This is a genomic window from Pseudomonas sp. LBUM1641, from assembly GCF_059716235.1.
In genome coordinates, this window is sequence record NZ_CP166815.1 from 4280529 (window position 1) to 4337124 (window position 56596).

Sequence of the window (56596 nt, forward strand, 5' to 3'; positions counted from 1 at the left end):
GAACGGCAACCACTCTTTTGGCACCCCCATTTGGTTCCAGGCGACCTGGGCGATTTCGAACAAGTCGAGATGGCTCGTGCCCGGCAGGATCACGGCCGGCTCGAACGTCGCATTGGCCACATCGCTGCCGCCCTTGAGGAACTCGATGTAGGCCGCAGGGAACGGGAAGTTCAGGTTGCTCGCGGCCTTCTCGATTTCAGCATCGGTTGGAATACGGAACGGATCGGAGGTCATCGAAAAAGTCCCTGGCTCGTCGAATTGGAGAGCGCTTCTTCCGGCCTCATACCACGCTGGCCCGACGAAGGCTGCTGGTGTGCCCGACGCCAGCAGCATTCAGGCGGCTCACCAGATCTTCCCGTGCTTCGCGCCCACCGGTGCGCACGTATTCAAGCTCGGACGCGGTGATCAATACCACGGGAACCAGCCTGACCGGGGACAGCGGCATGTCGTCCAGGCGGGTCGGGAAGTCCGGATCAGGGCCGCCCAACAGCACGCCCGTGGCATCGTCCTCGGTGACAAACAGAGGCGGCAATTGATCGCTCATGTGGTGCGACTGGCTGAACCCGGGCAGCTCCAGGGACAACACACCGTGGCGGTCCAGTTGATGGGTAATACCGCCGGCGTTCGCCACGGTTTTTGCGACGTGCTCGATCAGCTCAAACGCCCAGCTCTGCTTTAAAGGATCAATCTCCCCTAACACACCCCGGGCATGTTCGGGGATATCGGACGTTTCCAGGAACAGCTCCATTTCGAAGCCATTGCCCAAACCCTCGGCGTCATCGAAAGGGTCTGACAGGCCGTCTGTGGCGAGCACGATGGCATGGTCCCGGCGAACCACCCGGTACGCCTGGCGGGTCGACGGCCAATCAGGCCCACCGCTGAAACTTGGGCTGATGATGTACGAGAGAACGTCCCGCTCGACGGTGCCTACCGATTGCCAATGGCGATCCAGGCATTGCGCACTGGCCATGCACGCAGCGTGGTTCGCCGCTTCTGCTTCGGTCAGGTCATCGTAATTGAGCTTTTGCGCGGCGGTTTCGGGCGATGCCACGGGCTCGGGCGCCTGGGGCTCAGGCGTGTTCCGTGCCCCGAAGAGCTTCTTGAAGAAATTCATCTGCGTTCCTTGCTGGACTGTAGGGTGCTGAATACCACAGTTTGCCCCGCCAACACGCCCTCAACCCAGCTGGAACCGCGCGGTGTTATCGCTCAATGCCCGACTGCCCTTGCTCAACACATCCGCGGCCTGATTCACCGCCCGCGCGCCATCGAGCAAGCGCCCTGCGGCCTGATCAACCTGCTGGATATTGCCACTCACCTCGTCCGCCGTCGCCGCCTGTTCCTCTACCGCCGTGGCGATCTGCGCCAGGGTGTCGGTGACGCTCTGTACCGCGCTGGCGATCTCGCCCAGGCGATGACCCAAGCCCGTGACGGACTCGGCGTCGGTCACCGCCTGCTCACACGCCGCGCCCATCAGCGTGACGGCCTGGCTCACCGTCGCACGCAAGCTGTCCACCGTGCCGGCGATCTGCGCCGTGGAAGCCTGGGTGCGTTGGGACAGGCTGCGCACCTCATCGGCCACCACCGCAAAACCCCGGCCCTGTTCGCCGGCCCGTGCGGCCTCGATGGCGGCGTTCAGCGCCAGCAGGTTGGTCTGCTCGGCGATGCCGCGAATGGTGTCGACCACCGACTGGATCTGCTGGCCCTGCTGGCTGACGCGCTCCAGTGCGTCGGAGGTATCGGTCAGGCGCTGATTGAGTTGCTGGATACTGGCAGTGGTGCGCTGGCTGTCGCGGCTGCTGTCTTCGGCAATCTGCCGGGTTTTCTGCGCGCTGCCGGAGGCCTGCTCGCAGCTTTTGGCGACGCCCATGGAGGTCGCGGCCAACTGCGTGGCGGCAGCGGCAATCTGGCTGATTTGCTGTTGCTGGTCTTCCACTTCGGTGAGCGTGCTGCCCGATTGCGAATTGAGTGTCAGCACCGCAGAGCCGAGCTGCTGCGTTTCGTGGTTCACCCCCAACAGGCTGGTGCGCAACTGCACCACGGCGACGTTGAGCGCGGCGCTGATGGCGGCCAGTTCGTCACGCCCTTCCACCGCCACCTCCACACACAGATTGCCGTCACGCAGGGATTCAGCAAGCGTAGTGATGCCGCTGGCGCTACGGCGGATCGAAGCCTGCAAGCACACGAACAAGTACAGGGCCGCCAACGCCAGCACGCTGAACGTCACCGCCACCGGGATGAATTGCTTGAGCGAGCTGTTTCGGTAGTAACCCAGGCGCGCGTCCAGCGAGGTCAGCGATTGGCTACGCAACGCGCCCAGGGTACCGAGCATGCCGTCGACACTGCGTTCAAAGCCGCTGGTATCGAGCTTGATGGTGCCGCCGAACACGCCCTCGTCCAGGGCTTTCAGCTCGCGGTCCAACAGTTGCACGCTGTCGTCGTATTGCGCAATCCAGGGTTGCAGCCCAGGGTATTGCTTGGCCTTGAGGGACGCGGCGGCCTTGACCAACTGGTCCCGGGCATCGCCGATACGCCCGCGCAAATCACGCATCTGCAAACGGCTTTGCAGGGTGAACTGGCCCGATGCGATAGACGACTGCCCGACGCTCGCCATGCGGCCGATACGTTCGATAAGGTCGGGGGTCTGCTGGGTGGAAATCTGCATCAGCAAATAGGTTTCAAGCCACGGGTCGAGAATCAAACCGGTGTCCATGGTGATCTGCTCGCGCAGGGTTTGCATCGCGCTCAATGCGGAAGTGAAGCGGTCGTAGCCGTCCGGCCACCACCCCACGGTGCGCAGGGCTTGGGAGTCCATGCCGGTGACCGAGGCCTTTAGTGCTTCGAAGCGAGCGAGGGTATCAGCGCTGGCATTCTGGGCTTTCAGGGCCTCGCCCAGGGCCTGCACGCTTTGCAGGATCAGCGGGAAATTGGTGTCGACCGCGGTCATTGCGGCTTTGGCGGCGGGCGTCTGGTCGTGGAGGATGTCGGCGGCTTTCCAGCGTGCGGCCAGGTTGCGCTGGGCGGTCAGTTGGGCGTCCAGGGCATCCAGGGCCAGCAGTTCGCGCACGCCGGATTGCTCATTGGAAATCACCGTCTGCTTGGTGCGGTACTCCTGCGCGATCATCCACAAGCTGCCCGCCAGGGGCAGCATGAACAGGAAAAACAGGATCTGGAACTTGCGCGCGAATCCAAAACGTCCGAGCAGGCGGATTCCTGGCGACAAAATACTTTGCATGTCCGACGACTCCTAGAACCACTCGCCTGTGCGGCGATCAAGCTTTGAAATGACTGACGGCAAAGTGCCATGTCATTGATTAAGCTGGCTCTAGCAAGAAACGGACCGCTGCGCAGAGGCCGCAGGATAGGCGGGGCGCTGCTCAGAAAACGGAGTGCCGTGCGCGAAAATGGGGCGAAAGCACTCAGCGCCGGTGGCAGAACGGTAACCGTCTGACCAATACCGCAAGCGTGAGGGCAGACGACAACCTGTGGCGAGGGAGCTTACTCCCGCTGGGCTGCGAAGCGGCCCCAAGAAAAAGCGGGAGCGCTGCGCACTCCAGCGGGAGCAAGCTCCCTCGCCACAGCAAGCTCCCTCGCCACAGGGTGAGTGCTTGCTGAATCAGGATTGCCGACTGGCAATCACCAACACCCTCTCCAGCATCCGGTCACAGGGCTCAGGCTGCGCAACGCTGATGAACTCGTCAGGCTTGTGCCCTTGGTCCGGCGCCAGGTTCCATTCGCAGCTGGTGGTGTCGAAGCTGACCCGTTGCGCCAGCAGGTCACGACTGCGGCTCATCGATCATCTCCCGGCACCGCGTAGCCCGGCGCGCTTTGCGGGTTAATGGCACGCTCGATGTAGTCCTGCATTTGCCCGCGATAGGCCTGCCAGAGTTGGTCGAGGGCGCCGATCGGGTCCGTGTCGGCCCAGTCCACCCGCAGGTTGACGATGGGCCACAGGTGATCACCGACCACCACCATTGCGGCTGAATGCACCGGCCCCGCTTCGCCGCCTCCGGCCACCCCTGCCTGCATGGCGGCGAGCAGTCGGTCGGCGAGGTGTCCGGGCGTGTCTTCGAAGGCGCGCACCATGGCTTCGATCACGCCGGTATTCGCCAGCATGTTGCCCGCTGCCACACATTGTTCACCGCTGATCGCGTGGTGGATGCCCAGGGTTTGCGTGCCACTGAAGTGCGCGGTTTTGCCGGTGTTATCAATCGCTGTCACCTGGCGATATTCGCTGTGGTTTTGCGGGGTGAGTACCGCGGCCAGCGCGTCACTTGGTGCCATGCCTTGGGCCAGCAGGTCCAGGGTCTGGGGGCCGAGTGCCGGCAAGGTGATGTTCTGCGACGCCACCGCACCCACACCCGGCCGCAGCCACGGGCAACGTGCGCCCACGGCAATGCTCGACGAACTGATAGCGATACCCAGCTGGCCGGTTTCGGCACAGCGGGCGACAACCGAAAAAGTCATGGGAAATCCTGCCTGTGAGGGATCAAATCAGTCGAGCAACGAAGGGTCGGCATCGATCATCAGTTGCTTCATTTCTTCAAAATGCCGTTGCGAGAAATCCGTGATGCCTTCCCAGCCCCGTGCGGTTTTCTCCGCCACTTCGTCAGACAGTACCCGCAGCGGTTGGCCGGTAGACCAAGCCGTCACCAGGATCTGGCAGGCGCGTTCCAGGGTCCAGATGTCGTCGAATGCCTCACCGATGGAAGCGGCCGTGACCATCACTCCATGATTGCCCATCAACAGGCGGCGTTTACCGTCCAGCAACCCGACCAGGCGCTCGCCTTCAGCCTCGGTGTCGGCCATGCCGCCGTACAGTTCGTCCACCGCCACACGATTGAAATAGCGCGCGGTGTTCTGGTCGATCGCCGGGATGTGCGGCTTGGCCAGGCAAGCGACGGCCGTGGTGTACACCGGATGCAGGTGCAGCACGGCGCGGGTTTGTGGCAGCAAGCGGTGAATCTGCCCGTGGATTGACCAGGCAGTGGCGTCCACGTCCGGATGGTCAGCGCCGGACGCATCGTCGGCATTCAGCAACAACAGGTCACTGGCGCGGATACGCGAGAAGTGCTTCCACTTCGGGTTGAGCAAAAACTGTTTGCCATCCGCCGACACCGCCGCGCTGAAATGGTTGGCCACCGCCTCATGCATGCCCAGGTGCGCAACGATGCGGAAGGTCGCCGCGAGGTCGATGCGCGTTTGCTCTTCATGTGATAAGGCCATGTAGCTTTCTCCGCAGGGCAAGTACCCCATAATCTGTGGCGAGCGAGCTTGCTCGCGCTGGGCTGCGAAGCGGCCCCAAAAGCAGGACTGCTGCGCAGTCCAACGCGAGCAAGCTCGCTCGCCACAGGTAGGGTGTGTTCCTTAAGTGAACGGTTTTCGGTCATGGCTTCGGCATCAACTCGGCGATGTCGGCATCGGTAGGCGCCTGGAAGTTGTATTTCTTGAGCAAGGCCGCGTATTCAGGGGTGGCGCTGAACTTCTTGAGGCCTTCGATCAAGGCGTTCTTGACCTCATCGTTGCCTTTCTTCACGCCGAAGCCGTTCAGCACCGGGTAGATCAAGGTGTCGGAAGAAATCACCACACGGCCGCCGAGTTTCTCGACCGCACCACGAGCGACCGCGGCGTCGGTGATTTGTGCTTCAACCGCATGGGCCAACAAAGCCTGGGTGGTTTGCGGATCGGTGCTGTATTCGCTGATCGCGATCGGCTTCAGGCCTTTCTTCACACAGTACTCATCCGACAGCTTGTGCATCTGCGCCAGCCAGGACGTGGCGCCCATGGAACCGATCTTGTGGCCGCAGAACTCTTCCGGGGTCTTGGGCTGGAAGTCGCTGCCCTTGAGGGTGAGGATCGATTCGCCGCTTTTGAGGTAGGGAATCATGTCGATGACTTTCACCCGTTCGGCGGTGATGTACATGGACGAGTTGGTCACGTCGAAACGCCCCGCCTGCAAGCCGGTGATCAGGTTGGGAAAGCGCGTGTCGAGGGTCTCGACAGTGCGGCCCATGGTCTTGGCCAGGCCGTCCATGAATTCAATATCAAAGCCGGCGGGCTTGTTGTTATCCATGTACTCATAGGGAAAGAAGGTCACGTCGGAACCGGCGACAATCTTCCCGTCTTTCTGGAAGGCCGAAGCCGCCAACGACGTCATTGCAACCGCAGCGCCCAGCAGGCACACGGCAATAGGGCGAGCAATCGAGTGAAACGCTGTCATGGTAGTACCCTGCAAGGTGAGAAGGAGGTTAGGCAGTGACGGAGTCCTGGCCAGCCTGTTGCACAAAGAAAGAGGCGCCACGGGGCTTCTGCGGCAAGCGCATGCGGTTTTCCGTGGAACGCACCAGGCCACTTTCTTCACCGGCTACCATCAAGCCGGCGTGTGCGCTGGGCAGCGGGTTTTCGCCGAATGGCAGCGCGTCTTCAGCGGCGTAGACGCTGATGAACAGGGTGCGCGGCAGTTCGGTCTCGTTAGGGCTTGAAGCATGCAAAAGACGGGTGTGCATGAAGCACACGGAACCGGCCGGGCCATAACAGGCCACCGGGTTCTGGCACAGGTCGTCGACTACCGTGTCGTCCACCGAGCCGGTGAAACGCTGGTCATGCCAGTGGGACCACAGCGGGCCCTTGTGGCTGCCGGGGATCACATTCAGCGGGCCGTTCTGCGGCGTGACTTCGCTGACCATCAGCAAGGCGGTGACGATGTCGTCGTTACTGTGGGGCGTGAACAGGAAGTCCTGGTGCCACTTCACTTGCGTCGCGGTGTGGGGCAATTTCGAGTTGATCTTGCTGTGATGAAAGCGTGCACCACCGCCTCCGATCAATTGCGCAGAGATCGTCGCCATCCGCGATTGCAACGCCACGCGCTGGTAGGCAGGCGAGATCTCGGTGGGCGAACTCACCCGGCGCAACGAGGGATGATCCGCACGGTGGTCGCCCTCCAGGTCGAAACGCGCACGGCCGTCCACCGTTTCACCCCAGCCCTGGTGGTGGCTGCGGCTGTCTACTACCCACTGGTCGAAGTCGTGCTGCAACGCGGCGACTTCTTCAGCCGACAGCACGTCTTGCACCACCAGAAAGCCGTCCCGGTGAAATTGTTCAATTTGCGCTTGCTCGATCATGTTGTGGCTCTCTTGTTGTTCGAACGTTGAGGGGTCACGCCAGCGAGACGTCCTTGAGGAACGCCTCCACGCGTGGGTTTTCGCCGCTGCGCAATGCGTGCGGTGTGTCATCGCACACCACCCGGCCCTTCTCCATGAACACGATGCGGTCGGAGACCTTGAATGCGAAATTCATCTCATGGGTGACGATCACCATGGTGATGCCCTCCTGGGCCAGGGCTTCGATGACTTGCAGTACTTCGTTGACTTTTTCCGGGTCGAGGGCCGAAGTGGGTTCGTCAAACAGCATGATTTGCGGGCGCATCATCAGGGCCCGGGCGATAGCGACACGCTGCTGTTGGCCACCGGAAAGCTGGTGCGGGTACTTCCAGGCGTGGTCGAGCATGCCGACCTTGTGCAGCAACGCGTAGGCCTGTTGCTTCAGCTCTTCGACGCGCCCGAGGCGGTGGTACTTCGGCGCCATCAGCAGGTTGTCGAGCACGCTCAGATGCGGGAACAGGTTGAAGCTCTGGAACACCATGCCGATGTTCAGGCGGTGCTCGGCGTGCTCCACGTACTGCGGCTTTTGCGCACCAACTTTGTTCAGGTGAATGAACGGCTGGCCGTTGATCTGGATCTCGCCGTTATCCAGTTGCTCAAGACCGTTGAGCAGGCGGATCAGCGTGGTTTTTCCGGAGCCGGAAGGCCCGATCACCGACACCACTTCACCGGGCTGGATCTGCAGGTTGACCGAGCCCAGCACCTCGACGTCGTTGTAGGCTTTATGCAGCCGCGAAGCCCGTAGCGCCGGGCCTTCGGTGCTGACCGGGCGCTGCAGGGCGACACGCTGTTGGGTCGCCAACGCCAGCACTTCGGCGTCAGGAACCCGGGAAACGTTGCGTTGGTTGACGTCGAGAAAACGCTCGAGGCGTTTGAGCAGGAAGTCGAACACCGTAACGATGAACACGTAGAAAAACGCCACCGCCGCCATCGTCTCGATCACCAGGAAGTTCTGCGAGTAAAGCCGCTGGCCGACCATCAGGATTTCGGTCAGCGAGATCACTGACACCAATGAAGTGAGCTTGACGATAGAGATGTATTCATTGGCCAGGGACGGCAGCGCCACCCGCAATGCCTGCGGGATCACTACCCGCCACTGGATCCCGAAAAACTTCAGCCCCAGTGCCCGGGCGGCCTCGCCCTGCCCTTTGGGAATCGACAACAGGCCGCCCCGGTGAATCTCGGCGACATAGGCGGTTTCGCAGATCACCAGGGCCAGCAGGCCGGCCCAGAATGGGTCCGCCAGCATCACTGAAGTGGCGGGAATCGCTTGCGGCAGGTTGTAGATGAAGATCAGCAGCACCAGCAACGGCAGGCTGCGGAACAACCAGATGTAGCCGCGCGCCGGCAGGCTGATCAGCGCATGTTTGGATTGCTTGGCCAGGGCCAGCAGGAAACCCAGCGCGATACTCAGGACCCAGGTCAACGAACTGAGCTGGATGACCGTCCATGTCGCCCGCCAGAACTCGGCATCGGCCAGCAAACCAAACATGTAATTCCAGTTGAAAGTCATCGTCACTGTGCTCGACAAAAAAATGAAAATGCCCACCGAATGCTCAACGTGAAGGTCGAACCCTGATCTGCACCGATGGACTGAGATTCGTGGGGAGAGGCCCTTGGGGTCAATTCGTAAAAGCCGGCCTATTGGGTAGGAAGAACCTACGCAGCGTCACCGTTCCCTGGGTGACGACTGGACAGTCAAAACAGCCTGTCTCGTAATGGTGCGATGCCGCGTCCGCACTGCAGCCAGCGCAACCTTTTGGTGCAATGCAAACACAGCTCCCACAGGAAAGCAGGAAAGCCGACGGCTCAGCCCACACCGTCAAGCGTGCGCACCGCATGGGCATCAAAAAAACTCGGGGCAGCCATGCCTGGGATGTACTGGTCTGAAACGAACATCCGGCAACGCTCGGCAAACGCCGACACCACGCGGGACAATTGGGTATTGCTCGCCGTGGCATAGCCCAGTTGCATCGGCCGGTGCGGGCCGGACAAGCGCAAGCGGATCAAACGCTTGCCGTCCTGGGAGAGATTGGCTTTGGGCCGGGCATTGGCGAAGGAATAGCCGATGCCATTGGCAACCATCGAGCGCACGGTTTCAAGGTTGCTGGAGCGCATGATGATGTTCGGCGTGGTACCCGCCTGCATAAAGAAGCTGAGGAAATACTCCCGGCTCCAGGGCGTGTCCAGCAGCACCACCGGGTAATCCTCAAGGTCGAGCATGCTCACCGCCGACAGACTCGCCAGCGGGTGGTACTCACCCACCATCACATACGGCGGCAATTGCGCCAGCGGCTGGAAGTCGATGTCGTCACTGGTCACCAGGTCGTAGGTCAGGGCGATATCGATCTCGGCGCTGCGCAGTTTTTCCAGCATTTCCTCGTGGTTGCCCTCCACTTGCGTGAGGCGTACACCCGGAAACGCGCGGCCAAATCCAAACACCAGCTCGGGGGTGATCATCGGCGCCAGCCACTCCAGGCAACCCACCCGCAGCGGACCACGCACAGTGTTCAACGACTCGGAAGCAATGGTGTAGAGGTTGCTCATCTGCTCCAGGATCAGCTTGGCCTCTTGCATCACCTGGCGCCCCACCGCCGTGAGGGAAATGCCCTGGGCGTGATGCCGCACAAACAGCTGGATGCCCAGCTCGGCCTCCATATGGGTGATCGCCGCCGAGATCGACGGCGACGACACATGAATGCGTTCAGACGCGGCACTGATGCTGCCTGCCTCACCGGAAGCCACGAAATATTCCAGTTGGCGCTGGGTAATACGACTGAGCATCACGCCTCCACATCATCAATACGCTGACGCCAAGCTGGCGTCGACTGCCTCAACCACACCGTTGCATGGTTCATGCCGGGTGCTGTTTCGACCTACCGCTCAGGCCTGGGTACAGCGCTTCGGTTTTGCCTAAGCACTACCTCGCGCAAATGCTGGTTTCGCGCGGGCGGGGCCAATGTGAAGCTGGATTTATTCCGCCCCCGTGAGTTACCAGCAATGCCCACCCATACCCGTATTCGCATGTTCAACACCAAGCAGACCTACCCAAACCAGGCGCTGGACAACGACCTGTGCCAGGCCGTGCGCGCTGGCAACACCATTTATGTACGCGGCCAGATCGGCACCGATTTCGAGGGCAACCTGATCGGCCTCGGCGACCCGCGCGCGCAGGCCGAGCAAGCGATGAAAAACGTCAAGCTGCTGCTTGAAGAAGCCGGTTCCGACCTGTCGCACATCGTGAAGACCACCACCTACCTGATCGACCCGCGCTACCGCGAGCCGGTGTACCAGGAGGTCGGCAAATGGCTCAAGGGCGTCTTCCCGATCTCCACCGGCCTGGTGATTTCAGGGCTGGGCCAGCCGGAGTGGTTGATGGAGATCGATGTGATCGCGGTGGTGCCGGATGACTGGAACCCAAGCCAGCAACCATGAGCCACCTGGAGTTGCCCATGCCCCGCACTGTGTATTTCCTCAACGGCCCCAACGCCAACCTGTACGGGCTGGACAAGAACGGCACCTACGGCAGCGAAAGCTTCGCCAGCATCGAAGCGCGCTGCCAACGTCACGCTACCGAGTTGGGCCTGAGCCTGGAATTTCGCACGAGCAACCACGAAGGTGTGCTGGTGGACTGGATTCAGGAAGCCCGGCTGAGTGCCGACGCGATCATCATCAACGCCGCCGGCCTGACCTACAGCTCGGTGCCGATCCTCGATGCACTGCTGGCGTTCGATGGCCCGATCATCGAAGCCCACATGAGCAACATCTGGAAGCGCGAGGCTTTCCGGCATCACTCCTATGTGTCCAGAGCCGCCACCGGTGTGATCGCAGGCCTCGGCGCGCTGGGTTACCGCCTGGCCCTGACGGCGGTGGCCGAGCTGCTTCAGGCCGATTGAAGGGCTTTGGTTTTGCCTAACCTCTACGTTCAAAAAGCATAATTTCCGGTTGGCTGGCGCTTGATCACACTGGCACCTGTCGATGGTCGCTTATCTTTAGGAAGCTCACATGTCAGTTGAAAAAATCAACACCCTGGTGGTGGGCGCAGGCCAGGCGGGGGTCGCCATGAGCGAGCATCTGTCACTCATGGGCGTGCCGCATATCGTGCTGGAGCGCAACCGCATCGCCGAGCGCTGGCGGTCGGAACGCTGGGATTCCCTGGTCGCCAACGGCCCGGCCTGGCACGACCGTTTTCCCGGCATGAAATTCGAGGGCATTTCCCCCGAGAGCTTCCCGCCGAAAGAACGCATGGCGGCGTACTTTGAAGAGTACGTGAACATGCTGAAAGCGCCGGTGCGCATCGGGGTTGAAGTCCTGCAAGTGGAACGTCACACCGGTCGGCCCGGGTTCAAGGTGACCACCTCGGCGGGTGTGATCGAGGCCGCCAACGTTGTTGCGGCGACAGGCCCGTTTCAACGTCCGTCCATTCCGAGTCTGGTGCCCGAACACGCCACGGTTCAACAGCTGCACTCCTCGGCCTACAAGAATCCCGGCCAGTTGGCAGAGGGGGCTGTGTTGGTAGTGGGCGCTGGGGCATCGGGTTCGCAAATTGCCGAGGAACTGCAAAAAGCCGGCAAGACCGTCTACCTCTCGGTGGGCGAACACTATCGCCCTCCTCGCTCGTATCGTGGCCGGGATTACTGCTGGTGGCTGGGCGCATTGGGTTTGTGGGACGAGGTCAAAATCCAGCCAAAGAAGAAGCATGTGGCGTTTGCCGTCAGTGGCTATGAAGGCGGCAAGACCGTCGACTTCCGCCGCCTGGCGCACATGGGCATTACGCTGGTGGGCGTTACCCGATCGTGGAATGAAGGCGTGATGGAGTTTGAGCCCGGCCTGGCAGCTAACGTGGCTGAAGGTGATCGCGCTTATTTTGATGTGCTGCGGGACGCCGATGCTTATATCGAGCAGAACGGGCTGCCGTTTGCGCCGGAACCTGAGGCGTGGCAATTGTTGGCTGATCCGGAGTGCCTGGTGAATCCGGTCCTGAGCCTGGATTTGGCTGAGGCCGGTGTGACCACAATTCTGTGGGCCACGGGTTTCAGCTTCGATTTCAGTTGGCTGAAGGTGAATGCGTTTGACGAGAAAGGCGAGCCATTCCATAAACGCGGGATTTCGGCGGAGAGCGGGATTTACTTCTTGGGTTTGCCGAACCTGGTGAACCGCGCGTCTTCGTTCATCTATGGGGTTTGGCACGATGCGAAGTACGTGGCGGATCATATCGTCTTGCAGAATGAGTACATGGCCTATAGCAAGCCGTGAGGCGCCTTGCTCCATCCGCCGGCTTGTACTTCCAGATATAGGTTTCCGAGTTTGCTCACAGGTGGAGGTCGATCTACCTCTGCCTTCAGGCGAAAGGCGAAGACTTTTATCTGAAGGTTGAACAAGGCAACGTCGGCAACGCGCTTCTCAAAGTGAGAAGCGAGGATAACCTGGCACCGGATCATGGCAGCACACGCAAAGCTTGTTTCCATCCAGATCCCGAAAATACGCCCCGTAATAGTCGGGGTGATAGTGAGGCCTTAATCCAGGCTCTCCCTCACACATCCCGCCGAGCGCCAACGCTGTCGCATGGCTTCTATCGACCGCCTCCCGACTGGGCGCAAGTAACGCCACCATCTGCCCATTCCCCGGTGCACTCGGGTTGCCATCAAACGGCGCGCCGATGACGAAGATTGGCCGAGGCGCAGTGTTGGAAACCCAGCCAGCCCACGGTTTGTCCGCATCACAGAATTTCAACGTGAGGCCCAATTCAGCCATCAGCTTCGAATAGAAAGCGAAGGCTCGATCAAAATCACCTGTACCTAAAAACACATGGGAAATCATGGTGGCTACCCTGGGGCGATGAATGCCCCTGAGTCTGGCGCGAAATGATTGCTGGCGAAAGCCTGATGACCTCGCCCAGCAGATGTAAGGCTCCTCTCCCCTCATCCGCCCTTAAAAACCGCAATTCCCAACAATCCGCAGGGTGCCGCCCGGCATTTTGCCAACCCATAATGGACTGACAACAATAAAGGGGCTCACCCCGGGGCGCTCAAGCCATGTACAAAGACCATATCGTCAAGACTCGCATGACGGACAGCGTCGTATTCATGGGCGCAGTCGCCGTGGTGATTTTCATCATCACGCTGGCGTGCGGCGTGGGTGAAGGCCGCCTTGCCCACTTGATGGGGCCCATCGTTCTCGACCTGTCGGCCCCGCTGGCGCGTGACATCGCGGTGGGCGGCACGTTTACCCTTACGGTGGTGCTGAACCTGTTCATCCTTGGCCGGTTTCCCTTGCGCGCACAGATCATTACGGTGTGGTGCGAGTTGCTGGTGCTGTTCCTGTTGTTCTTCGACACCTTCAACCTTTCCTACAGTTTCATCGCGACCAAAATCGGCTTCATGATTACCCAGGGGGTGTTCACCACCGTCTACGTGTCGGCGATTTCGATTGCGATTGCGTTTGTGCTGGCCTTGCTGGGCGCTACAGCGCGCTTGTCTTCCAACGGCTTCGCGATTGCGATTGCCAGCTTCTACACCTCGTTTTTTCGCGGTGTTCCGCTGCTGATCCAGATCTATCTGATTTACCTCGGCATCCCTCAACTCGGTTATGTCGTCGGGGCTGTTCCGGCGGGGATCCTGGCGCTTTCGCTGTGTTATGGCGCCTACATGACGGAGATCTTCCGCGCAGGGATCAGCAGCATCTCGCGGGGCCAGTGGGAAGCTTCGCGGGCGATTGGCCTGAATCCGTTCCAGACCATGACCCGGGTGATTCTGCCGCAGTCCATGCGCCTGATCATTCCGCCGACGGGCAATCAGTTCATCTCGATGCTCAAGGACAGTTCGCTGGTGTCGGTGATCGGGGTCTGGGAGCTGATGTTCCTGGCGCGAACCCAAGGACGCGCCGAGTTCCGTCACCTGGAAATGCTGATCACCGCCGCCGTGCTGTATTGGCTGCTGTCGATCGTGCTGGAAACCGTTCAGGCCCGCCTGGAAAAGCACTTCAATCGCGCCCATCGCTGAATCAGGAGCATGACGATGAATCAGCCCTCCGTAGTCCCTGCTCCATACCCTGCGATATCGATCCAGGACATGCACAAATGGTATGGCGATTTTTATGTGCTCAAGGGCATCGACCTGCACATTGCCAGCGGTGAAATCGTAGTGGTGTGCGGGCCGTCGGGGTCCGGCAAATCCACGTTGATTCGCTGCTTGAACCTGTTGGAGGACTTCCAGAAAGGCCACGTGTTCATCGAAGGGACCGAGTTGACCCGTGATGCCGCCTGCGTGGCCGGCATACGCCGCCAGGTCGGCATGGTGTTTCAACAGTTCAATCTGTTCCCGCACATGACGGTGCTGGAAAACCTCATGGTGGGGCCGCGCCTGGTAAGCAAGCTCAGCGAACCCCAGGCGCGCGAACTGGCCCATGAATACCTGGACCGGGTGCGCATCGGGGACCAGGCCGACAAATACCCCAGCCAGCTTTCGGGCGGCCAGCAGCAGCGCGTCGCCATCGCCCGCGCCTTGTGCATGCGCCCGCGCATCATGCTGTTCGACGAGCCCACTTCCGCCCTTGACCCCGAGATGGTCAAGGAGGTGCTGGACGTGATGGGCGAACTGGCCCAGGACGGCATCACCATGGTCTGCGTCACCCACGAGATGGGGTTCGCCCGGCGGGTGGCCGACCGGATCATCTTCATGGACCAGGGTTGCATCATCGAGCAAGCCAAACCCACCGAGTTTTTTGACAACCCGCAGCACGAGCGTGCCCGGGAGTTTCTGTCGCAGATTCTCAGCCACTGAGAAGCATCGTCGGACATCGACCAAAACAACAAAAATCCGCATTCACGATATCTGGAGGCTTACCCATGATCTCGCTCACTCGCTTCGTCACAGCAGCCGCTGTCGCCACCGCCCTCGCCAGCGTCACAGGCGTTGCCTGGGCGGGCGCAACCCTCGACCGCATCCAAGAAACCAAGGTGCTCAAAGTAGCCACTTCGGCCAACTGGCCACCGCAATCGTTCCTGGGGCCGGACAATAAGCTGCAAGGCTTTGATATCGATGTCGCCAGCGAAATCGGCAAGCGCCTGGGCAGCAAAGTCGACTTCGTGACGCCCGAGTACGGGATCATCACCGCCGGGCGCTGGTCGAGTCGTTGGGACTTGTCGGTGGGCTCCATGACGCCGACCACCGAGCGCACCCGAGTGCTCGACTTTCCCGCGATCTACTACTACACGCCGTATGTATTCGCCGTGCACAAGGACGCCGCGGGGACGAAGTTGGCGGACCTGAACGGCAAGATTATCGGTGTCGAAGCCGGTACGACGTCGGAGGACTATATCAATCGTCGCCTCAAGATCGACGCCGCCGATGTACCGCCGTTTACCTATGAAGTCACACCCGGCGAGGTTCGCACATACGGCGACAGCATGGGCCCGCTGGATGATCTGCGCATGGGTAACGGGGTTCGCCTGGACGCTACCTTGTCCGCGCTTCCAACCATTGTGGCGGCCATCAAGAACGGCTATCCCGTCGTCAAAGTGGAAGGCAAGCCGGCCTACTACGAACCCCTGGCCATCGCCGTGGACAAGGGTGATGAGGCGTTCAACAGCGCGCTGACCAAGATCGTCACCGACATGAAAGCCGACGGCACGCTGAAGCAGCTGTCTGAAAAGTGGTACGGCGCCGACCTCACCCAAGTGCAATAAAACAAGCATTGGCCTACCAGGCGCCCGTCCTCGACGTGGCGCGCGGTACGCCTGCGCCGCGAAAAAAGGACGACGGACTTCATGTACACCTACAACAACAATTACTACACCGCCACGATGTGCGACACCACTGAACGCGAGGCGCTGTGTGGCAATGCCCAGGCCGATGTCTGCATCATCGGCGCTGGGCTGGCAGGGCTGAGTACGGCGTGGGAGCTGGTCTCTCGCGGGCAGTCCGTGGTGCTGCTGGACGCGGGACGTGTTGCCTGGGGCGCGTCGGGGCGTAACGGAGGCTTTGTGCTTCAGGGCTGGTCGGAAGGGTTGTCCTCCATCGAGCGGCGCTGCGGTAAACCGACCGCCGCCGCGCTGTTCAAACTGTCCCTTGAAGGCGTCGATATTGTTCGAGACATGATCGCCGGACATCAATTGCCAGGCTGCACGCCAACCCCCGGAAAACTCAGCGTGGTTCGCTACGACGATGGCGATAACCTGCAGCGCATGCGCGACAAAATGGCGGCGGATTTCGACTTTCACCTCGAGTACCTGGATCGCCAAGCGGTGCGCGAAAAGCTCAAGACCGAGCGTTATTTCCAGGCCCTGCGCGACAGCTATGGCTTTCACTTCCACCCGTTGAACTATTGCCTCGGCCTGGCCCGGCTGATCGAGGGCAGCGGCGGGAAAATCCATGAACGGTCGCCCATGATCAGCATCGAGAGTCGCAACGGGCGACACCGGGTCGCAACCGATCAAGGCACTGTGGATTGCGCCCACGTGGTGTACTGCTGCGGCGGCTATGGCGGGCCGGAGTTCGGCAAGTTACGCCGCGCCTTCCTGCCGATCGCGACCTATGCGGTGCTGACCGAGCATCTGGGTGATCGGCTGGCGGAGGCTGTGCGTACCACCGATGCCGTGGGCGATAACCGCCGGGCCTCGGATTACTACCGCGTCGTCGAGGGCGACCGCCTGCTCTGGGGCGGGCGTATCACCACCCGGAACCTGCAGGATGAAAAACGCCTGGGGCAGTTGCTGACCCAAGACATCCTCGACGTTTATCCGCAGCTGCGCGGCATCAGGATCGACAAAGCCTGGTCCGGGCTGATGGGCTATGCGCGGCACAAAATGCCGCACATTGGCCCGCTCGGGCAGGGATTGTGGACATGTACATCATTTGGTGGCCATGGTATGAACACCGCGCCGATCGGTGGACGCGTCATCGCCGAAGCGATCTGCGGCGAAACCGATCGCTACCGTCTGTTCGATGCCTATGGCCTGGAATGGAACGGCGGCCCGCTGGGCCCTGCGGCCGCACAAACGGTTTACGCCGGCCTGAAGATGATGGACATGTTTCAGGAAAGGCGTTCGCAGCGCAGGGCGACTCATAAAAAATGACCCGAGCAAGGTCAAGGAAGTGTCCATGGATACGCAGAATCCCGGCCCATTGTTTAACCTGACCGACAAGGACCGGCAATTGCTTGGTCTTCTCCAGGCCAACGCACGCGAGCCCACCGCGTCACTCGCCCGCAAACTCGGGGTCTCGCGCTCGGCGGTGCAGGAACGGATTACCCGCCTGGAAAAGGCCGGCGTCATCACCGGGTACAGCGTGCGCATCGACCAGGACCGGCTTCAGCAGACGGTTACCTGCTTTACCATGACCTCCTGCACCAACAAGAGCTACACCGATGTGATGACCTCGCTTCGCAGGATGGACGCGGTGCAGGCCGTGTATGCGGTCTCGGGCGAGTCGGACTTCATCATTCATCTCGCTACCGCCACCCTCAGCGAACTCAACGCCGAGCTCACCCGGATCAACATGATCAAAGGGGTGGCACACACCGCGTCCCACATCGTGATGGAAACCAAGTTCAGCCGGAAATTGACGGTCTGACGTACTGCCAGCCTTGGGAAACTCTGCGGCTCCAATAGTGGCTCAACCACCTGACAAGGCACTTCTTGCAAAACAATCCGCCCCGCCTCAATATAACAAGCAATAACTTGGTTAATTAACGCCAACCATAACGCCCATGCCATTCGCCGGCGCCTACACCGCGAACGCATTACAAGGAATCGTTGATGCAAACCCAAGACAGCAGTTGGGGCGAGTTGCTCCGGGGCAAAAACGCCACCCGTTCCATCGCGCTTTCAGGCGGTATCGCGCTGTATGCCACCAACACCTACATCGCCACCACCATCCTGCCGTCGGTGGTCGCAGAAATCGGCGGCCTGGCGCTCTATGCGTGGAGTACCACGTTGTATGTGGTGGCCTCGATCCTGGGTTCGGCCCTCACCTCCAAGCTCTTGCAACGTACCGGTCCACGGCAGGCGTATGCGGTGGCCACGCTGGTGTTCATGATTGGTGTGCTGATCTGCGCATTGGCGCCGAGCATGCCGGTGATGCTGGCGGGACGCTTTATCCAGGGCCTGGGCGGCGGGGTTCTGTTGGCGCTGTGTTACTCGATGATCCAACTGGTGTTCGAAGAACGTCTGTGGCCTCGGGCAATGGCTCTGGTATCGGGCATGTGGGGCGTGGCGACGCTGGTCGGGCCAGCGGTGGGTGGCGTGTTTGCGGAAATGGACGCCTGGCGTTTCGCCTTCGGCTCAATGGTGCCGGTGAGCCTGGCGTATATGGTGCTCACCAGCCGTGCGCTGCCCCCACGCGATACCGCAGCGACGGCGACGGCTCGTTTGCCGGTGCCGCAGTTGGTGCTGTTGGCCGGCGCGGTGTTGGCGGTGTGTGCGGGCAGCGTCTCTTCACTGCCGAGCTGGAACCTGCTGGGCATCGCGACCTGTGCGGTGCTGGTGGGGCTGCTGATCCGCAAGGAATCCAACGCCACGGTGCGTCTTCTGCCCAGGGATGCGCTGAAGTTCAGCACTCCGCTCTGCGCGCTGTATGCGACCACATGCTTGTTGGTGATCGGCATGAGCAGCGAGATTTTCATGCCGTATTTTCTACAGCATCTGCATGGCCAGTCACCATTGGTCGCCGGTTACATGGCGGCGTTGATGGCGGCCGGTTGGACCGTTTCGGAAATCCTCAGCTCTGGCTGGACCGGCCGTGGTCCGCACCGCGCCATTATCGCGGGGCCGCTGTTTATCGTGGCCGGGCTGGTGATGCTGGCAATCACTACACCAATCGCCGGTCACGGGGACTGGGCACTGTTGGCACCTATTTGCCTCGGGCTGTTCCTGGTGGGTTTTGGCATCGGCCTGGGCTGGCCGCATCTGCTGACGCGCATCCTGCAAGTGGCGTCGGAGCAGGATAAGGACACGGCTGCATCGTCGATCACCACCCTGCAACTGTTCGCCATGGCCATGGGCGCAGCACTGGCGGGGGTGATTTCGAACATGGCGGGCATCAATGACGTAGCGGGCGATGCCGGCGTCGCCAATGCGGCACGCTGGTTATTCGCGCTGTTTACCCTGGCACCGATGTTGGCGCTGGTCATGGCACTGCGGGCGACACGGACGAAGGCCCGCGTCGGGGAAGAAATAACGGTGTCTTGAGACTGGCTATCCGTTGCTACTGCGCCAATAAACACCCTCCTCTGGAAAAGCCCTGAATCTCAGGGCTTTTTGCATTTCCTCGATCAATACCCCGCTCCTGCCCTTGCCTTGATGCAGAAATAACTTCCATCGAGTTACTTTCATTATGAAACCCACCATGACATATTACGCATGTAATATTCAGTAACAAGCCAACGGGCGTTCGTTTCGCCACTCAAACTCAACGAGGTCATTTCGCCATGGACGCTCAAGTCAGCGCTGTGCCCGAACCCATAAAACCATCCCGGCGCAAACAGGCCCTGCGCCTGGGGCTGCTGACCCTGGCTGTGGTGGGCGGCGTCTGGTACGCCAGCCACTGGTGGCTGGTCAGCCGGTTTATTGAAGACACCGACGACGCCTACGTCGGCGCAGACGTAACGGTGATCAGTGCCAAGGTGCCAGGCTATATCAGCGAAGTGGCCGTGCAGGACAACCAGTTCGTACGGGCCGGCGACGTGCTGGCCCGCATCGATGTCCGCGATTACCGCACCGCCCTGGCCAAAGCCGACGGCGCCGTGGCCGCGCAACAGGCCGCCCTCGCCAACCTCGACGCCACCGAACAACTGCAACTGGCGGTGATCAACCAGGCCAAGGCGCAAATCGACGCCACCGATGCCGAAGCGCAACGGGCCAGCGACGATCAGACCCGTTACCAGAACCTGGTGCGCAGCCAGGCCGTGTCGGTGGAAAGCGCGCAACGGGTCAGCGCCGTCTGGAAGACTGCCCGCGCCGACCACTCCCGAGCGCAAGCCGGGCTGATGGCGGCGCGCCGGCAAATCGACGTGATTGAAACCCAGCGCGACCAGGCCCGCGCCGCACTGCAACAGGCCCAAGCCGAACGCGACCAGGCACAGTTGAACATCAGCTACACCGAGCTGCGGGCCCCGGTGGACGGCTATGTGGGCAACCGCCGCGCCAGGGTCGGCGCCTACGCCGCGGCCGGCAGCCAACTGATCTCGGTGGTGCCTGCGAAGGGATTGTGGGTGGACGCCAACTTCAAGGAAGACCAACTCGGCCGCCTGCAGGTTGGGCAAAGCGTGAGCATCCGCGCCGACATCCTCCCCGACCGTGAATTCCACGGGCACATCGAGAGCCTGGCCCCTGCCACCGGGGCGCAATTCAGTGTATTGCCGCCGGAAAACGCCACCGGCAACTTCACCAAGATCGTGCAGCGCGTGCCGGTGCGCGTGCGGCTCGACAGCACCGACGCCGACTTCGGCGCCCTGCGCCCGGGCTTGTCGGTGATGGCGAAGGTCAACACCGATGAAGCGTTCGAGGACCAGGCCAGCGCCCTCAAGGCCCAGCTATGAACAGCCCGTTGCCCGCCCTCAGCACCGCGCAAAAGGTCGCGGCCTTCGCCACCATGTGCGTGGGCATGTTCATCGCCTTGATCGATATCCAGATCGTCTCCGCCTCCCTCAAGGACATCGGCGGCGGGTTGTCTGCCGGGGCGGACGATACGGCGTGGGTGCAGACCGCCTACCTGATCGCGGAAATCATCGTAATCCCCATGTCGGGCTGGCTCTCGCGGGTGATGAGCACGCGCTGGCTGTTCGCGGCGTCGGCGGCGGGGTTTACCTTGACCAGCCTGCTGTGCGCGATGGCCTGGAACATCCAGAGCATGATCGCGTTTCGCGCCTTGCAGGGGTTTCTGGGGGGCTCGATGATCCCGTTGGTGTTCACCACTGCGTTCATGTACTTCAACGGCAAACAACGGGTGATCGCCGCGTCCACCATCGGCGCCATCGCATCCCTCGCCCCCACATTGGGCCCGGCCGTGGGCGGCTGGATCACCGATATTTCCTCCTGGCACTGGCTGTTCTACATCAACCTGGTGCCCGGTCTGTTCGTGACCTTTGCGGTGCCGATGCTGGTCAAGGTCGACCGCCCCAACCCGTCGCTGCTCAAGGGCGCGGACTATATCGGCATGGCGTTGATGGCAGTGTTTCTCGGCTGCCTGGAATACACCCTGGAAGAAGGCCCGCGCTGGAACTGGTTCAGCGACAGCACCATTTCCACCACCGCCTGGATAGCCGCCATCAGCGGCGGGCTGTTTATCTGGCGCTGCCTGGAAATCAAGGAACCGATTGTCGACCTGCGCGCGCTTCGGGATAGAAACTTCGCCCTGGGCTGCCTGTTTTCGTTCATCACCGGCATCGGCATTTTCGCCACCATCTACCTCACGCCACTGTTTCTTGGCCGGGTGCGCGGGTATGGCTCGCTGGATATCGGCCTGGCGGTGTTTTCCACGGGGGTGTTCCAGTTGCTGGCGATCCCGGTGTACGCCGTGCTGGCCAACCGCTTCGACCTGCGCTGGATTTTGATGTTCGGGTTGTCGCTGTTCGCCCTGTCGATGTGGGACTTCTCCCCCATCACCCACGACTGGGGCGCCAAGGAACTGCTGCTGCCCCAAGCCATACGCGGGTTTGCCCAACAAATGGCGGTGCCGCCCGTGGTCACCCTGACCCTCGGCGCACTGGCCCCCGACCGACTGAAACTCGCCTCGGGGCTGTTCAACCTGATGCGCAACCTCGGCGGCGCCATCGGCATCGCCGCCTGCGCCACGGTGCTCAACGACCGCACCAACCTGCACTTCCTGCGCCTGGCCGAGCACTTGAACATCCGGAACGAGTCGATGAATGTCTGGCTTGATCAGCTTTCAGGCAATGCCCAGTTGCTTGGGCAAAACAGCCTGGACGCGAGCCAGTTTGCGCTGCATCAGCTGTGGGCGCTGACCTGGCGTGAGGCACAGACGCTGACCTATGCCGACGCGTTCCTGATGATCATGGTGTGCTTTGTTGGCGCGGTGTTGCTGGTGCCGTTGATGCGCAAGGTGCAACCGCCGAAGCAGCCGACGGCGGATGCGCATTGAAGATGACGGCACCCACGCCACGCAGGGTGCCGCATCATCGTGCCGGTGGCGTATCCGTCCGTGATACGAGCAGTGCAAGCACGCAAGCCAACAGAAGAAACATGCCACTCACGATGAAAGTGGCCTGGTAGCCAGCCCCGTCATACAACACGCCCCCAACCGTCGCGCCGAGGGTGATCGCCAACTGAATGACAGCCACCATCAGCCCGCCTCCGGCTTCGGCATCCTGGGGCAATGTGCGCGATAACCAAGTGAACCAACCCACAGGCGCGCACGTAGCAACCAGCCCCCACACGCCCAGCAAAACGGCTGTAGCCAGCATTGAACTGCCGTAGACCACCAACGCCATGGCAATGCCCGACATCAACAGCGGAATCAGCATCAGCACTCGATAAAGACTGCGGTTCAACAACGAACCAATCAGCATCGTACCCACCAACCCGGCCATCCCGATGATCAGCAGTAGCAGGGATAAACCCGACACATTAACGCGGGTCACCGCCTCAAGGAACGGGCGCAGATAGGTGAATAGCGCGAACTGCCCCATAAACAAAAATGCCACTGCCGCCATGCCCAGAGAGACGTTGAGGCGACCCAACAACCGAAAGACATCAACGGCTGAGCCAGGCTCATCTTGACCAGGCATTTTCGGCAGGGTGAAGGCTTGCCAACACAGCGCCAGAGCCGCGAGTGGAACCACGCAAAAGAATGCACCTCGCCAGCCGATCAGCCCGCCCATAAAACTGCCAATCGGCGCTGCGACCGCCGTGGCGAGTGCGGTACCGCCCTGGATCAACGCGATGGCTTTAGGCACAAAAGGCTCAGGTGCAATCCGCATCATGACCGCGGTCGACATTGCCCAGCTTCCTCCGATCGCTATGCCCAAGATGGCGCGCCCCACCATCAGTGTCGAGTAGTTCGGGGCAAAGGCGACGAGCGCGCCGGAGGCAATCATCAAGACCGTCAGGAAAAGCAGAACAGGCCTTCGGTCAAGCCTGCGAATGACGCTGGAAATGAAAAGGCTGGTGATGACCGCGAAGAGGCCGGAAATCGAAATCGCTTGCCCAGCCTGCCCCTCCGTAAGCCCGAGATCGTTCGCAAGCGGCGTGAGCAAGCTCACCGGCAGAAACTCGGAAGTCACAAGGGCGAAGGCGCACAGCGCCATCGCCAGGACTGCTCCCCATACCTGACGGCTCGCTGTTTGAGTAGGCAAAACGGTGCTGCTCATTGGGTCGGTCACTTCAGGTTGGTCTGGAAGAACGAGGTCAGTTTGGCAAAAGGAATCAGGTCGACTCGGTCGTAGAGATCCACATGGCCCGCACCTGGAATGATCACGAGCTCCTTGGGTTGGCCAGCCAGTCGATAAGCCTCTTCACTGAACTCACGGGAGTGGGCCTGTTCACCGGCGACGAACAGCATCGGGCGTGGCGAGATCGTCTCGATATCGTTGAACGGATAGAAGTTCATGAACTTGACGTTGCTGGTCAGCGTCGGGTGAGTGGTCAGCAGCGGTGATTGGCCTTCGGGGGTGAACTCCCCGCGTGGCGTGCGGTAGAAATCGTAGAATTCGCGCTCAATCGCGTTGGATTTGTCCGTCAGTTCATGGACTGTCCCACTGGTGTACTGGGTATCGCCGCCGGTGAACTCGGCATAACGCTGTTCGGCAGCCGCAGCAATGCCTTGCTTCCTCTGCTCGACAGTGACGGAATGCTTCAAGCCGTTTCGGTTGGCTGCGCCCATGTCGTACATGCTGACCGTGGCAATGGCCTTCATTCGCGGGTCGATCTTTGCAGCGCTGATAACGAAGCTGCCGCTGCCACAAATGCCCAGGACACCCATCCGGTTGCGATCAACAAACGTCTGCGTGCCCAGATAGTCCACGGCAGCACTGAAGTCTTCAGCATAGATTTCCGGCGACACCGCATTGCGCGGCAGGCCATCACTTTCGCCCCAGAACGACAAATCGATGGCAAGGGTCACGAAACCCTGCTCTGCCAGCTTCTGCGCATACAGATTAGAACTCTGTTCTTTGACTGCGCCCATGGGATGGCCAACGATGATCGCGGCGTTTTGGCTGCCGGGCTTCAAATCTTTTGGAAAGAACAGATTCCCTACGGTATTCATCTGGTACTGATTTTTGAAAGTCACTTTCTGCATCGTGACCTTCTCACTTTTGTAAAAATTATCGGCTCCGTTTGACATGTCTGCTCCCAGTGCGCAGAGCGACGCCATCAGAAGGCCAAGCAAGACAACCAGTTTTCTCATGAGGTGCTCCCATCGGTGAATAGGTGCCGGCCAGGACCAGCAAGGGGTAAGGACCACGCCTGTGATAACAGACGAGGCTTGCCCTATTCTCCGTGAGTGCGTCATGCTTGATAATCTAATGAAAGCTTGTTGAAGTTATAAGCTAGGCTAATCAATCAAGGTAGGCGACCTACGATGCCAAGACATAATTTGAATGACCTTCTGGCCTTTGTGACGGTCGCCAGGGCAGGCAGCTTTACCCGGGCTGCGGCTCACTTGGGTGTCACACAGTCCGCGCTGAGCCAGGCTGTTTCCGGGCTTGAAAAGCGCCTGGAAATACGACTCCTGACACGCACCACTCGTAGCGTTTCGCCGACCAGTGCGGGGGAGCGCCTGATGCAAACCATCGGTCATCGCTTCGATGAAATCGAGGCCGAGCTGGATGCCTTGACCGAGCTGCGGGACAAGCCCGCAGGCACGGTGCGCATTACCTGTGGTGATTTTGTCCTGAGGACAATACTGCTTCCCCGGCTCACACCGTTGCTCCTCGAATACCCCGATATCAAGGTTGAGTTTGATATCAACTATGGCTTCCGGGACATCGTTGCGGACCGCTTCGACGCAGGCATCCGATTTAGCGACACCGTTGATAAAGACATGATCGCCATCCCTATCGGCCCGCAGGTACGGATGGCTGTCGTAGGGGCGCCAGCGTATTTCGCCGGCAATCCCGTGCCAAAAAAGCCACAGGATCTGGTGAATCACCGATGTATCGATATCCGCTATCCAACGCTTGGCGGGCTGGCTGTCTGGGAATTCGAAAAGCGTGGCCGCAAGGTCAACGTGCGAGTCGCAGGCCAAGTCATTCTCAACACCAGCGCACATGTACCGGCTGCGGCCGTTAACGGCTTGGGCATCGCGTACCTGCCGGAAGAAGAATTTGCACCGCATATCGAGAATGGCCGCCTGGTACAAGTCCTGGAGGACTGGTGCCCGTTGTTCTCGGGTTATCACCTGTACTACCCAAGCCGTCGCTTGCCAACACCTGCCTTTACGCTTGTTCTGAATGCGCTACGAGCCGATGGCCCTCTCTAGAACGAGGCATTTAAGCAGTAAGAAACTGGGTGACCTCGTTAACCGCCACACTCTGTGGCGCAGTCCTCACTGCGGCTTCCAGACTGCACCATGGGTAATTCAGCCCTGATACCCATTCCATGACACCCTCAAGATCCGCCGCTGGAAGGGTTTTCATATGCTCGATAGTGATGGTGAGCTTTTCAACAAGCCCCGACTCAACACTGAACTGCCACTCATACACCCCACACCCAACCCGGGCTTCGCCGGAGTTTTTGTCGGACATCCCCACCAGCCATTTGCACTGATAGGTTTTGGCCCCCGCTTCGGGTGGCTGCCCCAGGCAAAACGTATAGACGTTTTCAAAGGTCTGCCCGAATCGCCGTACCAGCACATCGCCGATGCCGGCAACCCCTTCAACGTGGGGCGGGAACGAGATGGAACCGGTGCGTACCACCATGTCCAGGGTCGCCTCCGGAACAAACGCCCGGCTGAGCAAATGCGGACGGTTGCCGTCCTTGGCGAGTATGTAGTGCTGAATCGCAAGTTGAGCAGTGTTCATGGTTTTTCCGTCGATTCCCTATCGGATGATGCTTAAGCCTTCTGGATCAGCTCTCAAAAGAAACAACTGACTCATCAGCGGATTCAGCCGCCAGTTTCAATCGGTCAGCTTTACTGATGTACTTGTCCTTGCGGGCGGGTGCCAATTTGGCGCTAGCCTTTTTGGCCTTGGCCTTGAACAGCTGTTGTAGTTTCTTTTGACGATTCATGTTGTCTATCCGGTTTGTAATCAGTGCTTGCCGCTGTGATTATCCATCTTTCATGCCTTTATCGAAGCACATTTAATTCACGGCACTCCACAGCGCCACAGCGGTCTGTCCCTATACGCCCCTATTCTCGCCCAGCGGAGCCACCATGATCATTGTCCATCACCTCAACAACTCCCGTTCGCAACGCATCCTGTGGCTGCTCGAAGAACTCGGCCTGCCTTATGAGCTCAAGCGCTATCAGCGCGACCCGAAAACCAATCTTGCGCCACCTGAACTCAAGGCCATCAATGCGCTGGGCAAATCACCGGTGATTCAAGACGGTCCCCACGTGGTGATCGAGTCGGGCGCCATCATCGACTACCTGATTCGCCACCATGGCAACGGCCGCCTGCAACCCGACCCTGCCACGGCCACCTATGACGAATACGTGCAGTGGCTGCACTTCGCCGAAGGTTCGGCCATGCTGCCGCTGATGCTCAACCTGTATGTCGGGCGCCTGGGTGATGCGGGTGCGCCCTTGCATCCGCGTATCGAATCCGAGGTCGCGAACTACCTGGGTTATCTGGACAACGCACTGGGGCTTACGCCATATCTGGTGGGCGACGAATTGACTGGCGCGGATATCCAGATGAGCTTCATCGGCGAAATCGCCAGGGCCCAGGGCAAGTTGCAGGCGTACCCGAATGTGGCGGCGTGGGTGCAACGCTTTCAGGAACGGCCGGCGTATCGCAAGGCGCTGGAACAGGGTGGTGAATATGCATTTGCGAAGTGAAGCCTATGGGTGCCTCGGTGCTTAACTTGCTTTGCAGGTCAGCCAGGCGCTCCAGAAAAGACTGCTGAAGAACCGGGTCGCGTCCCCGAACCCCGCGTCATGCAGCAGTTGCTGAACCGCCGCCTCGGAATGCGGCGGGTCAGCCCCTTGGAGGATTTTCCCGAGCTTGGCCTTCACCTCCTCCGCGCTGGCTCCATGCTGTCGCCACCGTTGCCCCCAGGCCGACAGCAATAAGGGTTGGCTGGCATAAGCGTATTGATTCCCCGCGACAATCAGCGGTGCACCCGGCTTTAGATGGTCCCGAATGGAGCGCAGGATTTGTCGCTTGGCATCATCCCCATCAAGATGATGGAGTACGCCGATCAACGTGGCCGCGTCGTATGATTCGTCTGCCGCCAGGTCTTCAACGTTTCCAAGATGTATGACCGTTCTTTCAAGCAGGTTGTTTGCCGCTAACTGCTGCGTCGCAGCTTCCAGCATCGGCTCGGAAGGATCGACTGCGGTGAAGTGCCAACCTGGCTCCAGCGCCGCCATCGCAATAATCTCCTGCGCCGTACCGCCCGCGCCGACGACCAGTACCTTCGCCGACGTACTCTCACCCAGGCTTGCCGCGAGCATGCACGCGGCGAGGTCTTGGCACGCGTCATAGCCTGCCAATGCGATACGGCTTTGCCTCGCGTATTCGTTGGCCCGTGAGGTATCAAACTTTTCAGCAGCGTTGAGCGAGGGTGATTTCAAGGCAATTCTCCAAGTCATCCAATCAAGCTATCCCATGGGTTTGGATAATAAAAATTCATTAATTTTATGCGCTGTATTCCTGTAAGGAATGCAGCGAACTCGGCTGTATTGCGTTAATGACCTGGATGAGGATTACTGTAGGCCGTTTCCAATTCCGAGATGACGCACGATGTTCGAACTGGCCCCCATCCTGACGTACATAGCCGTTGTAATTGGCCTTTTCCTGATCCCCGGCCCTGCCGTGTTGCTGGTGATCACCCGCACCCTCCAGGGTGGCCGCAAGGTCGGGATTGCCACCGGGCTGGGCGTTGCCTCGGGCGACCTTATCCATACGTTGTGTGCAGCGTTGGGCCTGTCCGCCATCCTGATGACCTCGGCCGTGGCGTTTAACGTGGTTAAAATCGTCGGCGCCTGTTACCTGATCTACCTGGGCATACGCGCGTTTATGGCCAAGCCTGGCGCAACCACGCGCAAAGACCTGCCCACGGTGACCTCGACCCAGGCGTATTTCCAGGCGGTGGTTGCTGAAGTGCTTAACCCGAAAACCGCGATTTTCTTCCTGGCGTTCCTGCCGCAATTCATCCATCCAGAATCGGGTTCTTCCCTGGCGCAATTCGCGGTGCTGGGGTTGATCTTTTCGGGGCTCAGTGCGGTGTACACCACGCTCGTTTCGGTCTCTATTCGTCCTTTGAGCAACTGGATGACGGGCCTTTCAAGGCTGCGCCGCTGGGAGGGGAAGATCATCGGTACTTTGTTTATGGGGCTGGGGCTGAAAATAGCTTTTCAGCAGCGCTAGAACCGGCGGATACCCACGGAGGAAACCATTGCGGATCTACATCACAGGCGCCTCATGTGCAGGCGTGACCACGCTGGGTCGTACCCTCGCCTCTTTGCTCAGCCTTCGCCATCTCGATGTCGATGACTTCTATTGGCTGCCCACCAACCCTCCTTTTACAACCAAGCGCCCGCCCGATGAGCGTGTGTCGCTGATTCAGCAACGCTTCGGTGATGACGGTTGGGTACTCACCGGCTCTTGTATGAGTTGGGGAGATGCACTGATCAACGACGCCGACCTGATTGTGTTTGTGGCAACGCCTACCCCCGTTCGTCTTGAACGCTTGGCCGCACGTGAAAAGGAGCACTTCGGAGATCGGATCGCACCAGGTGGCGATATGCATGAGATACATGTGGCGTTCCGGGCATGGGCATCACAGTACGACGACCCGAGCTTTTCCGGACGCAACAGGGCGTGGCACGAGAGCTGGCTGTCGAAGCAGACCGTGCCGATTGTCAGAGTTGATGGGTTGAACAGTACTGAAGAAATGGCGGCGGATGTCATGCATGCATTGTCGCAAGGCATCGCAACAGCTCGAAACCAGGAAGGCTAAGTCACGGCTCTCAACGTCCCTTCGTTATGTACGCTTTGGGACTCAACCACCGAGAACCGCTGCCGTTCTCGTTGATCCTGCGTAGATTCATAGCGTGCATGTTGGGCTTATTAAGCCCATATTGACTCGGTATTCTGATCGCTGTAGGTACGCTCAACCTGATATTGATGAGTTTAGAAAATTCACAGTAAGGGTCAGCATGCCTACACTCTGAAGAGGTCCATGAAAAGCATAACGCTCGTGTCTGGTCGGTTAACACCTAAAGCTCTTTCTGTGGGCCTGGTAGCTTTCATCTTCTTGGTCTGTGTCATGCTGATTTCCGCAATTGCCTGGCAGTTAAAGCAATCGGCGGACGAACGATTGACCAACGCAAAAATTGCTGTCCATAACATTGTTCGGGCTTCCGAGCAGCAGGCTCAAGATACCTTACGTCAGGCTGAAAGCATCCTCAGCAACCTTGCAGAGCGCGTTGAACATGACAAACTTGGCGACGAACAGAGAATTCGTTTATCCCAAGTAATGGCCAACAACGTAGCGGCAACCGACGGAATTCAAGGATTATTCATTTACGACGAGAATGGCGACTGGGTAGTCAATTCGTTCTCGTCAGTGGCGGTCGCAAAGAACAATAGCGATCGTTCTTATTTTATCTACCACAAGAACCACCCTGGCACGGCCATCCATGTAGGCCAGGTCATTTTGAGCCGCACCACCGGCGACATGATCATCCCTGTCAGCCGCCGCACTCAATACCCAGATGGCAGCTTCAGCGGCGTGGTTCTGGCGACGTTGCCCGTCGCCTACTTTCAAAGTTTCTTCGAGCGTTTAGACGTAGACAAACAAGGGGTGATATTGCTGGCGCTGAACAACGGCGATTTGCTTGCCCGCCGGCCCATGATTGACGCACTCATGACAACTAATATTGCAAAGGGAGAGCTGTTTAGTCGCTATCTGATCAACAGCAACGACGGGACAGCCAGCCTGACGTCCGTCGTGGACGGGGTAGAACGAGTCTATGCCTACAGCCGCATACGGGGCCTTCCGATGGTCGCTGCAGCAGGATTGTCATTAGACTCAGTATTTGCAACATGGTGGACGTACGTCTACCATGCATCGATTATGGTGGTGCTGATAATTTTTGTGCTGACCAGTCTGGGTTTTCTCTTTTACCGACAAATTCAACGTTTGTTAGTGGCAGAAGAAGAGCTGCGTCTTGCGCATTGTGATTTAGAGCATATTGCCAAAACGGATAGCCTGACGGGGTTGCCTAACCGTAGGTGTTTCGACGCTACATTGGCAAAAGAGTGGTCGAGAGCATGCCGCACTGGAAATAGCGTAGCGCTCATCCTTATCGATATCGATTGGTTCAAGCAGTACAACGACTATTACGGCCACGTTCTCGGTGACGAATGCTTAAAACAAATCGCAGCGTTGATAGGTAAAAATATAAACCGCCCAGCCGACCTCGCTGCCCGGTATGGAGGAGAAGAGTTTGTAATCCTGCTTCCAGAAACGGAGCTTGCAGGTGCGGTAAAGATCGCCGAGGAAGTGCGTTCAGCAATAGAGGGTGCAAAAATTGAACACAGAGGCAGTACGGCAGGCATCGTGACCATCAGCGCGGGTGTCACTTCCAACCACCTGCGTGGCGTAGTTGTAGCGATTGATTTGCTGGAAAAGGCCGACAGTCTTCTGTATCGCGCAAAAAAACTGGGGCGCAACCGAGTGGAGCATCAGTCGCGGGAAGTCCTCAAAATATAAAGCGTCGCGGCTACAGGTCGACGTCCCGCAGATCCGTTTAGATCAACAGCACAGAGTTCCTCAGATCAGTTCGTATCGCAGATAGCCATTGGCATCATTCCCCACGCAGATAAAACCCGCTCGCTCATACAGCTGCCGGGCCGGGTTATCAGGCCGCACGCTCAGCCTCAAACACGTGAAACCCTGCTGCCTTGCGGCGGCCGCATACGCGTAGAACAACGCCTGGCCGATCCCCTTTCGCCGGTACGCCTGGCTGACGTTGATGGTGCATAGCTCCGCGTAATCCTCCTCGGGTGTCCACAAGCAATAGCCGGCGACCTGCTCTTCAAGGGTCGCCACCGTCAGGCGCTCAACGTTTTCCACCCATCGAGTCAGGTGCCGCTCCAGTTGCAGCCGCCAAGCGTCTTCGTGGTCAGGCTCCCAGCTTCGGATGTAGTCCTGCTCTCCCCTGTAGATCGCTGGAAGATCTGTAATGCATGCAGGCCTTAATCTAAGCGCCATCCGGGTGCCTTTTGGGTAGTGAACAGGGCGATGCATCACATGATAAGGCGAACAAATCGGCGCAGGTCAACAGCGTTGAGCCCCCGCCATTCACTCATTTGTGCGTAACAAGCTTTTTCAGCGTGACAAATCCTGACATATTTATTGATAATGATTCTCATAATTATTATCAACACAGGAGTCTTCGATGTCGTCACGTGCCCTCCCCCAGCGTTATTTCAACCCTTCTCGCGATCTTTTGGCCATGACGATTTGCATGGCTACCCTGGCACCCGCCTTCGCCGATGACAACAGCAGCGCGCCGCAGACCACCGCGCCATCGACCCTGGAACTGGGCGCCACTGAAATCACCAGTACCCAACTGGGCAGCGTCACCGAGGGCTCCAACTCCTACACCACGGGCGCCATGTCGACGGCAACCAAACTCCCGCTGACCATGCGTGAAACACCACAGGCGGTCACCGTGATCACGCGCCAGCGTATGGATGACCAGGCCATGACCAGCATCAACGATGTGGTAAGGGCCACGCCCGGGCTGTTCCTCGACTTCTCAAGCGGCCCCGGTCGGCAGGGCTACACGGCGCGCGGGTTCAACATCGACAACCTGATGTACGACGGCATTCCGAGCGGCTACAACGGTGTGTCCATCGGCGCCCAGCCTAACCTGGCGATGTTCGACCGGGTGGAGGTAGTACGCGGTGCCACCGGCCTGGTGACCGGTGCCGGCAACCCGTCGGCAGCCATCAACATGATCCGCAAGCGCCCCCTGGACGAGCAGAAAGTCACGATCACCGGCGCCGCCGGCAGCTGGGACAACTACCGTGGCGAGCTCGACGCGTCCAGCCCGCTCAACGACAGTGGCACCCTGCGCGGCCGGGTCGTCACGTCATACCGCGACGCCAACAGCTTCGTGGACAAGGCAGCGGAAGACCACGGCCTGTTCTACGCCGTCACCGAAGCCGACTTGAGCGAAGACACCACCCTGACCCTCGGTTTCTCGCACCAGAAGGACAAGACCAATTACTTCTGGGGTTCCTCGATGATCGGCCTCGATGGCCATCACCTGAACCTGTCGCGCTCCTACAACCCCGGCACGGATTGGGAGAACAAGGACCAGGAGATAAACACGATCTTCGCCGAAGTCCGTCACCAGCTAGCCAACGACTGGAAGCTTCAGGTCAACGCCAACTACGCCGAACAGAACGGGCTGTTTTCCGGTTCTTACCAATCACGCTGGGTAAACAACACACTGGCGCGGACGGTCTACCAGTCCTCCTACGACGAAAACCAGGCCGGCGTGGACGCCTTTGCCAGCGGCCCCTTCGAAGCGTTCGGGCGCACCCATGAACTGGTGGTGGGCGCCAGCAAGCGCATCTACGACCTGACCACCCACAACTACTCGCCCTACGACTTGAACTGGCCACTCAACGCGGGCAAACCGGACTTTGTGCACACCGGCAACGACCATGAAGTCACCACCCAGGACGGTTTCTACGTCACCAGCCGCCTGAGCCTGGCCGACCCGCTGAAGCTGATCCTCGGCGGCCGCCTGGACTGGTACGACTACGACAACCGCGGTGGCGACGGCGACTACAAGGTCACCCGCAACCTCACACGCTACGCCGGCCTGATCTACGACCTGGACGACCATCACTCGGTCTACGTCAGCTACAGCGACATCTTCACGCCGCAGAGCGAAAAGGACACCTCCGGTACCCCGGTCAAACCCATCGTCGGTAAAAACTACGAGGTCGGCATCAAGGGCGAGTACTTGGGAGGTGCGCTGAATGCGAGCGTGGCCCTGTTCCGCGTCGACCAGGAAAACCGCGCCGTCGATGTCGTCGTAGACAACTGCCCACAAGCTTCCTGCGCGGTGGCCTCCGGCGAGATTCGCAGCCAGGGGATCGACTTCGAACTGCAAGGCGCATTGACCGAGAACTGGCAGGTCGGCGGTGGTTATACCTACGCCCACGTGGTCACCCTCAAGGACGCCGCCAAGCCGCAGAACGAGAACCAGCGCTTCGACACCGACACCCCGGAGCACCTGTTCAAGCTGACCACCAACTACCATTTCCAGGGCCCACTGGAAAAACTGCGGGTGGGCGGCAACATCTCCTGGCAGAGCCGCCTGTACAACGACGTCCCGCTGGCTGACGGCAGCACCTACCGGCTCAAGCAAGGCGCGTATGCGGTCACCGACCTGATGGCCGGCTACAGGGTCAACCAACATCTGGACCTGCAGCTCAACGCCAACAACATCTTCGATCGTAACTACTACTCGTCCATCTCCAAGTCTGTGAGCTATGGCGGCGATACCTACGGCAGCCCACGCAACATGATGGTGACCGCGAAGTACAGCTTCTAAATGGCACTGGCGCAGGGACGCGCCGTATCGTGGGGAATTCTGGCCCTACATCGAATCTGTTATCAGCCTGGCTGATCACTCACCTGCAAACCGCTCCCTTTTTACCCGATACATCTCCCCATCCGCATGGCTGAGCAGCGTGTCGGCGTCTTTCCCGTCCGCTGGATAAAACGCCACGCCAATGCTGCAGGACGGCATTTTCACCGCGCCAAACTCAGCGCTCAGCGGCTCAGCCATGACCGCGAGTATCTGCGCGACTTTTCCGGAAACGGCGTCCTCCGACTGGATGTCCGTCAGCAACACCGTGAACTCATCGCCGCCCATTCGCGCCACCAGGTCGCTTCCGCGTACACAGCCTTCCAGCCGCCGTGCAATCACGCAGAGCACGCGATCGCCCACGGCATGGCCATGCACATCGTTGATGCACTTGAAGTCATTGACGTCCAGAAACAGCAGCGCCAGCGTGCTGTTGTGTCGCTGGGCCGCTTGCAGGGCCGCGTCCAGCCGGTCATTGAACAGCGACCGGTTGGTGAGGGCCGTCAACGAATCATGATGGGCGAGAAAGCGCAGTTCATCCTCAGCCTGCGTGAGCGCGGTGACGTCACGCGCGACACCGATCCGCGCGCCCACCTCTTCAGACCAGAATGCCGCCCACAGAATGTGCACCACGCTGCCGTCCTTGCGCAGGTAACGGTTGCGGAAGTCGACGTGGGGCTTGCCATTCATGACCCGCACAATAGAGGCCCGGGTGCGCGCCAGGTCCTCGGGATGCATGTAGTCGGTGATCGGGGTGCCAATCAGTTCGCTGGCGCGGTAACCGAGCAGCGCTTTGCAGGCGTCACTCACAAAGACAATCAGGTTGTCACTGTCGACCACAAACACCGTATCCAGCATCAGGTGGATCAGTTTGGGATAGAGGGCTTGCAGGTCAACGGGCATAAGTCATGGAGCGTCTGGTTCATATGGGTCCGATCATAGCCCGATCATCAAGGATGGCAAAAAGGAATCATAACGGCCCGCAAAATAGCCCCAGGCAATGCTGTTGAACCAAATGCGTCGCCACCAGCAGGCTGCGCCACCCTTCGAGGTCGTAGGACAGCGCCCGCCAGAGCACCCACAGCGAATAATAATAGAAGTGGAACACGGCCCCGGTCACGGGGCCTGCCCGCAGTTGGCCTGGACCACCATGACCATGGCGTTCCAGCGCAACAGCGCAACCACCTGGCGCACGCCCCCGAGCCTGGCATCCCTTGTCATGTCGATCTGCTCCGAAAATGCAAAGTACCGGGGCTGCCAAACAGCTCAGGTCACCAGGCCACCGTCCACGACCATGACCTGGCCGGTGATGTAGGCGGCATCATCTGAGAGCATGAACGCCACCACCTTGGCCACCTCCTGCGGGGTGCCGAAGCGGCGCATGGGGATGCGGTTTTCCATCTCGGCTACGCGCCGCTCGTTGAGCTTGCGGGTCATGTCAGTGTCGATGAAGCCCGGCGCCACGGCATTGATCCGCACGCCACGCGCGCCGAACTCGACCGCCATCGAGCGCGTCATGCCGATCAGCCCGGCCTTGCTCGCGCAATAGTTGGCCTGGCCCGCGACGCCGACCAGCCCGGAAATCGAGGCCATGTTCACCACCACACCATGGCCCTGCTCGACGAACAGCGGCAATACCGCCTTGCAGGCGTAGAACGCACTGTCGAGGTTGCCGCCGATCACATCGTGCCAATGCTCGGCGCTCATCGCCAGTGCACCGCGGTCGCGGGTAATACCGGCGTTATTGACCAATCCGTCGAGGCCACCAAAATGCGCGACGCACTGCTTGACCGCCTGCGCAATGGCACTCGCGTCACGCCCGTCGGCGCGCACCGGCAACACCTTGCCCGCCCCCAGCGACGCCGCCAACTGTTGCGCCTGCTCGTCGCTATTGAGGTACGTGAAACACACGTTCAGCCCCCGCGCCGCGAGGTCTGCGACCACCGCCGCGCCAAGCCCGCGAGAGCCTCCGGTGACCAATACCGTGCGCATATTCGCGTCGCTTGCGTTAGATGCAGTGTTCATGGGCGTGCCTCCCTGGCAGGTTTGTCGAAGGAAAAGATCTTTCCGGGGTTGAGAATATTGTCCGGGTCCAGCGTGCGCTTGATCGCGCGCATCATCTCCACGGCGCCCTCGCCCGCCTGGTCGAGCAGGTACCCCTGCTTGTGCAGGCCAACACCATGCTCGCCGGTGCAGGTGCCGGCGAGGCGGATGGCGCGGGCCACCAAGCGATCGTTCAGGGACTCGGCCAGCGCCCATTGCTCGGGGTCTTCAGGGTCGACCAGGTAGCCGAAGTGGAAATTCCCGTCGCCCACATGCCCCACCAGGAAATACGGCATGCCGGTCGCATCGACTTCGGCAATGGACTCCAGCAGGCACTCGGCGAGGCGGCTGATCGGCACGCAGGTGTCGGTGCTGATCGCCCGGCAACCGGGGCGCGACTGAATGGCTGCAAAATAGGCATGGTGGCGGGCCGTCCAGAGCCGCCGCCGGTCCTCTACGCTGGTGGCCCACTGAAACGCCTGGCCACCCCAGTCGCTGGCGATCGCCTCCACGGCCTGCGCCTGCTCGCGCACACCCAGCTCACTGCCATGGAACTCCATCAGCAACATCGGCGCCTGGGGCAATTCCAGCTTGCTGTGCACATTGACCATGCGCACGGTGTTGGCGTCGATCAACTCGATACGCGCCACGGCGATCCCGGACTGGATCACCTGGATCGCCACGTTCACCGCCTGGTCGATGCTGTCGAACGAGCACACCGCGGCACAGATCGACTCCGGCACCGGGTGCAGGCGCAAGGTGATTTCACTGATGACGCCCAGGGTGCCTTCGCTGCCGACCATCAGGTGAGTGAGGTCGTAGCCGGCACTGCTTTTCTTCGCCCGAGTACCGGTGCGGATCACCTCGCCGCGCGCGGTTACCACCTGCAGCGCCAGCACGTTTTCTTTCATCGTGCCGTAACGCACCGCATTGGTACCACTGGCGCTGGTGGCGCACATGCCACCGATGGAGGCGTCGGCGCCCGGGTCGATGGGGAAGAACAGCCCGGTGCCCTTCAAGGCTTCCTCTAGTTGGCGACGAGTGACCCCAGGCTGCACGGTGACGGTCATGTCTTCGGCATGGATCGCCAGAATCTGGTTCATCTGACTCAGGTCAAGGCTGATACCGCCCTGCACGGCCAACAGGTGGCCTTCGACCGACGAGCCGGCACCGTAGGCAATCAAGGGCACGCGGTGGGCGGCGACCAGGCGCACCGTGTCAACGATGTCGTCGGTACCCTGGGCGAACACCACGGCCTGAGGCAACGGTGCGTCGACATAGGCCGACTCGTCACGGCCGTGCTGCTCGCGCACAGCAGTGGCGGTGGAAAAGCGTTCGGCGAAGCGTGCGGCAAGGGCCTCGATCAACTCGGCCGGCGCCTCGCGCAACGCCGTGCGGAAAAAAGCCTGGGCGGGAACTGTCATGTCATTTCCTTATTAGCGTGTCAGCGTCCATCGAACCTGCGGCATACCTGGCGCTGGGCACCCAGGCCAACCACTTCGGCCTCCACCACATCGCCCTCGCGCAGAAACGGCTGGTCCGGGCGCCCCAGGGCCATGCCACCCGGGCTGCCGGTGAGGATCACGTCGCCAGGGTGCAGGGTCATGAAGCGGCTGAGGTAGTGAACCAGGTGGTGCACGTCGAAGATCATGTCCTGGCTGTTGTCGTGCTGCATGACCTCGCCATTGACCCGGCAGATCAACTCCAGCGCCTGGGGCGACGGCACCTCTTCGGCCGTCACCAGGTAAGGGCCCAACGGCGCAAAGCCGTCGAATGACTTGCCCTTGATCCATTGCCCGCCCCGCTCCAGCAACCAACCGCGCTCGGACAAGTCATTGGCGGTGCAATAACCAAGAATGCAGGCGGCGGCGTCGGCGGGCGTGGGCAAATACTGGACCCGACGCCCAATCACCACACCCAACTCCACCTCCCAGTCGGTCTTATCGCCGTCCAGGGGCAGCACCAGCTCATCGAAGGGGCCGCCCAGCGCGTGCACGGACTTGCTCGACACGATGGGCTCATCCGGCACCGGCATGCCCGCCTCACGGGCATGCCGGTGGTAGTTCAGGCCGATCGACAGGATCTGCCCCGGGCGCAGCGCCGGGCCGATGCGTTCATGCTCGGTGTGCACCTGGGGCAGCGACGCCCAGCCCTGGGTGAAACGCCGAGCCAGTTCCGCGACCACCGGAATCGCCAGGGACGCACCTGCCCAGTCATCGACCCAGGCGCTCAAGTCACGCACCGAGCCATCGACGGCGACGGCGCAGGGACGCTCGCGCCCCGCTGCACCGACCCTCAGCAGGCGCATGACACGGCCTTGCGCGGGTTGAGGAAGCGCTCGAAAAACGCGCTCTCCTCGTCACTCATGGTCCGTGGGTAACGCCCTTCGTAGTTGAACGGCGCCATGGTGGTCGATGCCAGTGCGCACAAGGTCTCGCCATCGCGCACTTCATACTCGATGGTCACCGCCGCCGCGCGGACCTCCGACACCCACATATGAATCGCCACAGGTTCGTGACGGTGCACCAGCGGGCGCTTGTACTCGATCGCATGCCTGACCACCACCGAGCCGCCACTGAAGAACGCATCACCCTGCTCGGCACCCAGGCGCCAGATGAAGTCGACCCGCGCCTCCTCCAGCAGGCGCAGGAATGAGACATTGTTGACCACCCCATAAACGTCCATGTCAGACCAGCGGACGGGGCATTGATAAACGTGCACGGACATGGGGCTCTCCGAAGTGGCTGGGCGCGCAGCGAGCGCGCTGGCGTTATCAGTCGACATTGGCATTCACCTGTTTGCAGAACGCCTGGATGTAGTCGTCCTGGGCGATTGGCGCACGCAGCAGTTCAGGCGACAGGCCGAAGCCGTCGATCAGCATCGACACATGCGGGCGCAGGGCCACGCACTGCTGGTCGATCCGCCCCGGCAACGACAGGGCCTGGCCGGCATCGATCAGCTCATGGGCCAGGTACCAGGCCGCATCGCGGCGCAGCAGGTTGAGCCCGTAGAGCGATGCCAGGCAATTGAGCGCCGCCTTGGCCTCGTCCTGTTGTGCATGCAGCGAGGCACTCCAGAGTTGTTCCAGGGCAAGACGCTCACCCCGCAGGCGCGCGAGTTCCAGGCCCGGGTTCATGGCGTCATTCCACACCTCGAAATAGCCGCGCTCGTCGGTGTTCATCTCCTCGCGAATCGTCAGCCACAGTTGGTGCTCGCGGAAGGCGATCGCCGCGATCAACCACTCCGGCTCCGCCAGGCGCCGTGCACGCACAGGGCGCAACGGCTCCGGCCCTTGCCAGACCTGGGCCAACAACTGGCCAGCCACCGTTGCGAGCAGCACCAGGTTGTCGCCTTCAGCGGTCACCAGGCCTTGCAGCAGCGAACCGTAATCGGCGATGCGGTTGGCGCTGAAAATACCCTGGGCACCGCAGCGTTCGCGGCACTCGGCGATCACGGCGCTGGCATCCCAGGTCGCGAGTGCCTTGGTGATATTGATCAGGCTGACGACATCGGCCGCCGGCTCAGCCGTGTTGGCCAGGAAACGAGCCTTGGCCTCGTTGAGCAGCAGGGTCATCGCGTAGGTGCTGGCCAGTGCCGAGAACAGCGGCACCTGGTAGCTACGGTACTCGATGACCGGCATGTCATTGGTGCCCGGTGCGTTGGTCAGGCGCTGCTGGCCGTAGCGCAACGCGATGTACAGACTGGCACGGCTTGCACCCTGCGCGGCACTGGCCACACACAACCGCCCCGGCACGATCCGCGACATGGCCCGCAGGAAACGCGACCGCGCATTGCCCGCGCCGACCACAAAGTGGCCGTCTTCCGCGAAGTGGCCCATGTCACCGTGCAACAAGCTGCTGCGTGGCACCCGCACGTTATCGAACCAGGTCAGGCCGTTATCCAGCCCTTGCACCGGTTTCTCCGGGCACAGCGCGGCGCGGATACCCGGGCACAGGCCGGCTTCGGTCGACAGCCGGACCAGGAAAGGGAATACACCGTAGTCCTTGCCCTCGATCTTCAGCCGCGCCATCACCGTGGCGACTTTCGGAATGTCGCCAAACCCGCTGTAAGACATGTACTTCTGCGCACTCACACTCGGCGTATTGAGCGTGAAGGTCTGGCTCTGCCGGTCGTACACGGCCTCGGTCTGCAACGCCGCGACGTTGTTGCCGAAGCCCAGTTCGGTGGCCATGTAGGGCCCGAACGAGGTCAGGCCGTCCAGTGCCTCGGTGAGGTCGGCAATGTCGGAACGGTCCCGGGCATGGTCGAATACCGTGCCCAGGCACAGGTTGTAGTGGACCATCAGCAACGAGAAGCTGGCGACGTCCAGCAGGCTCGGCCATTCGGCCAGGGCAAACAGCCGGCGCGGGTTGGCGAGAATCTCCAGCGGGCGTTCCAGCGCTCCATGCACATGACGGCTGCGGGCATAGGCCAGCCGCCCGGCCTGCTCCATGTTCAGGCCCGATTGCGGGTCGAAGATCGGGTCGAGCAGTACCTCGCGGATACTCAGGTGATGGCTTTCAAACGTGCCAGCGAACAGCACGTCGCGCAGTTCATCGCGCGCTTTCAGGGCGTCAGCGCCCGGGATGCTTGAATCAGTCATGACATGTCCTGTGCAGTGAGCGGCAGCGTCTCAGGCGGCGAACACCAGTGAGACGTTCTGGCCGCCAAATCCGAACGAATTGGAAAGCGCCACCTTGATCGGTTGGGTGCGGGCCTGGCCCTGGACCAGGTCAACCGCGATCAGCGGGTCGGGGTTGCGCAAGTTGGCCGTCGGCGGTACTTGCCCATGCTCAAGGGCGAGCAAGGTGTAGGCCGCCTCGATGGCACCGGCAGCGCCCAGCAGATGCCCGGTAACGCCCTTGGTCGAGCTGACCAGAATCTGCGGCCCGAACAGCTCGGCGATGGCCTTCGACTCGGTCACATCGTTACCCGGCGTAGAAGTGCCGTGGGCGTTGACGTAATCCACAGCGCCCGCCTCGATGCCCGCATCACGCAGCGCACCTTGCATCGCCAACCGCGCACCGAGCCCTTGAGGGTGAGGCGTCGTCACGTGGTGAGCGTCGGCGGAAGCACCGTAGCCGAGCAGGCGCCCCCTGCTCCGCGCACCACGGGCCTTGGCATGCGCCTCGGACTCGAGCACGAACATCCCCGCACCTTCGCCGATGACGAAGCCGTCCCGCGCCACATCGAACGGGCGCGATGCGCCGCCCGCGTCGGTGTTGCGCGACAACGCCCGCATCTTCGCAAACGCCGCGACATACAGCGGAGTGATCGGGGCTTCTGCACCGCCGGCCACCACAATGTCGCAAACCCCACGGTTGATCAGGTCCTTGGCCATGCCCAGCGCCGAAGCGCCGGAAGCACAGGCCGAACACGGCGCCAGGCACGGGCCGCGCGCGCCCAACTCAATGGCTACCTGACCGGCAGCCATGTTCAGCAGGCCCATGGGCAGGGTCAGCGAGGAAATATCATCGGCACCTTCAGCCAACAGTACGGCGTGCTGTTGCTCCAGGGTGGCGGTACCTCCCGCACCCGAACCGATGATGACGGCCACGCGACTCTCGTCTTTCCAGTTGCCCGCTTCGAGCCCTGCATCCTCCAGGGCCTGGCGCGCCGCCAGCAACGCGAACTGCGCGTAACGGTCCCACTGCCAGGGGCTTTTCACCCCCAGCAGCGCGCTGTCAAAACTCGGCACTCGGCAAGAGATCCCCACCGGCAACGCTTCGAGGGTCTTGTCTGGCGCGGCGGTGGCTTCACCTGCCAACACCCGCCGCCAGTTCGCCTCGATGCCAATGCCGGCCGGTGTGACCAGGCCGATGCCGGTCACCACCACAGCCTCGGCGCCCATCACACCTTACCGTTGGCCAGCGCCAGAACGTCACCGACCGTGGCGACGTCCGAGAGCTGTGCATCACTGATTTGCACGCCGAGTTTCTTTCTCAGCAACTGGGCCAGGTCGACCTGCGACAGCGAGTCGAAACCCAGGTCTTCGAGTGAGGCTTCGGGAACGATACGGCTTTCTTCGATGTTGAAACGCGCGGAAATGGCTTGGGCGATTGCTTCGTTACTTACGGTCATCACATGACTCCTGTTGTGTGGAACTGTAGGTTGGGAAAAATCTGAATCAGTCTTGCCACTCACTGTTGCGGGTGGTCAGTTGCGGCCAGCGCAGCACGGTAGAACCCCACGAGAGACCCGCACCGAATGCGCTCACCAGTACCCGCTGGCCGGCTTGCAGGTCGCCGCTCAGGGCGAGGTCATTGAGCAGCAACGGAATGGAGGCGGTCAGGGTGTTGCCCAGGCGCTGGATATTCGCCGCGACCTTTTCGGCAGGCAGGCCCAGCTCGAAGGCCACGGATTGCAGGATGCGCACATTGGCCTGATGACCGACGAACCAGTCGACCTGGTCCATCGACCATTGCGTACGGTCCAGCACGCTTTGGGCCGAGGTAGACATGCGGGCGACGGCTTGTTCGTAGACCGCGCGGCCGTCCATGTGCAGGTAGAACTCGCTCGGCGCTACCGTGCCATGGCCCAGCCCAATGCTGGCCGAACGCTGTCGCGAGCCGCCCGCCGGAATCGCCAGCAAGTCCGAACGTGCGCCGTCACTGCCCAGGTCAAAGCAACCCAGTGCGCCGTCTTCATCAGCCTCGCCACGCCGCAACACCACCGCCCCGGCACCGTCACCGAAGATCGGCCGGGTGGCGCGGTCATCCGGGTTGACGAAGGTGGTAAACGCTTCTGCGCCGATCAACAAGACGCTGTCGGCAATGCCCGCAGCGATCAGCCCGGAAGCGGTCGCCAGCCCGTAGACGAAACCGCTGCAGGCGGAGGTCATGTCATAGGCGGCGATATCACCCAGGCCCAGTGCCGACGCCACTTCCGGCGCCACCGCCGGGCAGATGCGGTCCGGGGAAGTGGTCGCCACCACTACCGCTTGAACCGCCCGCCCACCCGCCGAGGCGAGAGCCCGGGCACCGGCCTTGATCGCCAGGTCGCGCACGCTCAAACCGTCACTGACCATCCTTCGTTCACGGATGCCGGTGCGCGATTCGATCCACTCGGGAGTGGTATCGAGCCCGCTGGAAATCTGCTGATTATCAATTATCTGAGGCGGAAGACAGCCTCCCAAGCCACACAGGATCACAGTCACGATCAACTCCCTTGATTCAACGATGGTTCAGACGGCCTGCGATGTCGCGCCAGGCCCTAAGTCACTTCCTGGCGCCTCGCCTTGCCCAGCGACCAGCCGAAGTTCATGCCGGCCGCCGCCAGCAGGATGGCGGCCGCGCCCACCACCTGCAGCACGTCGAGTGGATGGGCGAAGGCCACCCAATCGACCACGATGGCAACGATCGGATAGATGAACGACAGCGCCCCCACCAATGCCGTGGGAATTTTTTGAATGGCGCTGTACAGCAGGGTCGACATGAGCCCCGTGTGAACCACGCCAATGATGATCAGGTACGTCCAGGCCCCATCGATCGCGTCCACCGTGGAGAAATCCACGAACGGCGCCAGCACCAGGACGCCCACCACCATCTGGATCAGCACGATCAGATGCGCGGGCAAATCCTTGAGTCGCTTGGTGATCGCCGCGGCCACGGCGTAGAAGAAGGCCGAAGCCAGGGCCAGGCAAACACCCAGCAGGTAATCGGCGCCGGTGGCCTGGCCGCTGCCCTTGGCGGACACGATCAGCATGAGGCCGGCGAAGGCCACCAGCAGCCAGCCAACCTTGGCGGCATTCAGGCGTTCGGCAAAGAACAGCACACCCAGGCCCACCAGCATGAAAGGCTGAATGTGATAGACCACCGTCGCGATGGCAATGGAGGAATAACGGTAAGCGCTGAACAGCAACACCCAGTTGAGGATCAACGCCACCCCGCCCAGGCACACCAGGATGAATTGCCGCGCAGTGATCCGGGAACGCCGCAGCACGCCGAGCGCCAGGCACGCCACCAGCATCGCCATGGCGCCGAACAGGCAGCGCCAGAACACGACGGCCTCGGGACTCTGGCCCGACATGATGACAAACCAGCCCACCGTGCCGGAGATCACCATGGCCGAAATCATTTCGAGCGTTCCACGGGCTTGCGACTTCATCACACACTGCTTCCTTGCGGCAGGCATTGCCGTAACCTAAGCCACCTGTTTGCTGGCTATGGTTCGGCAATACGAACTTTATAATGAACTAATGACCACTATACTGAACAAGGTGTAACAGAGCGTCAACCCATTTTAGGATGATCTATAAAACAAATGAACGACATAACGAACAACCTGTTCAGCAACAATCCGAGTCGAATTGATCTGCTGGCCCTGTCTATCAAGCGCGAACGTCTGGCTGCCGGGCTCTCGTTGACCGAATTGGCGAAACGCGCGAGCGTGGCGAAGTCGACCTTGTCCCAGCTGGAATCCGGCATTGGCAATCCCAGCATCGAAACCTTGTGGTCACTGGCCATGGCGATGGGGTTGCAAGTCACCCGGTTCTTCGAACAGCCCCAGCAGAACCTGCGGGTGATTCGTGCCAACGAAGGCATGACCACCTATGCCGAAACCGCCAACTACGCGGCGACACTGCTTGCCGATTGCCCGGCCGGTGTGCGACGCGACATCTACCGGCTCAAGGTGCAGCCCGGTGAGGTGCGCCTGTCACAGCCGCACCCGGCCGGCACCGTCGAGCACGTGGTGCTGTGCAGCGGCAGCGCGAATATCGGCCCGGCCAATGAGCCCGTGCTGCTATACGCTGGCGACTACATCAGCTACCTGGCGAATGCGCCCCATGTGTTTGAGGCGCTTGAAGCGGATACCACCGCGGTGATGGTGATCGAGCACCCTTGATGGGGTGGGCATGTGCCCTCAGGCATGGATAGGCAGGGCCAGCCCAAACAGTACGAAGAACCCGCCACAGACTTTATTGAACCGACGCCCGGTTCGAGCCAGCCAAGGCCGGACCCGGTGCGCAGCGCTCGCCACCAGGTATTCAACGATGAACTCCACCACGGCGTAGGTCAGCGCGATGGTGATCGTCTGCGCGATGATGCTGCGGTGGGAATCCAGGAAAGGTGGAATAAACGCCGTAAACAGCAACAAGGCCTTGGGGTTTGAAATCGCCGATACCAGCCCCTGGCGGAACAGCGACCAGCTCCGCGAGCTGGTCGCGCCGGTCGCCTCAAGGCTGACTGGTGCCGCCCGCCACAGCCCGAAGCCCAGCCAGATCAGGTACAGCCCGCCGGCCACCTTCAACGCAAAAAACCAACTGGCCGACGCCTGAATCAGCGCCCCCAACCCCAATGCGCAAAGCGACAGCACGATGGCAAAACCGAGCACGCCACCGGTGATGGTGAACAGCGTCTTCCGATTGCCGTGAAGCGCGCCATGGGTCAGCGCCAACAACGCATTGGGCCCCGGCACCACCGCGATGCCGAAGCAGGTAGCCAGGTAAAGCAGCCAAGTATCAAAGGGCATGATCCGATCCAGTAGGTGTGAGCCAGGCCAGAATCTTGCGGGTGAACAAACAGTCATGAAAAGCGCATAATTCACGTCACAGCCATTCGATTAACGAATAGAGGTAAGCGCGATGCCGGCCAGTGATTTGCAACTCGATTGGCTCAAATGCTTCGTGGCCGTGGTGGATGCCGGCTCGTTGTCGGGTGCCGCCCATGAGGTCAACCGCTCGCAATCCGCCGTCAGCATGCAGATGAAAAAACTCGAGGCCGCCCTTGGACGACAGTTGTTGAGTCGAGGCCCTCGGCACCTGCAACTGACCGCCGACGGCCAGACACTGCTGGGCTACGCCCGCCGGATGCTAGCCCTCCACGCTGAAACCCAGGCAGCGTTCCACGGTGAAGAGCTGACCGGGCGCATCCGTCTTGGCGTCGCGGAGGACTACGCAGCCAGGTACCTCACGCCGCTGCTCAAGCGTTATTCGCCGCGCTACGCAGGCGTGGAAATCGAACTGACCTGTGAACAGTCGACCACCCTGATCCCGCAGTTGCGCAGCGGCGACCTTGACCTGGCGCTGGTGTCCAGGGACTCGCCCCAAAGCGGCACCTTTCTGTTCAAGGAGCCCATGGTCTGGGTCGGCTCACCCCAATTCGAACTGTGGCGACGCGACCCGCTCCCCATCGCCGTCTATGAAAGCGCAAGCCTGGCGCGGCGGTATGCGGTGAACTCACTGACCCAACAGGGCCGCGAATTCAAGGTGGTCTACAACAGCTCCAGCCTTGCCGGCCAGGTGGCTGCTGTCGAAGGTGGCCTCGCAATTGCCGCGATCACCCAGTGCACCGTACAGCCATCGCTACAGGTCTTGGGTGAGGAGCACGGTTTGGCAGCCATTGAACCCATGGACGTTTCGATTTTGCGTAGCCGGGCCTCTCGCAGCTCTAAAGCGGTGAACAGCCTGCATGCGTTTATCATCCGGGCGCTGAGGGTTCAGCCTTAGTGGAGAAAGCATTACGCTAAACCCACGCCTGAACACCAACGCGTGTGGGTCAACCAACAACCTGTGGCGAGGGAGCTTGCTCCCGTTGGACTGCGCAGCAGTCCCCTCCCCCGTAACCGCTCCCCCCTCACTGGCCCACTGGGAACTCAGCGGGCGACACAGAAGCAACCGCTCTACTCAGGCCGTCTTATCAACGAGACTGATGATTACTATCGAACCGGTCGCCTATTGGCTTACCAAAACCCATTCCTATAATCGCCTCCACTTTCTCCCTCCCGTCTGTCCTCAGGCGAAATATCCTCCCGGAACCCGACACCATGCCAAGCGCAAGCCGGGCCCCTAGCGGCCTCCCCGAACATAATCAACAAACCGTCCTGCAACAGTGGCTGGCGATTCTCTCGGTTGCCGTGGGCGCTTTCGCCCTGGTCACCAGCGAATTCCTGCCAGTAGGCGTACTCAACGACGTCGCCGCCGACCTCGGCATCAGCGCCGGCCACGCCGGCCTGATGGTCACCCTGCCCGGCATCATGGCCGCCCTCGCCGCCCCGTTGCTGTCGGTGGGCATTGGCGCCATGGACCGCCGCTACCTGCTGATCGGCCTGACCCTGATCATGATCATCGCCAACATGGTGGTGGCCTACGCCAGCGACTTCAGCCTGCTGCTGTTCGGCCGCGTATTGCTGGGCATCAGCATCGGCGGCTTTTGGGCCACGGCCATCGCCCTCAGCGGCCGCCTGGCGCCCAAGGGCGTCGGCGTAGCGAAGGCCACCTCGATCATCATGATGGGCGTGACCCTGGCCACCGTCCTCGGCGTGCCCGTCGGCACCTGGCTGAGCGGCCTGATGGGCTGGCGCATGACCTTCCTCGTCACCGCGCTGGTGGGCATCCCGGTACTGCTGGCGCAGATGTTCCTGCTGCCGCGCCTCGAACCGGAAAAAGCCATCCGCATCGCCGACCTGCCGGCCCTGTTCATCAACCCACAAGCCCGGGTCGGCTTGATCGCCGTGCTGCTGATCGGCCTGGCGCACTTTGCCGCCTACACCTACGTCGCCCCGTTCTTCAAAAACAGCTCCGGCTTCGACGGCCCGACCATTGGCTCCCTGCTGCTGCTCTACGGCGTGGCCGGCGTAATGGGCAACGTCTTCGCCGGCTTCGCCGCCAACCGCAGCGTGCGCCACACCCTGTTGCTGGTGGCCCTGATGATCGGCACCAGCACCGCCCTGTTCCCCTACTTCGCCACCGGCATGAGCGGCGCCGTGATGCTGATCGCACTGTGGGGCTTCGCCTTCGGCGCCTTCCCGGCCTGCGCGAGTATCTGGATGTTCGTGGTGGCGCCCAAGGATGTGGAACGTGGCATGCCGCTGTTCGTCGCGTTGTTTCAGGTGATCATTGCCGTCGGCTCGTTCTTTGGCGGGCAGATTGTCGACAAGATGGGGACTTCGGTGCTGTTGAGTTTGGCGACCGCGTTGGTGGGCGCTGGGTTTGTGACAGTGCTGGTGTTGGGGCGCAAGGTGAGTAATAGCCTGGCGGCCCAACCGGCCTGAGAAAGAAAAACGGGACTGATTGATTTCAGTCCCGTGGCTTGAGGCAGTGAGCACGGCGCCTTGCTCCATTGCCTACAGTTGCGTCAGAATCCGCCGGCTTGTGCACCTGGGTGGGCCTCTCTAAGGTTGCTCGGTCGCTGAAAACTCAGTGATCGGGTTTAGTAGCCCGAGGTTAACTGCAAGTGCATAAGCAGCATCTATCAGACCTTCTTGTCTGTGCTTGATGGTGGCTGTGCGCAGGGCGTCTTCGGACGCGCCGGCTTTTGTAGTTTCCCCGGTCTACTAACCTGCGTACAGCCGCCACCCCACTTCGTTTAGTAGCGATGTGGTGGCGGCCCAGCTCAGGAAAACTACTGATATGTTCAAGGTAACGCCGAATCCTCCGGGATCTCCCGATTTGAAACTCAACCAAGCCGCGCACCGTGCCTTGGATCACTATCTCAATCCCTCCTCCGCCAAAACCGCCCCCCCGTCGGCTGCGCTGTTCAGTGTGGCTGCTGATGCCAGCAGCGAAAGTTTGATCACCAATAGCTATGAATCCTTTGCCTCGGTCAGCGCGTTGCTGCTTGATCTGTCGGAGGATTTGAGCGGGAAAGACCGTGATGTGGCGTTGGCGATTCACCAGCTTAGTGAGTTGGGGGTGTTGTTGATGGGTAAGCTTATGGATCGGGAGGTGCCTTGTAGCTAGAGCTAGGGCTTATCTCAAATGAGGCTGTCCGTTCAAGCATACTCAATCGATTAGTCGTCGGACATTGCAGGTAGAAACAGCGACTCGGCAAAGATGGGGTCGAGTTGCTGCCTTTGACCGATTTGGTCGCGGTCATGCGGCGACCAGCGACGATTTTCGAACAGAAGACGCCATCAGCGAAAGACTCACTAACCTATTGCAGCCTCTCGCTATCTCTAAGAAACTAGGAAGCATTCATACCGACAGAAGGAGTTGCCGAATGTACAGCCTGATGGTCCATAACACTGAGTGGGAAGAAGGCCCAAACTCAATTTCATATGATCGTTTTCTAGAGGCCACGGACGCATCTCTACGGGAACGAATTAATGGTGGTGGACAATTCAACTCAGAACTTCTTGAAGCCATACCGGCAATTTTTATACAGGAAGACTCTCATGAGAACTCTAGCCCGGCTAAAATAGGAAGGGTGTCACATGTAAGACGAACAGGCGGGTCAATCTCTTTTGAAGTCACCTTTGAGCGCAATTCTCCTATCATATCTAGGAAGGAGATCCACAGACTGTGCGCCCACCTCCATATTTCGCTCCCTAATAGAGGGCTAACCGAGCTAAACAGAACCCATTGGGCAATTAAAGACGTGGACTTGTTCAGAGTCTTATTTACTCAGCTTCGCAGCGAGGTGAGAGCGCCCTTAATATTCAGAATGCCAGAAAGCCCTATAGTAAACCCCGCCCAGCTGTCCGCAATGATGCCTTTTGGGGCTCAGTTCACCCGAGTCTACGAGGCAATTCAAGAGGCGGCAACTTCCAACGGAATGCTTTGCAATAGAGCAGATAACATTTGGGACAACCCGGCAATCATTGATGATGTAGCAAACCTGATAGACAGGTCATCAATCATAGTCATCGACTGCACAGGAAAAAATGCGAACGTTTTTTATGAGTTGGGTTTGGCTCACGCCTGGGGGAAACAAGTTATTATCATTACCCAAAGCGCAGCCGACATACCTTTCGACCTACAACATATTCGGTACATTACTTATCACAATAATGGTGAGGGCTGCAACGAGCTAGCAGTTAAACTTCGCGAGCGAATTGAAACTCTACGCCGGCAGCTATAACTTTACAACCATCGAATCCCCCCACGAGACCTTCATCACTGAGTCAACTGGAGAAACACTTGATTTATATTATTACGATAGTCTCCACATGTATTTTGATTTTATCAATTTTATTAGCGGAAGCTAAAGAAAATTGGTTTGTCGAGTTCGGACTTTTCATCGTAGTTATTTCCACCCTCACTTCGATGACATTGGCATTTCGTAGTGGTCGCAAAGGAGCTCTTGCACAAAAGATAGAGTACACATCATTCCTCCCTCCTATTGAGGATGGCAAGTCACACTCATTCAAGTTTACTGCTGGCTTGATGGGAATTGACACACACAATCCGAACAAACATCTTCAAAATCAAATTGACGAGATAAAAAGAGTTTCCATTCAGGACGAGCAAAATTTTCGAACCTTAAATAAATTCACAGACAGACGTGTAGATATTTGCCTAGCACAAATTAGATATCATGAAAATGTGACGCTACCGAAAATTCTCGGTGAAAGTTCTGGCTCGATCATTTTTTCAGGCGTGCTCACGATAATCGGATCAATGTACCTTGCTTTTCCTAGTGGCTTGTATGCTCGCTTCTCAGTCGTTGCAGACGTCGTAATACCGTTTTTCTCTACACTCTAGCCGAATAAATTTGGGTGCAGCCACCATCGTTTTGAGATGTCCTCTGCTCTCAAATCTCTCCCTCTCAAGATCCCTATTGAAACCAATCAACCAGAACAATTAAGCTACAAGTTCTCATCCTAGTTCCATAAAAAAGGATTAAATAATGTCGAAGCTCGAAGCTTCTCTCTTTCTTGACTACTATCTTGACGATCGCACCGAAGCTGAGTTCGCAGTAATGCTTGATGCTCCATGGGGAGCGGGAAAAACTCACTTCATAAAAGAGTATATGAAAGATCGAGCTAGTAGTTTGTCAAACTCTGACAAGCGAAATTATTTTTATGCCAGCCTATACGGAATCACATCTACTTCAGATATCACCGATCAATTCTTCGCTCAAGCTCACCCTATCCTCAATTCCAAAGCATCACGTATCTTCGGCGCTATAGCCTCTAAAGCCCTGAATGGCTTTACAGGAACGGATGTCAACTCCGCCGCTGAAAACAACACTATTATCCAGAATATGATTATGACCCTTGAAGGGAAGATACTAATTTTCGATGACCTAGAAAGAAGCTCCATGAATATTGCCGAGGTAATGGGATTCATCAATAGCTACGTAGAACATGAGAAACTTAAGGTAATTATATTAGCCAACGAGAATGACATACCGCAAGACCAGCTAGACATCTACAACCGACAAAAAGAAAAGCTTATTGGAAAAACCATACGAGTTCAGTCCGACCCCAATGAGGTTATTGAAAAATTTATAGATCGACTTAACCTTTCAGTAGTAAAACGCACAGCTTTAGATGAGCGAACAGCGCTACTGAGTACCTTTCTAGCTTCAGGCAAGACAAACTATCGAAATTTACGAGCAATTCTAGCTGAGTACGAGCGACTAGTTAACGCTGTAGACCCGCGGCTTCAAGGATCCGCCGGAGCTATGAAACAGCTACTTCTATATATGATTGCGACTGGGCACGAATATCGAAACGGGGATCTAGATGCTAAAACATTGGAAAAACTACCCACATCTCAATATTTCTCCTATGGGATAGCTAAAGGCGAAGACAAGCCTGCAGAGGTAAAAGCTTTCGAAAAGCTCAAAAGCAAGTATCCTGAGGTAAAATGGATTGATCCTATTGTCTCACCTACTCACTTAGCCAATTTGTATCGGTCCGGCTCCATTGATATCAAAGATATAAATAACGCACTATCCCAGCACCCTTCAATTATTGGTAATGCAGAAACTCCTCCATGGAGGCTCCTATGGAGCTGGACGGACCTATCAAAAGTTGAGTACCTTAAAGCCAGAGAAAAACTACTAATCCAGCTTTCAAACTTTGAAATAACCCATCCTGGATTAATCTTGCACATTGCAGCTTCTATCGAACAAATCAAAGACTTCGAAGATAAAATCCTTGGAAAGAAAACCGATTCCATCGTATTTTTCAAAAAATACCTAAGAGAACTTATCAAGAGAGATTCTTTTACACCGGACCGAAAAACGTTTGACTCATTCTCAACTGGCTATGCTGGCTTTGGATATTCCTCCAGCGAATCCGATAATTTTAAATCAATTTACGAACTAGTCAAATCAACAAATGAATTGCAACTCACAAAAAAAATGAAAGCTATATCAGCAGGCTTTATCAAAAGAATCACATCTAATCCCGACGAATACAGCTCGCTTTACGATTATGGATTCGAAGAAGGAAAATATGCAGACGTGCCATTCTTACATAATATAAACACATCTGATTTCGCGAAAATTCTAATTATCGACTCCTCACCCAACGATCTTTTATTTGCGAGCTTGGCGCGCCGCTATGAAAGTGAGCCCCACTATTCACAGCGCCTTAAAGACGAGTACGAATGGCTGAGTGAGCTTGAACAAAAACTCAAAAAAATAATTGACACCAATACCCCGCCACACAAAAAACTCTTAATCATGCGCATAACCTATTACTTCGGACTTATAAACAAAATTATCCAAAAATAAAATTACCACCTCACAAATTAAAAACACCAAGCACAATAAAAATCAAATCTTCATATGTTCGCGCTGACCTAGTTGATGGCCCTGTTCTCTCTGGGTCTTGCGTTCTGGCACGACACGCTACTTCAAGCGATTTTCGACATTCAGGGACAAACCACGATTAAAAAAGCAGCCTGCCCCCTATTAACCTCCAAACCAAAACACCCCGCACTTCAGCCAAAGGCGGGGCGTTCTCTCCAGCATCACTTCACATCAATCACATCGCCGTATGAAAAATCTGCTCAATCTCATCCTGATTGGCAGGACGCGGATTGGTAAAGCCGCAGGCATCTTTCATAGCATTGGTTGCCAGGGTCGGAATATCGTCAGCCTTCACACCCAGCTCAACGAGGCCGCTCGGAATCCCCACATCCGCAGACAGTTTACGGATGGCCGTGATAGCCGCCGCAGCACCCTTCTCCGCATCCAGCTGCTGAGTCTCAACCCCCATCGCATGAGCGATATCCTTAAACCGGGCCGGGCACACGCTGGCGTTGAAGCTCGACACGTGAGGCAGCAGGATCGCGTTGCACACGCCGTGAGGCAGGTCGTAGAACCCGCCCAGTTGGTGCGCCATGGCGTGTACATACCCCAGCGAAGCATTGTTGAAGGCCATGCCGGCAAGGAATTGTGCGTAGGCCATGTTTTCCCGGGCGGTCATGTTGTCACCCTGGGCAACGGCGGTGCGCAGGTTGGCCGAGATCAGTTCGATGGCCTTGAGTGCGCAAGCATCGGTGATCGGCGTGGCCGCGGTCGACACGTAGGCTTCGACGGCGTGGGTCAGTGCGTCCATGCCGGTGGCGGCGGTCAGGCCTTTGGGCATGGCGGCCATCAGCGAAGGGTCGTTGACGGATAACAGGGGTGTGACGTTGCGGTCGACGATGGCCATTTTCACGTGGCGGACTTCGTCGGTGATGATGCAGAAACGGGTCATTTCACTCGCCGTGCCGGCGGTGGTGTTGATGGCGATCAGTGGCATTTGTGGCTTGGCGGATTGGTCCACGCCTTCGTAGTCGCTGATGTGCCCGCCGTTGGCGGCGCACAGGGCAATGCCCTTGGCGCAGTCGTGGGGTGAACCGCCGCCCAGGGAAATAATGAAATCACAGTCGCTGCGGGCCAGCAGTTCAAGGCCCTTCTCCACGTTGCTGACGGTCGGATTCGGTTTGGCACCGTCAAACAGGGTGGAGTCGATGTCTTGCTGGGCCAACAGGCCGGCGACCTTGGCCGCCACGCCGGCTTTGGCCAGGCCGGCATCGGTGACGATCAAGGCTTTGCGGAATCCGTACTTGCGGATTGCGAGCATCGCCTCGTCGAGGCTGCCAATGCCCATCATGTTCACGGAGGGAATGAAGAAGGTGCTACTCATGATAAATCCTCTTTTTATTATGGAGACACGGGAGTCAGTGAGGTTTTCTACTCATCTCGCAGGTGATGCGGCGCGTCTTGTTGTCATCGTTGACGATCACAAAGCTGAGCCTAAACCTATGGCGTCAGACCGAAATGGTCCTTTAGCGGGCATTGACACCTCCTTTAGTACTGGGAGCAGGGCTTCACCATTCGATGGGGGGCGGCAGCAAAATCTGACTTGCGCAGACCCCGACCCGCCCGGATGGTTATGATGGTTCGCTGATCAACAGCCCTCACCCACTCTCCTGTGCAGGAACTGCAAAATGAGCATTGATTGGATCAACTTCACGCCTTGGGCTTCATTAGGCGGAGGCGCCTTGATCGGGCTGTCCGTCAGCGTGTTTGTTCTCGCGAATGGCCGAGTCGCAGGTATCAGCGGCTTGCTGGGTAGCGTGATGCGGTTTGGCAGTGAGGGCTGGGGCGAGAAAGCGTTGTTTCTGCTTGGCCTGGTGATTGCGCCATTGCTGTGGGGGCTGTTTAGCGTCTTGCCACAGATCGAGATCACGGCACAGTGGCCGGCCTTGGTGATGGCGGGGTTGCTCGTCGGCTTGGGAACCCGGTACGGCTCCGGCTGCACCAGTGGTCACGGCGTGTGTGGGATCTCTCGATTGTCACCCCGCTCCCTGGTGGCGACCGCGTGCTTTATGACCGCCGGCTTTGCAACGGTGTACCTCATCCGCCATGTGCTGAGGGTTTGAAGGTGATGACCAAGTCGACCGCATTTCTCGCCGGGCTGATCTTTGGCCTGGGCCTGCTCCTGGCCGGCATGGCCAACCCCGCCAAGGTGTTGGCGTTTCTCGATGTGGCCGGGGCCTGGGACCCGTCACTCGCCTTGGTGATGGTCGGGGCCATCGCCGTGGCGGTTATCCCTATGAGTTGGGCACGCAAGAACAGGCTGTCCTTACTCGCGGCCCCCATGCAGTTACCTGTTAACAGGGCGTTGGACGTGCGCTTGATAGGGGGCAGCGTGGTGTTCGGTGTCGGCTGGGGAATTGCGGGTATCTGCCCTGGGCCAGCGGTCGCCATTCTGTTTACCGGGCACTGGCAAATTCTCATCTTCGTAGTGGCGATGCTGGTGGGTATGTATGTGTTTTCCAGCCTGGAAGGCCGGCGCACGTCTTGATGGGGTTTGACCCCGACTTTTACTTGGGCGTATGCCTAGAGGCTGCTTTTCGCATGATCAGCAAGCCGCCGTGAAAATCTCTTGTTTTTTGTGAGGCCCGATGTTGGCGGAATACTCGGTGAAAACGAGCCCTTGGCTGAACGCTACATCGCTGACCAACTGCCGGTTGGACAGGCTGTTGGAGGGATCTGCAAGGTAGGCTTCCAGCGCTACCCATTTCGCTTCTTCGATCTCGGCGGTGTCCAGTATGTTGATACGCTGGGTAAGGGCTGTCATTCGGCAGATAAAGTGAATGTTCGATTTGCCAAATTGGTAGGGGTGTTTGGTGGTAAACGCCACAATGGAGTCACACTTCGACTCGATTCCTGTCTCCTCCAGCACTTCGCGCTCGATCGAATCCTGAATTCGCTCGGCTGGGTCTACATGGCCCCCCGGTAGCTTGAACCCAGTGGTACCTCGCTCCCTTATGACGAGCAGTTCTCCTGCGTCGTTAATGACGATGGCGCCCGCCCCTACGGTATGGGTCGGTATGAATGGGACGAATGCCTGCTCGAATGGGCGGCGCACCAAGGTCAGTTGATCGGTCAGACAACTATGGAAGGAGAACCCGGCGGCGGTGAAGACCGGAATGCCTTGAGCATTGCTGATCGGCAGTGTGACCCAGGCCAGAGCCAGACGCTCGCGCTCAATGAGGGCGACTAACGCCTCGACGGCACCACGCAACGCTTGCGGGTCGTCCGGTAGCGAAGCAGCGTCGACAATGACGCCGTTGAATCTGTCCCGTTTGAATTCCACGGTGCACCTTTGGATTGATCGATCTGCCGAGATTCTAGTGAGGTGGCCACTGCTTTGCGAATGATGGGTGCCAGATGGACACACCTGTCTCTGCGGTGAGATTGGGTCTGGTCGAAATGGGGGCCATCAGAACTGGGTTTTATGGGACAGAGGCCTTCATCCGCTTCAAACGGCAATTTTCGATTACAGACCTTTGTGAGAGGCAGCAGTCGGCCAAAAGTAGTCATTCGAAAAGTCTACAAATGCGGGGGCGATTCAAAATATACCCGGCCCCTTTGCGCTCTACTCAGTTGGGCAACCCGCTGCCCGGCGTCCAAGCACTCACGGTTTTATCGGCACTGTTCAACTGCTGCGAGGTAAGTGCCTGAGCCAAAATCTGCGCACGTAGCGCAGGCACCGAAGGGTCACCTACTTGTTCAGCCAGACGATAATAGGTGTAAGCCCAGGTCAAGCTTTGCGCAACTCCCAAGCCAAGCTCGTAGCTTCGGCCTAGCCCACAGAGTGCGTTGGCATCGCCCTGCTCGGCGGCTTTGCGGATCCACTTGATCGACTCGGGTAGGTTCTTGGTCACACCCACGCCTTCCTGATACATCAGCCCCAGAAAATACTGCGCAATTGCTAAGCGTTGGTCGGCAGCCTTGCGCAGCCAGGATGCCGCCATGGGATAGTTCTGCTGGGTGCCGGGCAATGAATAGAAAACGCCCAATTTGTATTGCGCCATCATGTGGCCCTGGTCCGCCGCTTTTTGGTTCCAGACCATTGCCAAGCGGTCGTCCTTGGGTACACCAAAGCCATTGCTGTAAGCCATGCTCAGGTTTAATTGCGCATCGGCGTTGCTAAGTTCTGCAGCCTTGCGAAACCAGGCCACAGCCTGAGGCATATCAC

The 56596-nt window shown here is 59.3% G+C and carries 57 protein-coding genes (2 of these 57 only partly in view); 26 read left to right on the top strand and 31 right to left on the bottom strand.

Annotated elements, in window-relative coordinates:
* From ACA046_RS19705 to ACA046_RS19750, 10 genes are all read right to left on the bottom strand, one after another.
* A protein-coding gene (locus ACA046_RS19705; RefSeq protein WP_497674775.1) for an SMI1/KNR4 family protein crosses the window boundary here: on the bottom strand, nt 1–234 show its 5' portion. The gene continues 135 nt to the left of window position 1, outside the view; only the first 234 of its 369 coding nucleotides appear in the window; the start codon lies at nt 232–234; the stop codon falls past the left edge of the window.
* Between the two features lie 46 nt (nt 235–280).
* Nucleotides 281–1114, bottom strand: coding sequence for a suppressor of fused domain protein (locus ACA046_RS19710; RefSeq protein WP_459021767.1), 834 nt, complete (start codon nt 1112–1114; stop codon nt 281–283).
* A gap of 60 nt (nt 1115–1174) precedes the next feature.
* Nucleotides 1175–3232: a methyl-accepting chemotaxis protein gene (locus ACA046_RS19715; RefSeq protein WP_497674776.1), complete on the bottom strand. Its 2058-nt coding sequence runs from the start codon at nt 3230–3232 to the stop codon at nt 1175–1177.
* Nucleotides 3233–3613: 381 nt separating this feature from the next.
* Nucleotides 3614–3790, bottom strand: a complete 177-nt coding sequence (locus ACA046_RS19720; RefSeq protein ID WP_497677159.1) for a hypothetical protein — start codon at nt 3788–3790, stop codon at nt 3614–3616.
* Entirely contained in the window at nt 3787–4464 is a 678-nt protein-coding gene (locus tag ACA046_RS19725) for a DUF1028 domain-containing protein (protein ID WP_497674777.1), read from the bottom strand. The genes ACA046_RS19720 and ACA046_RS19725 overlap by 4 nt, the downstream gene beginning before the upstream one ends.
* 27 nt (nt 4465–4491) lie before the next feature.
* On the bottom strand, nt 4492–5223 hold the full coding sequence (locus ACA046_RS19730) for a class II aldolase and adducin N-terminal domain-containing protein (protein WP_459021773.1): 732 nt from the start codon (nt 5221–5223) through the stop codon (nt 4492–4494).
* Between the two features lie 160 nt (nt 5224–5383).
* Nucleotides 5384–6217 (bottom strand): ABC transporter substrate-binding protein, encoded by an 834-nt coding sequence (locus ACA046_RS19735; RefSeq protein WP_497674778.1) that lies wholly within the window; start codon nt 6215–6217, stop codon nt 5384–5386.
* Nucleotides 6218–6245: 28 nt separating this feature from the next.
* Complete coding sequence (locus ACA046_RS19740) at nt 6246–7118, bottom strand: phytanoyl-CoA dioxygenase family protein (RefSeq protein WP_497674779.1); 873 nt, start codon at nt 7116–7118, stop codon at nt 6246–6248.
* 34 nt (nt 7119–7152) lie between these two features.
* Complete coding sequence (locus tag ACA046_RS19745) at nt 7153–8670, bottom strand: amino acid ABC transporter permease/ATP-binding protein (protein ID WP_258346544.1); 1518 nt, start codon at nt 8668–8670, stop codon at nt 7153–7155.
* A gap of 296 nt (nt 8671–8966) precedes the next feature.
* Nucleotides 8967–9941: a LysR family transcriptional regulator gene (locus ACA046_RS19750; protein ID WP_421522928.1), complete on the bottom strand. Its 975-nt coding sequence runs from the start codon at nt 9939–9941 to the stop codon at nt 8967–8969.
* Nucleotides 9942–10157: 216 nt separating this feature from the next.
* On the opposite strand from ACA046_RS19750, the gene ACA046_RS19755 reads away from it, so the two are divergent.
* From ACA046_RS19755 to ACA046_RS19765, 3 genes are all read left to right on the top strand, one after another.
* Nucleotides 10158–10592, top strand: a complete 435-nt coding sequence (locus tag ACA046_RS19755; protein WP_258346546.1) for a RidA family protein — start codon at nt 10158–10160, stop codon at nt 10590–10592.
* A gap of 17 nt (nt 10593–10609) precedes the next feature.
* Nucleotides 10610–11053 (top strand): type II 3-dehydroquinate dehydratase, encoded by a 444-nt coding sequence (locus tag ACA046_RS19760; RefSeq protein WP_497674780.1) that lies wholly within the window; start codon nt 10610–10612, stop codon nt 11051–11053.
* 109 nt (nt 11054–11162) lie between these two features.
* On the top strand, nt 11163–12413 hold the full coding sequence (locus ACA046_RS19765) for a flavin-containing monooxygenase (protein ID WP_497674781.1): 1251 nt from the start codon (nt 11163–11165) through the stop codon (nt 12411–12413).
* Between the two features lie 147 nt (nt 12414–12560).
* Here ACA046_RS19765 and ACA046_RS19770 read toward each other — a convergent pair whose 3' ends face one another.
* The gene (locus ACA046_RS19770) at nt 12561–12977 is read right to left on the bottom strand and encodes a VOC family protein (RefSeq protein WP_497674782.1); all 417 of its coding nucleotides are present in this window, start codon (nt 12975–12977) and stop codon (nt 12561–12563) included.
* 215 nt (nt 12978–13192) lie between these two features.
* On the opposite strand from ACA046_RS19770, the gene ACA046_RS19775 reads away from it, so the two are divergent.
* The 8 genes from ACA046_RS19775 (at nt 13193) to ACA046_RS19810 (ending at nt 22255) form a co-directional block, all read left to right on the top strand.
* Nucleotides 13193–14158, top strand: a complete 966-nt coding sequence (locus ACA046_RS19775; protein ID WP_218263477.1) for an amino acid ABC transporter permease — start codon at nt 13193–13195, stop codon at nt 14156–14158.
* Nucleotides 14159–14173: 15 nt separating this feature from the next.
* A complete protein-coding gene (locus ACA046_RS19780) occupies nt 14174–14938 on the top strand; it encodes an amino acid ABC transporter ATP-binding protein (RefSeq protein WP_063031104.1) in 765 nt (254 codons plus the stop codon).
* A gap of 65 nt (nt 14939–15003) precedes the next feature.
* Nucleotides 15004–15843 carry a transporter substrate-binding domain-containing protein gene (locus ACA046_RS19785; RefSeq protein ID WP_459021785.1) on the top strand — a complete coding sequence of 280 codons (840 nt, stop codon included), beginning with the start codon at nt 15004–15006 and terminating at the stop codon, nt 15841–15843.
* Nucleotides 15844–15924: 81 nt separating this feature from the next.
* Nucleotides 15925–17232, top strand: a complete 1308-nt coding sequence (locus ACA046_RS19790; protein ID WP_497674783.1) for an NAD(P)/FAD-dependent oxidoreductase — start codon at nt 15925–15927, stop codon at nt 17230–17232.
* A gap of 25 nt (nt 17233–17257) precedes the next feature.
* A complete protein-coding gene (locus ACA046_RS19795; protein WP_497674784.1) occupies nt 17258–17728 on the top strand; it encodes an Lrp/AsnC family transcriptional regulator in 471 nt (156 codons plus the stop codon).
* Nucleotides 17729–17913: 185 nt separating this feature from the next.
* Complete coding sequence (locus ACA046_RS19800) at nt 17914–19344, top strand: MFS transporter (protein WP_497674785.1); 1431 nt, start codon at nt 17914–17916, stop codon at nt 19342–19344.
* A gap of 239 nt (nt 19345–19583) precedes the next feature.
* Nucleotides 19584–20693 carry an HlyD family secretion protein gene (locus ACA046_RS19805; protein ID WP_459021791.1) on the top strand — a complete coding sequence of 370 codons (1110 nt, stop codon included), beginning with the start codon at nt 19584–19586 and terminating at the stop codon, nt 20691–20693.
* Complete coding sequence (locus tag ACA046_RS19810) at nt 20690–22255, top strand: DHA2 family efflux MFS transporter permease subunit (RefSeq protein ID WP_497674786.1); 1566 nt, start codon at nt 20690–20692, stop codon at nt 22253–22255. Before ACA046_RS19805 ends, ACA046_RS19810 begins: the two co-directional genes overlap by 4 nt.
* Nucleotides 22256–22289: 34 nt before the next feature.
* On the opposite strand, the gene ACA046_RS19815 is transcribed toward ACA046_RS19810, so the two are convergent.
* The gene (locus ACA046_RS19815; RefSeq protein ID WP_497674787.1) at nt 22290–23483 is read right to left on the bottom strand and encodes an MFS transporter; all 1194 of its coding nucleotides are present in this window, start codon (nt 23481–23483) and stop codon (nt 22290–22292) included.
* A gap of 8 nt (nt 23484–23491) precedes the next feature.
* Complete coding sequence (locus ACA046_RS19820) at nt 23492–24520, bottom strand: alpha/beta hydrolase (protein ID WP_497674788.1); 1029 nt, start codon at nt 24518–24520, stop codon at nt 23492–23494.
* Nucleotides 24521–24694: 174 nt separating this feature from the next.
* On the opposite strand from ACA046_RS19820, the gene ACA046_RS19825 reads away from it, so the two are divergent.
* Nucleotides 24695–25594, top strand: coding sequence for a LysR family transcriptional regulator (locus ACA046_RS19825; RefSeq protein WP_497674789.1), 900 nt, complete (start codon nt 24695–24697; stop codon nt 25592–25594).
* A 10-nt stretch (nt 25595–25604) separates the two neighbouring features.
* Here ACA046_RS19825 and ACA046_RS19830 read toward each other — a convergent pair whose 3' ends face one another.
* Entirely contained in the window at nt 25605–26135 is a 531-nt protein-coding gene (locus ACA046_RS19830) for a hypothetical protein (RefSeq protein WP_497674790.1), read from the bottom strand.
* A 46-nt stretch (nt 26136–26181) separates the two neighbouring features.
* On the bottom strand, nt 26182–26343 hold the full coding sequence (locus ACA046_RS19835; RefSeq protein ID WP_459021803.1) for a DUF2986 domain-containing protein: 162 nt from the start codon (nt 26341–26343) through the stop codon (nt 26182–26184).
* 145 nt (nt 26344–26488) lie between these two features.
* On the opposite strand from ACA046_RS19835, the gene ACA046_RS19840 reads away from it, so the two are divergent.
* Nucleotides 26489–27115 carry a glutathione S-transferase family protein gene (locus tag ACA046_RS19840; protein WP_497674791.1) on the top strand — a complete coding sequence of 209 codons (627 nt, stop codon included), beginning with the start codon at nt 26489–26491 and terminating at the stop codon, nt 27113–27115.
* Nucleotides 27116–27136: 21 nt separating this feature from the next.
* Here ACA046_RS19840 and ACA046_RS19845 read toward each other — a convergent pair whose 3' ends face one another.
* Complete coding sequence (locus tag ACA046_RS19845) at nt 27137–27853, bottom strand: class I SAM-dependent methyltransferase (protein ID WP_459021807.1); 717 nt, start codon at nt 27851–27853, stop codon at nt 27137–27139.
* Between the two features lie 169 nt (nt 27854–28022).
* Here ACA046_RS19845 and ACA046_RS19850 point away from each other — a divergent pair, with 169 nt between their 5' ends.
* The 3 genes from ACA046_RS19850 to ACA046_RS19860 all read left to right on the top strand — a co-directional run bounded on the left by ACA046_RS19850 (nt 28023) and on the right by ACA046_RS19860 (nt 30999).
* Complete coding sequence (locus ACA046_RS19850; protein ID WP_497674792.1) at nt 28023–28649, top strand: LysE family translocator; 627 nt, start codon at nt 28023–28025, stop codon at nt 28647–28649.
* Between the two features lie 28 nt (nt 28650–28677).
* The gene (locus ACA046_RS19855; RefSeq protein WP_497674793.1) at nt 28678–29241 is read left to right on the top strand and encodes an ATP-binding protein; all 564 of its coding nucleotides are present in this window, start codon (nt 28678–28680) and stop codon (nt 29239–29241) included.
* A gap of 222 nt (nt 29242–29463) precedes the next feature.
* On the top strand, nt 29464–30999 hold the full coding sequence (locus ACA046_RS19860; protein WP_497674794.1) for a sensor domain-containing diguanylate cyclase: 1536 nt from the start codon (nt 29464–29466) through the stop codon (nt 30997–30999).
* A 60-nt stretch (nt 31000–31059) separates the two neighbouring features.
* Here the strand turns inward: ACA046_RS19860 and ACA046_RS19865 are convergent, their stop codons facing one another.
* Nucleotides 31060–31536 (bottom strand): GNAT family N-acetyltransferase, encoded by a 477-nt coding sequence (locus tag ACA046_RS19865; RefSeq protein ID WP_497674795.1) that lies wholly within the window; start codon nt 31534–31536, stop codon nt 31060–31062.
* A gap of 151 nt (nt 31537–31687) precedes the next feature.
* Between ACA046_RS19865 and ACA046_RS19870 the strand changes: the two genes are divergently transcribed.
* A complete protein-coding gene (locus tag ACA046_RS19870) occupies nt 31688–33865 on the top strand; it encodes a TonB-dependent siderophore receptor (protein WP_497674796.1) in 2178 nt (725 codons plus the stop codon).
* Between the two features lie 75 nt (nt 33866–33940).
* Here ACA046_RS19870 and ACA046_RS19875 read toward each other — a convergent pair whose 3' ends face one another.
* The 10 genes from ACA046_RS19875 to ACA046_RS19920 form a co-directional block, all read right to left on the bottom strand.
* Entirely contained in the window at nt 33941–34804 is an 864-nt protein-coding gene (locus ACA046_RS19875) for a diguanylate cyclase domain-containing protein (RefSeq protein ID WP_459021819.1), read from the bottom strand.
* A 363-nt stretch (nt 34805–35167) separates the two neighbouring features.
* Entirely contained in the window at nt 35168–35926 is a 759-nt protein-coding gene (gene fabG, locus ACA046_RS19880; protein WP_497674797.1) for a 3-oxoacyl-ACP reductase FabG, read from the bottom strand.
* Nucleotides 35923–37368 carry an FAD-binding oxidoreductase gene (locus ACA046_RS19885; protein ID WP_459021823.1) on the bottom strand — a complete coding sequence of 482 codons (1446 nt, stop codon included), beginning with the start codon at nt 37366–37368 and terminating at the stop codon, nt 35923–35925. The genes fabG and ACA046_RS19885 overlap by 4 nt, the downstream gene beginning before the upstream one ends.
* A 20-nt stretch (nt 37369–37388) precedes the next feature.
* A complete protein-coding gene (locus ACA046_RS19890; protein ID WP_076016945.1) occupies nt 37389–38252 on the bottom strand; it encodes a fumarylacetoacetate hydrolase family protein in 864 nt (287 codons plus the stop codon).
* Nucleotides 38240–38671, bottom strand: coding sequence for an acyl-CoA thioesterase (locus ACA046_RS19895; RefSeq protein ID WP_076016944.1), 432 nt, complete (start codon nt 38669–38671; stop codon nt 38240–38242). The genes ACA046_RS19890 and ACA046_RS19895 overlap by 13 nt, the downstream gene beginning before the upstream one ends.
* 46 nt (nt 38672–38717) lie before the next feature.
* Complete coding sequence (locus ACA046_RS19900) at nt 38718–40547, bottom strand: acyl-CoA dehydrogenase family protein (protein ID WP_497674798.1); 1830 nt, start codon at nt 40545–40547, stop codon at nt 38718–38720.
* 30 nt (nt 40548–40577) lie between these two features.
* Nucleotides 40578–41795, bottom strand: a complete 1218-nt coding sequence (locus ACA046_RS19905; protein ID WP_497674799.1) for a beta-ketoacyl-[acyl-carrier-protein] synthase family protein — start codon at nt 41793–41795, stop codon at nt 40578–40580.
* Complete coding sequence (locus tag ACA046_RS19910) at nt 41795–42025, bottom strand: acyl carrier protein (protein ID WP_076016941.1); 231 nt, start codon at nt 42023–42025, stop codon at nt 41795–41797. Before ACA046_RS19910 ends, ACA046_RS19905 begins: the two co-directional genes overlap by 1 nt.
* 46 nt (nt 42026–42071) lie before the next feature.
* Nucleotides 42072–43100 carry a beta-ketoacyl-ACP synthase III gene (locus ACA046_RS19915; RefSeq protein WP_497674800.1) on the bottom strand — a complete coding sequence of 343 codons (1029 nt, stop codon included), beginning with the start codon at nt 43098–43100 and terminating at the stop codon, nt 42072–42074.
* Between the two features lie 56 nt (nt 43101–43156).
* Nucleotides 43157–44050 (bottom strand): DMT family transporter, encoded by an 894-nt coding sequence (locus ACA046_RS19920; RefSeq protein WP_497674801.1) that lies wholly within the window; start codon nt 44048–44050, stop codon nt 43157–43159.
* Nucleotides 44051–44206: 156 nt separating this feature from the next.
* Here ACA046_RS19920 and ACA046_RS19925 point away from each other — a divergent pair, with 156 nt between their 5' ends.
* Nucleotides 44207–44788, top strand: coding sequence for a helix-turn-helix domain-containing protein (locus tag ACA046_RS19925; protein WP_258346571.1), 582 nt, complete (start codon nt 44207–44209; stop codon nt 44786–44788).
* Nucleotides 44789–44806: 18 nt separating this feature from the next.
* On the opposite strand, the gene ACA046_RS19930 is transcribed toward ACA046_RS19925, so the two are convergent.
* A complete protein-coding gene (locus tag ACA046_RS19930; RefSeq protein WP_017475278.1) occupies nt 44807–45415 on the bottom strand; it encodes a LysE family translocator in 609 nt (202 codons plus the stop codon).
* A gap of 112 nt (nt 45416–45527) precedes the next feature.
* Between ACA046_RS19930 and ACA046_RS19935 the strand changes: the two genes are divergently transcribed.
* The 6 genes from ACA046_RS19935 (at nt 45528) to ACA046_RS19960 (ending at nt 52350) form a co-directional block, all read left to right on the top strand.
* The gene (locus ACA046_RS19935; protein WP_017475279.1) at nt 45528–46391 is read left to right on the top strand and encodes a LysR family transcriptional regulator; all 864 of its coding nucleotides are present in this window, start codon (nt 45528–45530) and stop codon (nt 46389–46391) included.
* 317 nt (nt 46392–46708) lie between these two features.
* The gene (locus ACA046_RS19940; protein WP_003209751.1) at nt 46709–47935 is read left to right on the top strand and encodes an MFS transporter; all 1227 of its coding nucleotides are present in this window, start codon (nt 46709–46711) and stop codon (nt 47933–47935) included.
* A gap of 358 nt (nt 47936–48293) precedes the next feature.
* Nucleotides 48294–48623, top strand: coding sequence for a DUF6124 family protein (locus ACA046_RS19945; RefSeq protein WP_497674802.1), 330 nt, complete (start codon nt 48294–48296; stop codon nt 48621–48623).
* A gap of 259 nt (nt 48624–48882) precedes the next feature.
* Nucleotides 48883–49743: a hypothetical protein gene (locus ACA046_RS19950; RefSeq protein ID WP_497674803.1), complete on the top strand. Its 861-nt coding sequence runs from the start codon at nt 48883–48885 to the stop codon at nt 49741–49743.
* A 59-nt stretch (nt 49744–49802) separates the two neighbouring features.
* On the top strand, nt 49803–50366 hold the full coding sequence (locus tag ACA046_RS19955) for a hypothetical protein (protein ID WP_497674804.1): 564 nt from the start codon (nt 49803–49805) through the stop codon (nt 50364–50366).
* Nucleotides 50367–50511: 145 nt separating this feature from the next.
* Entirely contained in the window at nt 50512–52350 is a 1839-nt protein-coding gene (locus tag ACA046_RS19960) for a P-loop NTPase fold protein (RefSeq protein ID WP_497674805.1), read from the top strand.
* Nucleotides 52351–52603: 253 nt separating this feature from the next.
* Here the strand turns inward: ACA046_RS19960 and yiaY are convergent, their stop codons facing one another.
* Nucleotides 52604–53752 carry an L-threonine dehydrogenase gene (gene yiaY / locus ACA046_RS19965; protein ID WP_076016933.1) on the bottom strand — a complete coding sequence of 383 codons (1149 nt, stop codon included), beginning with the start codon at nt 53750–53752 and terminating at the stop codon, nt 52604–52606.
* Between the two features lie 304 nt (nt 53753–54056).
* On the opposite strand from yiaY, the gene ACA046_RS19970 reads away from it, so the two are divergent.
* On the top strand, nt 54057–54491 hold the full coding sequence (locus ACA046_RS19970; protein WP_497674806.1) for a YeeE/YedE family protein: 435 nt from the start codon (nt 54057–54059) through the stop codon (nt 54489–54491).
* Between the two features lie 5 nt (nt 54492–54496).
* The gene (locus ACA046_RS19975; protein WP_497674807.1) at nt 54497–54916 is read left to right on the top strand and encodes a DUF6691 family protein; all 420 of its coding nucleotides are present in this window, start codon (nt 54497–54499) and stop codon (nt 54914–54916) included.
* Between the two features lie 57 nt (nt 54917–54973).
* Here the strand turns inward: ACA046_RS19975 and ACA046_RS19980 are convergent, their stop codons facing one another.
* A complete protein-coding gene (locus ACA046_RS19980) occupies nt 54974–55711 on the bottom strand; it encodes an NUDIX hydrolase (RefSeq protein ID WP_459021848.1) in 738 nt (245 codons plus the stop codon).
* A 286-nt stretch (nt 55712–55997) separates the two neighbouring features.
* Nucleotides 55998–56596 carry the final stretch of a tetratricopeptide repeat protein gene (locus tag ACA046_RS19985; RefSeq protein ID WP_459021850.1) on the bottom strand. Its footprint extends 850 nt past the window's final position, so the window shows 599 of its 1449 coding nt (coding positions 851–1449); the start codon falls outside the window, past its right edge — the gene reads right to left on this strand; its stop codon occupies nt 55998–56000.

Excerpts from the sequence above, each read along its gene's own strand:
- ACA046_RS19710 (WP_459021767.1), bottom strand. The coding sequence starts at position 1,114 with ATGAATTTCTTCAAGAAGCTCTTCGGGGCACGGAACACGCCTGAGCCC.
- ACA046_RS19715 (WP_497674776.1), bottom strand. The coding sequence starts at position 3,232 with ATGCAAAGTATTTTGTCGCCAGGAATCCGCCTGCTCGGACGTTTTGGA.
- ACA046_RS19720 (WP_497677159.1), bottom strand. The coding sequence starts at position 3,790 with ATGAGCCGCAGTCGTGACCTGCTGGCGCAACGGGTCAGCTTCGACACC.
- ACA046_RS19725 (WP_497674777.1), bottom strand. The coding sequence starts at position 4,464 with ATGACTTTTTCGGTTGTCGCCCGCTGTGCCGAAACCGGCCAGCTGGGT.
- ACA046_RS19730 (WP_459021773.1), bottom strand. The coding sequence starts at position 5,223 with ATGGCCTTATCACATGAAGAGCAAACGCGCATCGACCTCGCGGCGACC.
- ACA046_RS19735 (WP_497674778.1), bottom strand. The coding sequence starts at position 6,217 with ATGACAGCGTTTCACTCGATTGCTCGCCCTATTGCCGTGTGCCTGCTG.
- ACA046_RS19740 (WP_497674779.1), bottom strand. The coding sequence starts at position 7,118 with ATGATCGAGCAAGCGCAAATTGAACAATTTCACCGGGACGGCTTTCTG.
- ACA046_RS19745 (WP_258346544.1), bottom strand. The coding sequence starts at position 8,670 with ATGACTTTCAACTGGAATTACATGTTTGGTTTGCTGGCCGATGCCGAG.
- ACA046_RS19750 (WP_421522928.1), bottom strand. The coding sequence starts at position 9,941 with ATGCTCAGTCGTATTACCCAGCGCCAACTGGAATATTTCGTGGCTTCC.
- ACA046_RS19755 (WP_258346546.1), top strand. The coding sequence starts at position 10,158 with ATGCCCACCCATACCCGTATTCGCATGTTCAACACCAAGCAGACCTAC.
- ACA046_RS19760 (WP_497674780.1), top strand. The coding sequence starts at position 10,610 with ATGCCCCGCACTGTGTATTTCCTCAACGGCCCCAACGCCAACCTGTAC.
- ACA046_RS19765 (WP_497674781.1), top strand. The coding sequence starts at position 11,163 with ATGTCAGTTGAAAAAATCAACACCCTGGTGGTGGGCGCAGGCCAGGCG.
- ACA046_RS19770 (WP_497674782.1), bottom strand. The coding sequence starts at position 12,977 with ATGATTTCCCATGTGTTTTTAGGTACAGGTGATTTTGATCGAGCCTTC.
- ACA046_RS19775 (WP_218263477.1), top strand. The coding sequence starts at position 13,193 with ATGTACAAAGACCATATCGTCAAGACTCGCATGACGGACAGCGTCGTA.
- ACA046_RS19780 (WP_063031104.1), top strand. The coding sequence starts at position 14,174 with ATGAATCAGCCCTCCGTAGTCCCTGCTCCATACCCTGCGATATCGATC.
- ACA046_RS19785 (WP_459021785.1), top strand. The coding sequence starts at position 15,004 with ATGATCTCGCTCACTCGCTTCGTCACAGCAGCCGCTGTCGCCACCGCC.
- ACA046_RS19790 (WP_497674783.1), top strand. The coding sequence starts at position 15,925 with ATGTACACCTACAACAACAATTACTACACCGCCACGATGTGCGACACC.
- ACA046_RS19795 (WP_497674784.1), top strand. The coding sequence starts at position 17,258 with ATGGATACGCAGAATCCCGGCCCATTGTTTAACCTGACCGACAAGGAC.
- ACA046_RS19800 (WP_497674785.1), top strand. The coding sequence starts at position 17,914 with ATGCAAACCCAAGACAGCAGTTGGGGCGAGTTGCTCCGGGGCAAAAAC.
- ACA046_RS19805 (WP_459021791.1), top strand. The coding sequence starts at position 19,584 with ATGGACGCTCAAGTCAGCGCTGTGCCCGAACCCATAAAACCATCCCGG.
- ACA046_RS19810 (WP_497674786.1), top strand. The coding sequence starts at position 20,690 with ATGAACAGCCCGTTGCCCGCCCTCAGCACCGCGCAAAAGGTCGCGGCC.
- ACA046_RS19815 (WP_497674787.1), bottom strand. The coding sequence starts at position 23,483 with ATGAGCAGCACCGTTTTGCCTACTCAAACAGCGAGCCGTCAGGTATGG.
- ACA046_RS19820 (WP_497674788.1), bottom strand. The coding sequence starts at position 24,520 with ATGAGAAAACTGGTTGTCTTGCTTGGCCTTCTGATGGCGTCGCTCTGC.
- ACA046_RS19825 (WP_497674789.1), top strand. The coding sequence starts at position 24,695 with ATGCCAAGACATAATTTGAATGACCTTCTGGCCTTTGTGACGGTCGCC.
- ACA046_RS19830 (WP_497674790.1), bottom strand. The coding sequence starts at position 26,135 with ATGAACACTGCTCAACTTGCGATTCAGCACTACATACTCGCCAAGGAC.
- ACA046_RS19835 (WP_459021803.1), bottom strand. The coding sequence starts at position 26,343 with ATGAATCGTCAAAAGAAACTACAACAGCTGTTCAAGGCCAAGGCCAAA.
- ACA046_RS19840 (WP_497674791.1), top strand. The coding sequence starts at position 26,489 with ATGATCATTGTCCATCACCTCAACAACTCCCGTTCGCAACGCATCCTG.
- ACA046_RS19850 (WP_497674792.1), top strand. The coding sequence starts at position 28,023 with ATGTTCGAACTGGCCCCCATCCTGACGTACATAGCCGTTGTAATTGGC.
- ACA046_RS19860 (WP_497674794.1), top strand. The coding sequence starts at position 29,464 with ATGAAAAGCATAACGCTCGTGTCTGGTCGGTTAACACCTAAAGCTCTT.
- ACA046_RS19865 (WP_497674795.1), bottom strand. The coding sequence starts at position 31,536 with ATGCATCGCCCTGTTCACTACCCAAAAGGCACCCGGATGGCGCTTAGA.
- ACA046_RS19870 (WP_497674796.1), top strand. The coding sequence starts at position 31,688 with ATGTCGTCACGTGCCCTCCCCCAGCGTTATTTCAACCCTTCTCGCGAT.
- ACA046_RS19875 (WP_459021819.1), bottom strand. The coding sequence starts at position 34,804 with ATGCCCGTTGACCTGCAAGCCCTCTATCCCAAACTGATCCACCTGATG.
- fabG (WP_497674797.1), bottom strand. The coding sequence starts at position 35,926 with ATGAACACTGCATCTAACGCAAGCGACGCGAATATGCGCACGGTATTG.
- ACA046_RS19885 (WP_459021823.1), bottom strand. The coding sequence starts at position 37,368 with ATGACAGTTCCCGCCCAGGCTTTTTTCCGCACGGCGTTGCGCGAGGCG.
- ACA046_RS19890 (WP_076016945.1), bottom strand. The coding sequence starts at position 38,252 with ATGCGCCTGCTGAGGGTCGGTGCAGCGGGGCGCGAGCGTCCCTGCGCC.
- ACA046_RS19895 (WP_076016944.1), bottom strand. The coding sequence starts at position 38,671 with ATGTCCGTGCACGTTTATCAATGCCCCGTCCGCTGGTCTGACATGGAC.
- ACA046_RS19900 (WP_497674798.1), bottom strand. The coding sequence starts at position 40,547 with ATGACTGATTCAAGCATCCCGGGCGCTGACGCCCTGAAAGCGCGCGAT.
- ACA046_RS19905 (WP_497674799.1), bottom strand. The coding sequence starts at position 41,795 with ATGGGCGCCGAGGCTGTGGTGGTGACCGGCATCGGCCTGGTCACACCG.
- ACA046_RS19910 (WP_076016941.1), bottom strand. The coding sequence starts at position 42,025 with ATGACCGTAAGTAACGAAGCAATCGCCCAAGCCATTTCCGCGCGTTTC.
- ACA046_RS19920 (WP_497674801.1), bottom strand. The coding sequence starts at position 44,050 with ATGAAGTCGCAAGCCCGTGGAACGCTCGAAATGATTTCGGCCATGGTG.
- ACA046_RS19925 (WP_258346571.1), top strand. The coding sequence starts at position 44,207 with ATGAACGACATAACGAACAACCTGTTCAGCAACAATCCGAGTCGAATT.
- ACA046_RS19930 (WP_017475278.1), bottom strand. The coding sequence starts at position 45,415 with ATGCCCTTTGATACTTGGCTGCTTTACCTGGCTACCTGCTTCGGCATC.
- ACA046_RS19935 (WP_017475279.1), top strand. The coding sequence starts at position 45,528 with ATGCCGGCCAGTGATTTGCAACTCGATTGGCTCAAATGCTTCGTGGCC.
- ACA046_RS19940 (WP_003209751.1), top strand. The coding sequence starts at position 46,709 with ATGCCAAGCGCAAGCCGGGCCCCTAGCGGCCTCCCCGAACATAATCAA.
- ACA046_RS19945 (WP_497674802.1), top strand. The coding sequence starts at position 48,294 with ATGTTCAAGGTAACGCCGAATCCTCCGGGATCTCCCGATTTGAAACTC.
- ACA046_RS19950 (WP_497674803.1), top strand. The coding sequence starts at position 48,883 with ATGTACAGCCTGATGGTCCATAACACTGAGTGGGAAGAAGGCCCAAAC.
- ACA046_RS19960 (WP_497674805.1), top strand. The coding sequence starts at position 50,512 with ATGTCGAAGCTCGAAGCTTCTCTCTTTCTTGACTACTATCTTGACGAT.
- yiaY (WP_076016933.1), bottom strand. The coding sequence starts at position 53,752 with ATGAGTAGCACCTTCTTCATTCCCTCCGTGAACATGATGGGCATTGGC.
- ACA046_RS19970 (WP_497674806.1), top strand. The coding sequence starts at position 54,057 with ATGAGCATTGATTGGATCAACTTCACGCCTTGGGCTTCATTAGGCGGA.
- ACA046_RS19975 (WP_497674807.1), top strand. The coding sequence starts at position 54,497 with ATGACCAAGTCGACCGCATTTCTCGCCGGGCTGATCTTTGGCCTGGGC.